General features: G+C 47.6%; 40 protein-coding genes, 1 tRNA gene and 4 pseudogenes. 38 read left to right on the top strand and 7 right to left on the bottom strand.

The window, feature by feature from the left end; all coding sequences use genetic code 11:
• The first annotated feature begins 240 nt into the window (after positions 1 to 240).
• Together GPK83_RS01005 and GPK83_RS01000 are read left to right on the top strand one after the other, a co-directional pair.
• Entirely contained in the window at positions 241 to 1,905 is a 1,665-nt protein-coding gene (locus tag GPK83_RS01005) for an SH3 domain-containing protein (RefSeq protein ID WP_215703783.1), read from the top strand.
• A 158-nt stretch (positions 1,906 to 2,063) separates the two neighbouring features.
• A complete protein-coding gene (locus GPK83_RS01000; RefSeq protein ID WP_215703781.1) occupies positions 2,064 to 3,218 on the top strand; it encodes an N-acetylmuramoyl-L-alanine amidase in 1,155 nt (384 codons plus the stop codon).
• A 151-nt stretch (positions 3,219 to 3,369) separates the two neighbouring features.
• On the opposite strand, the pseudogene GPK83_RS00995 reads toward GPK83_RS01000, so the two are convergent.
• From GPK83_RS00995 to GPK83_RS00985, 3 genes and pseudogenes are all read right to left on the bottom strand, one after another.
• A pseudogene (locus tag GPK83_RS00995) lies at positions 3,370 to 3,552 on the bottom strand (recombinase family protein); the annotation flags it as partial.
• A gap of 42 nt (positions 3,553 to 3,594) precedes the next feature.
• A pseudogene (locus GPK83_RS00990) lies at positions 3,595 to 3,816 on the bottom strand (type II toxin-antitoxin system RelB/DinJ family antitoxin); the annotation flags it as partial.
• Positions 3,803 to 4,726: a LysR family transcriptional regulator gene (locus GPK83_RS00985; protein ID WP_215703780.1), complete on the bottom strand. Its 924-nt coding sequence runs from the start codon at positions 4,724 to 4,726 to the stop codon at positions 3,803 to 3,805. The gene GPK83_RS00985 and the pseudogene GPK83_RS00990, both read right to left, overlap by 14 nt.
• Positions 4,727 to 5,088: 362 nt before the next feature.
• Between GPK83_RS00985 and GPK83_RS00980 the strand changes: the two genes are divergently transcribed.
• The 4 genes and pseudogenes from GPK83_RS00980 to GPK83_RS00965 all read left to right on the top strand — a co-directional run.
• Positions 5,089 to 7,350 (top strand): hydratase, encoded by a 2,262-nt coding sequence (locus GPK83_RS00980; RefSeq protein ID WP_215703779.1) that lies wholly within the window; start codon positions 5,089 to 5,091, stop codon positions 7,348 to 7,350.
• Positions 7,351 to 7,362: 12 nt separating this feature from the next.
• Positions 7,363 to 7,917, top strand: coding sequence for an SLC13 family permease (locus tag GPK83_RS00975; protein ID WP_215703778.1), 555 nt, complete (start codon positions 7,363 to 7,365; stop codon positions 7,915 to 7,917).
• 12 nt (positions 7,918 to 7,929) lie between these two features.
• The gene (locus tag GPK83_RS00970) at positions 7,930 to 9,090 is read left to right on the top strand and encodes a PrpF domain-containing protein (RefSeq protein ID WP_118600241.1); all 1,161 of its coding nucleotides are present in this window, start codon (positions 7,930 to 7,932) and stop codon (positions 9,088 to 9,090) included.
• An 18-nt stretch (positions 9,091 to 9,108) separates the two neighbouring features.
• Positions 9,109 to 9,468, top strand: a pseudogene (locus GPK83_RS00965) (plasmid recombination protein); the annotation flags it as partial.
• 328 nt (positions 9,469 to 9,796) lie between these two features.
• Here the strand turns inward: GPK83_RS00965 and GPK83_RS00960 are convergent.
• Positions 9,797 to 9,869: transfer RNA gene (locus tag GPK83_RS00960), tRNA-Ala, on the bottom strand.
• 224 nt (positions 9,870 to 10,093) lie between these two features.
• On the opposite strand from GPK83_RS00960, the gene GPK83_RS00955 reads away from it, so the two are divergent.
• Both GPK83_RS00955 and GPK83_RS00950 read left to right on the top strand, forming a co-directional pair.
• Positions 10,094 to 10,501 carry a ribonuclease Z gene (locus tag GPK83_RS00955; protein WP_117566279.1) on the top strand — a complete coding sequence of 136 codons (408 nt, stop codon included), beginning with the start codon at positions 10,094 to 10,096 and terminating at the stop codon, positions 10,499 to 10,501.
• A 167-nt stretch (positions 10,502 to 10,668) separates the two neighbouring features.
• Positions 10,669 to 11,790: a DNA/RNA non-specific endonuclease gene (locus GPK83_RS00950; RefSeq protein WP_215703777.1), complete on the top strand. Its 1,122-nt coding sequence runs from the start codon at positions 10,669 to 10,671 to the stop codon at positions 11,788 to 11,790.
• A 124-nt stretch (positions 11,791 to 11,914) separates the two neighbouring features.
• Here GPK83_RS00950 and GPK83_RS00945 read toward each other — a convergent pair whose 3' ends face one another.
• Positions 11,915 to 12,838, bottom strand: coding sequence for an Rpn family recombination-promoting nuclease/putative transposase (locus GPK83_RS00945; protein ID WP_117552058.1), 924 nt, complete (start codon positions 12,836 to 12,838; stop codon positions 11,915 to 11,917).
• 525 nt (positions 12,839 to 13,363) lie between these two features.
• On the opposite strand from GPK83_RS00945, the gene GPK83_RS00940 reads away from it, so the two are divergent.
• Positions 13,364 to 14,188, top strand: coding sequence for an EFR1 family ferrodoxin (locus GPK83_RS00940; protein WP_215703776.1), 825 nt, complete (start codon positions 13,364 to 13,366; stop codon positions 14,186 to 14,188).
• A gap of 375 nt (positions 14,189 to 14,563) precedes the next feature.
• Here the strand turns inward: GPK83_RS00940 and GPK83_RS00935 are convergent, their stop codons facing one another.
• Both GPK83_RS00935 and GPK83_RS00930 read right to left on the bottom strand, forming a co-directional pair.
• Entirely contained in the window at positions 14,564 to 15,112 is a 549-nt protein-coding gene (locus tag GPK83_RS00935) for a hypothetical protein (protein WP_215703775.1), read from the bottom strand.
• 74 nt (positions 15,113 to 15,186) lie between these two features.
• Positions 15,187 to 15,942, bottom strand: coding sequence for a 4Fe-4S binding protein (locus tag GPK83_RS00930; RefSeq protein ID WP_215703774.1), 756 nt, complete (start codon positions 15,940 to 15,942; stop codon positions 15,187 to 15,189).
• A 280-nt stretch (positions 15,943 to 16,222) separates the two neighbouring features.
• On the opposite strand from GPK83_RS00930, the gene GPK83_RS00925 reads away from it, so the two are divergent.
• From GPK83_RS00925 to GPK83_RS00785, 29 genes and pseudogenes are all read left to right on the top strand, one after another.
• The gene (locus GPK83_RS00925) at positions 16,223 to 16,897 is read left to right on the top strand and encodes a Crp/Fnr family transcriptional regulator (RefSeq protein WP_345941747.1); all 675 of its coding nucleotides are present in this window, start codon (positions 16,223 to 16,225) and stop codon (positions 16,895 to 16,897) included.
• A gap of 167 nt (positions 16,898 to 17,064) precedes the next feature.
• On the top strand, positions 17,065 to 17,778 hold the full coding sequence (locus GPK83_RS00920; protein ID WP_117503008.1) for a peptidoglycan recognition family protein: 714 nt from the start codon (positions 17,065 to 17,067) through the stop codon (positions 17,776 to 17,778).
• A gap of 205 nt (positions 17,779 to 17,983) precedes the next feature.
• The gene (locus tag GPK83_RS00915; protein WP_215703773.1) at positions 17,984 to 19,651 is read left to right on the top strand and encodes a Na/Pi cotransporter family protein; all 1,668 of its coding nucleotides are present in this window, start codon (positions 17,984 to 17,986) and stop codon (positions 19,649 to 19,651) included.
• A gap of 173 nt (positions 19,652 to 19,824) precedes the next feature.
• Positions 19,825 to 20,562 (top strand): FadR/GntR family transcriptional regulator, encoded by a 738-nt coding sequence (locus GPK83_RS00910; protein ID WP_117503007.1) that lies wholly within the window; start codon positions 19,825 to 19,827, stop codon positions 20,560 to 20,562.
• Between the two features lie 363 nt (positions 20,563 to 20,925).
• Complete coding sequence (locus GPK83_RS00905) at positions 20,926 to 22,281, top strand: gluconate:H+ symporter (protein ID WP_117552063.1); 1,356 nt, start codon at positions 20,926 to 20,928, stop codon at positions 22,279 to 22,281.
• Between the two features lie 148 nt (positions 22,282 to 22,429).
• On the top strand, positions 22,430 to 24,169 hold the full coding sequence (ilvD, locus tag GPK83_RS00900; RefSeq protein WP_345941748.1) for a dihydroxy-acid dehydratase: 1,740 nt from the start codon (positions 22,430 to 22,432) through the stop codon (positions 24,167 to 24,169).
• A 348-nt stretch (positions 24,170 to 24,517) separates the two neighbouring features.
• Positions 24,518 to 26,878 (top strand): UvrD-helicase domain-containing protein, encoded by a 2,361-nt coding sequence (locus GPK83_RS00895; protein WP_215703772.1) that lies wholly within the window; start codon positions 24,518 to 24,520, stop codon positions 26,876 to 26,878.
• 835 nt (positions 26,879 to 27,713) lie between these two features.
• Positions 27,714 to 28,031 carry a hypothetical protein gene (locus GPK83_RS00890; protein WP_015554931.1) on the top strand — a complete coding sequence of 106 codons (318 nt, stop codon included), beginning with the start codon at positions 27,714 to 27,716 and terminating at the stop codon, positions 28,029 to 28,031.
• Positions 28,032 to 28,197: 166 nt separating this feature from the next.
• Positions 28,198 to 29,904, top strand: a complete 1,707-nt coding sequence (gene rlmD / locus GPK83_RS00885) for a 23S rRNA (uracil(1939)-C(5))-methyltransferase RlmD (protein ID WP_215703771.1) — start codon at positions 28,198 to 28,200, stop codon at positions 29,902 to 29,904.
• 68 nt (positions 29,905 to 29,972) lie between these two features.
• Positions 29,973 to 31,547, top strand: a complete 1,575-nt coding sequence (locus GPK83_RS00880; protein ID WP_118034564.1) for a metallophosphoesterase — start codon at positions 29,973 to 29,975, stop codon at positions 31,545 to 31,547.
• A gap of 20 nt (positions 31,548 to 31,567) precedes the next feature.
• The gene (locus GPK83_RS00875; RefSeq protein ID WP_118034563.1) at positions 31,568 to 32,404 is read left to right on the top strand and encodes an HAD family hydrolase; all 837 of its coding nucleotides are present in this window, start codon (positions 31,568 to 31,570) and stop codon (positions 32,402 to 32,404) included.
• A 339-nt stretch (positions 32,405 to 32,743) separates the two neighbouring features.
• On the top strand, positions 32,744 to 32,923 hold the full coding sequence (locus GPK83_RS00870) for a hypothetical protein (RefSeq protein ID WP_118034562.1): 180 nt from the start codon (positions 32,744 to 32,746) through the stop codon (positions 32,921 to 32,923).
• Positions 32,924 to 33,048: 125 nt separating this feature from the next.
• Entirely contained in the window at positions 33,049 to 33,876 is an 828-nt protein-coding gene (locus GPK83_RS00865) for an AAA family ATPase (protein WP_215703770.1), read from the top strand.
• Between the two features lie 87 nt (positions 33,877 to 33,963).
• On the top strand, positions 33,964 to 34,269 hold the full coding sequence (locus GPK83_RS00860) for an L-2-amino-thiazoline-4-carboxylic acid hydrolase (protein ID WP_345941746.1): 306 nt from the start codon (positions 33,964 to 33,966) through the stop codon (positions 34,267 to 34,269).
• Between the two features lie 537 nt (positions 34,270 to 34,806).
• The gene (locus GPK83_RS00855) at positions 34,807 to 35,235 is read left to right on the top strand and encodes a sigma factor-like helix-turn-helix DNA-binding protein (protein WP_215703768.1); all 429 of its coding nucleotides are present in this window, start codon (positions 34,807 to 34,809) and stop codon (positions 35,233 to 35,235) included.
• A 585-nt stretch (positions 35,236 to 35,820) separates the two neighbouring features.
• A pseudogene (locus tag GPK83_RS00850) lies at positions 35,821 to 36,192 on the top strand (type II toxin-antitoxin system PemK/MazF family toxin).
• Between the two features lie 96 nt (positions 36,193 to 36,288).
• Positions 36,289 to 36,441, top strand: a complete 153-nt coding sequence (locus tag GPK83_RS00845) for a hypothetical protein (RefSeq protein WP_182428532.1) — start codon at positions 36,289 to 36,291, stop codon at positions 36,439 to 36,441.
• Positions 36,442 to 36,493: 52 nt separating this feature from the next.
• On the top strand, positions 36,494 to 37,513 hold the full coding sequence (locus tag GPK83_RS00840; RefSeq protein ID WP_345941745.1) for a recombinase family protein: 1,020 nt from the start codon (positions 36,494 to 36,496) through the stop codon (positions 37,511 to 37,513).
• Positions 37,514 to 37,523: 10 nt separating this feature from the next.
• Positions 37,524 to 38,525, top strand: coding sequence for a glycosyl hydrolase family 65 protein (locus GPK83_RS00835; RefSeq protein WP_215703767.1), 1,002 nt, complete (start codon positions 37,524 to 37,526; stop codon positions 38,523 to 38,525).
• A gap of 280 nt (positions 38,526 to 38,805) precedes the next feature.
• Positions 38,806 to 39,645: a tyrosine-type recombinase/integrase gene (locus GPK83_RS00830; RefSeq protein WP_215703766.1), complete on the top strand. Its 840-nt coding sequence runs from the start codon at positions 38,806 to 38,808 to the stop codon at positions 39,643 to 39,645.
• Between the two features lie 635 nt (positions 39,646 to 40,280).
• Positions 40,281 to 40,511: a PepSY domain-containing protein gene (locus GPK83_RS00825; protein WP_215703765.1), complete on the top strand. Its 231-nt coding sequence runs from the start codon at positions 40,281 to 40,283 to the stop codon at positions 40,509 to 40,511.
• 45 nt (positions 40,512 to 40,556) lie between these two features.
• Positions 40,557 to 41,273 carry a hypothetical protein gene (locus GPK83_RS00820; protein ID WP_215703764.1) on the top strand — a complete coding sequence of 239 codons (717 nt, stop codon included), beginning with the start codon at positions 40,557 to 40,559 and terminating at the stop codon, positions 41,271 to 41,273.
• Complete coding sequence (gene lepB, locus GPK83_RS00815; RefSeq protein ID WP_215703763.1) at positions 41,254 to 41,802, top strand: signal peptidase I; 549 nt, start codon at positions 41,254 to 41,256, stop codon at positions 41,800 to 41,802. Before GPK83_RS00820 ends, lepB begins: the two co-directional genes overlap by 20 nt.
• 69 nt (positions 41,803 to 41,871) lie before the next feature.
• Positions 41,872 to 42,660 (top strand): EAL domain-containing protein, encoded by a 789-nt coding sequence (locus GPK83_RS00810; protein WP_215703762.1) that lies wholly within the window; start codon positions 41,872 to 41,874, stop codon positions 42,658 to 42,660.
• Between the two features lie 32 nt (positions 42,661 to 42,692).
• The gene (locus GPK83_RS00805; RefSeq protein ID WP_215703761.1) at positions 42,693 to 42,959 is read left to right on the top strand and encodes a hypothetical protein; all 267 of its coding nucleotides are present in this window, start codon (positions 42,693 to 42,695) and stop codon (positions 42,957 to 42,959) included.
• A 183-nt stretch (positions 42,960 to 43,142) separates the two neighbouring features.
• A complete protein-coding gene (locus GPK83_RS00800; protein WP_215703760.1) occupies positions 43,143 to 44,372 on the top strand; it encodes a methyl-accepting chemotaxis protein in 1,230 nt (409 codons plus the stop codon).
• Positions 44,373 to 44,416: 44 nt separating this feature from the next.
• A complete protein-coding gene (locus GPK83_RS00795) occupies positions 44,417 to 53,245 on the top strand; it encodes a hypothetical protein (protein ID WP_215703759.1) in 8,829 nt (2,942 codons plus the stop codon).
• Between the two features lie 14 nt (positions 53,246 to 53,259).
• Positions 53,260 to 53,457, top strand: coding sequence for a hypothetical protein (locus tag GPK83_RS00790; protein WP_015554916.1), 198 nt, complete (start codon positions 53,260 to 53,262; stop codon positions 53,455 to 53,457).
• 436 nt (positions 53,458 to 53,893) lie between these two features.
• A complete protein-coding gene (locus tag GPK83_RS00785; protein ID WP_215703758.1) occupies positions 53,894 to 54,145 on the top strand; it encodes a hypothetical protein in 252 nt (83 codons plus the stop codon).
• Positions 54,146 to 54,201: the final 56 nt, after the last annotated feature.

Genomic DNA, 54,201 nt, shown 5'->3' with positions numbered 1-54,201 from the left:
GCCGCCAGCACAGAGCCGGAGGTCGAAGCCGCAGAAGCCGACATCACAGAACCGGAGGCAAAGACCGCAGAAGCCGACAGCGCTGAATCGGAGACGGAGGGACAGAGATCCCGTTCTGCGGGAAGACGTTCCGGAAACCGAAGGGAAAAACAGCAGCCCGTGCGCCCGAAAAAAGAGCATCAGGCAAGTCAGCGTGAAAATATCTTAAGACTGCGTGAGATCAAAAAGAAAAAGGCGGCGATGCCGTATATGAAGATCCTCGCGGCAGGAGGAGCGGCTGTTGCAGTGGTCGCGGTGGTTGCGGTTGCAGGAACTGTGATCGGAAATCACAGGGACACTTTTTCCAGAGGGATGAAGGTTGAGACCGCAGCGGCTTCCTTAGAGACAACAGAGGCTGCATCTGAGAGCACCGGGGAGAGAAATATTGTTCTGGAGACCACGCTTTCTGCCGAGGAGATTGCGTCTAAGGAATATGAAAAGACGGTCCAGAGTATTGTGGACAGCTATGCAAATCTTGGGATTGCGGAGGTCTCAGGCTATCTGAACGTCAGAAAGACCCCGGAGAGCTTCGGTGAGGTCATAGGAAAGCTGCCGAAGGGCGGTGCCTGCGAGATTCTGGATACCTCCACAGATGGCTGGTATAAGATCTCATCCGGCGGTGTGACCGGTTATGTAAGCTCCCAGTATGTCTATACCGGGGATGAGGCGAAAAAACTGGCTGCGGAAAATGTGGCTGAGCGTGCCGTGATCGATGCGGATAAGTTAAATGTCCGGTCAGAGCCGAAGGCGGATGCGAATGTTGTGGAGCAGGTATTTAAAAACGAAAGATATGACATCAAGGGGCAGCAGGACGGCTGGATCCAGATTTCTTCCGGATATATTTCTGCGGATTATGTCACCGTAAAATACGCTCTGGATGAGGCGATCAAGCAGGATATGAGACAGACGGTCTTAAGCCTTTATGATAATCTCGGTGTATCCAATGTGTCCAATTACCTGAATGTCCGCGACAATCCGGATGAGAAGAAGGGCAAGATCATCGCGAAGCTGCCGAGCAACGCAGGCTGTGATATCCTGGACACCTCCACGTCGGGCTGGTACAAGATCCGTTCCGGAAACATTACCGGTTATGTAAAATCTGAGTATATCCTGACAGGACAGCAGGCGAAGGACAAAGCGCTTCAGGTTGCAAAGCTGATGGCGATCTCCAACACGGACGGCGTCAATGTCCGCACAGAGCCGAACACGAATTCTTCGATCTACACACAGATCTCCAACAGCGAGCGATTCCTTGTAGCGGATCAGCAGGATGGCTGGGTAAAGATCGAGATCGATGATCAGGACGCATACCTGTCCAGCGATTATGTTGACGTTAAGTACGGTCTGGAAGAGGCGATCAAGTATACGCCGGTGGTTGAGGTTGCAGATACCTCTTCGAAGAATGATTCTAAGAACAGTTCAAAGAACAGTTCAAAGAATAATTCCGGTAAGAAGAACAGCGCAAACGACGGGGCTGCCGGATCGAAGTCCGGAAGTGTTTCCTCCAAACGTGCCCAGATCGCAAACTACGCAGTTCAGTTCGTCGGAAACAGATATGTCTACGGCGGAACGAGCCTGACAAACGGAACGGACTGCTCCGGATTTACGATGTCTGTCATGGCGAAATTCGGTGTATCCCTGCCGCACAACTCCGGCGCGCAGTCGGGAAGCGGAAAGTCGATCACCTCGAGCCAGATGCGTCCGGGTGACCTTGTATTCTACTCTGGAAGCGGCGGAATCAACCATGTTGCGCTCTATATCGGTAATGGTCAGGTGTGCCATGCGTCCAACGCGAGATCCGGTATCAAGATCTCCACATGGAACTATCGTACTCCGGCGAAGATCGTGAATGTACTTGGTGATTAATTGAAAATTGGAAGATTTCGGACAGCCCGGTAGAGATGCCGGGCTGTCTTGATAAGGAAAGTAAGTTTTGAAGAAATGAATTCCTCAGACTGGGAAGCCGGGACACATTAAAATTTTTCCGGGTGGATCAGGTCCGGAATGCATGGGAAGGAAAGAATATGGAGAAAAAGAAGAGAATTAAAAGACATGCGGCAGGTCTCTGCGCGGGACTCGGTATCCTGTTCGCCGCATCGGTACCGATGACGGCGTTTGCGGATACGGTTTATGTGAACGCGTCGAAGTTAAATTACAGGAATCAGCCCTCCACAGCATCAGGGGCGGTTCTCGGAACACTGCCCCGCGGGACAGTACTTTCCAGAGTGAAAAACAATGGGGAGTGGAGCGAGGTGCAGATCGGCGGGGCGAAGACGACCGTTTATGTTGCAAGCCGCTATCTGACGACCAGCAAGCCGCAGAGCAGCACTGCGAAAACGGGGGCGGCAACTACGGGCGGAACATCCACAGTCGCTGCCGATGGAACCGTGACAGTACCCGACTCCTTAAAGGCGTATGTGGATAAGGCTTATCAGGTTGGAATGGATTCCAACTGGAAATATGCGGGGATGTCCGCGATCAACAGCGGTCACGCGGTGTTCTACCACAATGGAACTGCGAACCGGAAAAATAAGGTGGTTGCTGTAAATGCTGGACATGGTACATCCGGCGGATCGAAGGTAAAGACCTTCTGCCATCCCGACAAAACGGCAAAGGTGACAGGCGGAACTACAGGAGCCGGAGCGACGAAGGCCGTTGCGGTATCCGGCGGAATGACGTTCGCGGATGGAACGGCGGAGAGTACCGTGACGCTCCGTATGGCGCAGATCTTCCGGGATAAGCTTCTGGCGGTGGGATATGATGTGCTGATGATCCGTGATGGAAGTGATGTGCAGCTCGACAATGTGGCGAGAACCGTCATGGCAAACAATAAGGCAGACTGCCATATCGCCCTGCACTGGGATTCCACGAAGACGGACAAGGGAGCGTTTTACATGAGTGTGCCGAATAATGCCGCCTATCGTGCCATGGAGCCGGTGGCGTCCCACTGGGAGTCCCACAATAAGCTTGGAAGCGCGCTGGTGGGAGGATTGAAGCAGAACGGTGTGAAGATCTTCTCGTCGGGATCCATGGAGATGGATCTGACCCAGACGTCGTATTCTACGGTTCCGAGTATTGATATTGAGCTTGGGGATGGGAAATCTGCTCATGATGATGCGACGTTAGGGAGACTGGCGGATGGGCTTGTTGTCGGTGTGAACAGTTTTTTTGGACAGTAAATTTTGGAGAGTTATATTAGGGGAATTAAAGAGAATACCGCTGCCGGGAAAATACCTGGCAGCGTTTTTTTAATCAATGAGAAGTTATACAGGAACTTCTTGATAATCAAAAAGTATTACATGGCGAAAATGCGCTTTTTGTGTGAGATATACCATCGTCGTATTTCTGGAACGCTTCGACCACAAATGGAGCTTTCAGCGGGTCGATTTGAAAGAACTTCTCCTCGTCCACCTTGAAGCCGATGGGAACGGTGCCGCCGTTGTACTTGCTGCCCTTCAGAACATTCTCCGTCATGCCGCGTACGACCTTTTCGGACAGCTCTGCAGAGTAGTAATGCCGGTCAGCAATGTAGCTGTAAATCTGCTCCATATCGCTGAGTGCTGCATGGAGCTGGTCATCGGTCATGGTGTCAGTGTTCAGAGCCGCAGGAGCTTTCGGCAGGGACAGCGAGAAAGGAATACCGCCCGTCCGCAGGTACATATCAATGGCGGTCGCCATCGGGATGCCAAGCTGCTTCAGCACGTCTTCGGCCTGCTGCTTGACGGTAGGGTTGACACGAAGGTTAAGTGTCGTATCGTTATTTTCAAATTTGCGCATCACTCAACCGCCGGACAAGCTCAATAAAATCCCTTGCATAAACGGGAAGATAGCTTCCTTTTCGGTAAGCTGCAACAAAATTGGAGGTAATACGAGGCTCACCAAAGCTATAACAATTGATTGGATGATTGCTGAGCCGATGACGCAGATGTGGCTCAAACATAAATGAGACACCGTAACCGACAGACACCAGTTCAATGATTGCCGGAAGGTTGCTGGTATACATAACATTTTTGAATTCAATGTCATTCTTCTTGAGGTAGTCGTCCATGATCTGCCGGGTACGCTGTCCGGAACGCATCATCAGGATACGCTCATTTTTCAGCACAGAAAGATTCAACTTCGGATATTTACTTGCTGGATTTGGTACGGCGAACCGTCCGATGGGGTGATCTTTACAGGTGCAGATAAGCAGTTCTTCTTTTTCCAGTGTGTCGTATTCGATAACGTCCGACGCCTTAGGTGGTTGAGAATAAAATGCGACCTCCACTTCGCCACTGAGTATTTTCTGGTCAAGCTGGTCTGAATGTGCCTCGATGATTTCCACCTTTACGTTTGGATAGAGCTTTTGGAAATCGGGCAGTGTCGCTGGCAGCATATAGGTACAGCGCATCGTGGGAAAGGCTACGCGCAAAACACCCACATCACGCTTCATGATGTCTGCCAATTCCAAATCAAGCTCGTTTTTCAGCTGTAAGATCTGTTCCGCTTTTTGCAGATAACATTCTCCTGCATGAGTCAACACATACCGATTGCCCAATCGCCGAAACAGCTTCAATCCAATATCTTCTTCCAGTGCTTTCAAAAATTTACTCAGGGTCGGTTGACTGATATAAAGCGACTCTGCGGCTTTCGTAATATTTTGATATTTTGCAATAGCTGTAATATAACTCAACTCCCGGAAATCCATCCGTTCCACCGCCTTTCTACATTCCTATTATAATAGAGATTCCTCGGAAATTCAACGAACTATGCACGCAAGCTATACTTTTGCGGAAGAAAAAGAATCGTTTGTTTTGTCTTGAATACAACAAAGAATCCGTTGATTTGAGCTGCTTTTCCTGAAAAGTTATGTCTGTTGTACAAAAAATCCGTTCCAGTTTGGAAAGCTCAAACAATCATCATAGCTAAAAACCATAGTTTCTATTTTAACCATGAATTTTACTTTTCGACTCGTTCGTATTACAATAGAACCAACAGAAGCGGATATCCGAAAACAGGGCGAGTGGTTCTGCGCAGGCCACCGCAAACAGGATAAAAGGAGTAACACGCATGGTGAAGTTGTATGATTCCGGTGTCTACCTGCTGAATGGAAAGACTCTGGTACGGGAAAAGGACGCAGAACTTTCTCTCAATAAGGAAGAAGCAAAAAAAGGCACGATTGCTTATGGCATTTTGCAAGCGCACAATACCAGCGGCGACCCGGAAAATCTGAAAATCAAATTTGATGCCATCACAAGCCACGACCTTACATATGTTGGCATCATCCAGACTGCACGAGCTTCTGGTCTGGACAAATTTCCGCTGCCCTATGTGTTGACCTGTTGCCACAATAGCCTGTGCGCTGTGGGCGGTACAATCAATGAGGACGACCATCTGTTTGGTCTGACCGCCTGTCAGAAATACGGCGGCATCTTCGTTCCTCCTCACATGGGTGTTATCCATCAGTATATGCGTGAAACGATGGCTGGCGGTGGTAAGATGATTCTTGGCTCGGACTCCCATACGCGTTACGGTGCGTTGGGTACGATGGCTGTTGGTGAAGGTGGCGGCGAACTGGTCAAACAGATTTTGGAGCAGACATGGGATGCCGCATATCCTGAGGTCGTAGCGGTCTATCTGGATGGCAAGCCCAATCCCGGCATCGGACCGCAGGATATTGCCATCGCCATCGTTTCGGCTGTCTTTGCCAACGGTTATGTCAAGAACAAAGTCATGGAGTTCGTCGGACCCGGCGTTTCCTCTATATCCACCGACTACCGCAACGGCATCGATGTGATGACGACGGAAACCACCTGCCTGTCCTCTATCTGGCGCACCGATGAGGATACGAAAGCCTTCCTGATGGAGCATGGCCGTGGAGGAGATTTCAAGCAGCTCGACCCCGCTGATGTTGCTTATTATGACGGCTGCGTTTACATCGACCTGTCCACCATCCACAGTATGATCGCGCTTCCGTTCCACCCCTCTAACGGTTTTGAGATTCGTGAATTGAACGCAAATATGGCAGATATTCTGCACAGTGTCGAGGAAGATGCCAAGAAACTTATCAAGAATCCGAACCTGAGTCTGAATCTGATGAGCAAAGTTCATGACGGCGCACTTTATGCTGATCAGGGAACCATTGCAGGCTGTGCAGGCGGTACTTATTCTAATATCATGGAAGCCGCCTATCTGTTGGATGGCAAGAGCACCGGAACAGGAGAATTTGCTTTAGGTGTCTACCCCAGTAGCCAGCCTGTCATGGTAGACCTTCTCCGCAAGGGTGCCATCGAAAAGCTCATCAATGCAGGCGCTACCATCCGTACCGCATTCTGCGGCCCCTGCTTCGGCGCAGGCGACACCCCGGCACATGGCGGTCTGGCTGTCCGTCATACCACGCGCAACTTCCCCAACCGCGAGGGTTCCAAGCCCGGCAATGGTCAAATCGCCAGTGTTGCACTGATGGATGCACGCAGCATTGCCGCCACCGCTGCCAACGGCGGACGCATCACTGCAGCGGATGAGTGGGGTTATGAATATGAATGTCCCAAGTTCGACTACGACGCAACGTCTTACGAGCACCGTATCTATCAGGGCTTTGGCAAGGGTGATCCGAATGCCGAACTGGTCTGCGGCCCGAACATCAAAGACTGGCCGGAGATGCCTGCTCTGAACGAACATATGCTGCTGAAAGTCTGCGCTTATATCACCGACCCTGTTACCACCACCGACGAGCTGATCCCTTCTGGCGAGACGGGTTCTTTCCGCTCCAATCCGATGGGGCTGGCAGAATTTACCCTCAGCCGCCGTGTTCCGGAATATATCGGCAAGGCAAAGGCAGTCATGAATCATGAGAAGAACCGGAAGAACGGCATTTGCCCGGCAGAAGTAGCCGATGCAATTGCAAAAATTCGCACGATTTCCGGTTTTGCCGAGATCAAGGAAGAAAAAATCGATCTGTCCAGCACCATTTACGCCGTTAAACCAGGCGATGGTTCTGCCCGCGAACAGGCTGCATCCTGCCAGCGCGTCCTGCTGGGTGGTGCAAACATTGCCAAGGAATATGCAACCAAACGCTATCGCTCAAACCTTATCAACTGGGGTATGGTTCCTTTCGTGACCGTCAGCGCACCGGACTTTGCAGACGATGATTACATCTTTGTGCCGAATATTCGGGAGGCATTAGAGGGCAGCATGGTGAACATCCCGGCTTATGTTCTGGGCGAGACCATCAAACCTCTGACCCTTGCGATTTCCCCTCTGACGAAGGAAGAAAAAGACATTATCCGCGCCGGTTCGCTGATCAACTACAACCGAATGCTGAAGAAGTAAGGAGAAATTGTCATGACATCGAATATTGCATTGTTTTCTGTATTATTCCTTGCCGTTATCGTTGCCGTTGCGTTCTGGCGCAAATGCAACATCGGCATTCTGGATAAGCTCTGCACCGACGCCGGCTATTCCGCTTCGGACTTTGCGATTCCTTCCATGGTGAACCTGATCCTCTGGTTCTGCCTGCTGATGGTGATTTTCTGCATCTATTATAAAGTCTGGAAAATCAAGCCTGCCTTGCAGACCTCTGCTTCCTCTACTGCCGTCGCTCAGAAGATGAGCAAAGAGCAGGTCATTACCGCCCTCGGTATTGTTGTTATGGTCATCATGGTCGTTGGTTTCTCGATCAGTGTCGGTCTGGCTTCCCTTGCTGTGGCTGCTGTCCAGATGGCACTCAAGACTTCCGATGAGAAAAAGGCTTTGGCGAAGGTGCCTTGGGGTACGCTGCTCCTGATCACCGGCATGGGCGGCTTGCATGACTGCTTCCAACTCCGAAAACAAAGAAGAAGAACAAAACAAGCTCCTCGGTGTTTACAAGCTGGGCTACGCCCTCTTCAGTTGATTTGAGAGGTATATTTTATGATAAACAAAGCACATCACATTCCTTGTATGATTATTCGCGGCGGCACTTCCAAAGGCTTATACTTTCTGGAACGTGACCTGCCGACTGATACCGCCCAGCGCGACGAACTGCTGCTGAACATTATGGGCAGTCCGGATGAGAAACAAATCAATGGTCTGGGCGGCGCAGCTTCGGTCACTTCCAAAGTTGCTATCGTAGGAGTTTCTTCCCGTGCGGATGCGGATGTTGATTATACGTTCTGTCAGGTCAGCGTGGATAAGCCGCTGGTCAGCACCAAAGGCAACTGCGGCAACATTTCTTCCGGCGTCGGTCCTTTTGCCATTGAAAAAGGTCTGGTGAAAGTCACCGAACCTGTCACGCAAGTTCGTGTGTTCAACACCAATACCAATAAGCTCATCGTGGAAGAAGTAGCTTGCGAAAATGGCTCTGTTAAATATGACGGCGACTTTGCTATCGCAGGTGTTCCCGGAACAGCCAGCCCCATTAAGCTCAAGTTTGTCCGCCCGGCTGGTACGCTCAAGACCCGCCCGACAGAAGGCACGGACTTACTGCCTACTGGAAATGCTGTTGATACGTTGGATGTTCCCGGCTTTGGCCCTGTGGAAGTGTCCATCGTGGATGCGGCAAACCCGCTGGTCTTTGTAAAGGCCTCTGACCTCGGTCTGACTGGAAAAGAACTGCCGTCTGAATTGGATAACGACCCTGAAAAACTGGAGCTTCTTGAAAAAGTACGCGGCATGGCCGCTGTCAAATTGGGACTGTGCGATGATTATACTCGCAGTGCATGGGAAACTCCCGGCATCCCCAAAATGACCTTTGTTGCCCCTGCCGCAGACTATACCACCGTCACGGGACATAAAATCTCTGCGGATAAGATCGATTTGCTTTCCCGGATGATGAGTATGCAGAAGACTCACCCCACCTATGCCATGACCGGCGCAATGTGTACTGCCGCTGCTGCCATCGTTCCCGGCAGTGTCGTGCAGCAGGTGCTCCGCCCGGATGTGGACACCCAGTTCATCCGTATCGCTCATCCCGGCGGAATTTTGGAAGCTGGCGTTGATTACACGGTAGGGGAAGATGGCTCTGTGGATGTGGAAGACACTTTCGGCTTCCGCACAGCCAATTTGCTGGCTGAAGGGACTGCATTCTGCTGATTCTTTGAAGTAGAAAAGCCAACCGCCAGCTATACCGACCTGTTCGCCCAGACGGAAGCCAATGGAACCATTTCCACTCGCGGCCTGAAGCCGGATGCCACCCACTACTGCGAGCTTATCTTTGATGTCAACTCGGCCTACTTTGACAACCACGGCGGCTACGAGTTCGCCAAGCAGTTCTACGCAGATGCCTACAAAGCCGCTGTCCAGATCGTAGGCGGTGAGCAATATATCCTCTCGGCAGTCATGCACGCAGATGAGATCAACCGTGCCATGACCGAAGCACTAGGCCGGGAGGTCTACCACTACCACCTCCATGTGGTCTATGTGCCTGTGGTGGAAAAGCAGATCCTCTGGTCGAAACGCTGCAAGGACAAGGAAAAACAGGCAGCACATGGTTATATGATGGACGTTGAGAACCGCCGCCCCCATCGCAGCATAAAAACAGCAGGACGCTCCCGGAAAAGGGAACGCCCTGCCTTACATAGATGTTTCTCGCCGAGATATGTCCGCTTGGGCACACCTCTTATTTTTTGCTCTTAATCTTCCAGTCCGTGGCTTCCCAAATCTTGTTATTGGCTTATGGTCTATGACAAGGTATCGGCGTTTTGCGTCGTCTACGGGAGCCTTCGTTGTCGTACCCGAAGAAAACGAAAAATCCGAACCCTTCTCCAATCGGAAACAGGTTCGGATTTCTCTTGTTTCGTGGACCTGATCGGATTCGAACCGACGACCCCCACAATGCGAATGTGGTGCGCTCCCAACTGCGCTACAAGCCCATAACGATATTTTTTGACTTCATTATTATCGCACCACGGGGGACAGATGTCAAGATTTTCCATGGGAAAAATGAAAAAAATACCGCAAAACCACAACGTATATCCAGATTAGCGCAGGGCTGAACGGAAAGATTTTCAGGAAAGAGATGCCGAACATATGTTTACATAAACGGAAACATAGTGTATAATACCCATATGGAAAAGAAACGGAAAGAGGGGATCAAATGATACTGATCGTATGCGTGGATGACCATAATGGAATGATGTTCAACCATCGCCGCCAGAGCCAGGATCGAGTCCTGCGGGCAGATATTCTGGAACTTACGGATGGAAAAAAACTTTGGATGAATGCCTACAGCAGAAAACAGTTTGCGGAGAGTGATGCGGAGAAAATCCTGGTGGATGAGACGTTTCTCGATGCTGCGGGGGACGGGGAGTTCTGCTTTGTGGAGAATGCGGACGTCTCTGGCTGTGCGGAGCGGATCGAGGAAATCTATCTCTACCACTGGAACAGGGATTATCCGGCGGATGTGTATTTTCCGGTGGACCTCAGCGTGTGGAAGTGCGTGGAGACGAAAGAATTTGCGGGATCTTCCCACGAGAAAATTACGAGAGAGCGGTATACCCGTTAAAATATGAATGTATGATAGGCAGAATGACGCTGGAGACAGTTCCAATTCCGATATTTCAGAAATATAGTGGGAGATTGGATATTGGGACAGGGGGGAGTATGTACGGAGCATTTGGCGGAAAGGCGGACTGCGATAGAAAATATGGCAACAGAGGGGAATGACAGAATATGAAGAATTTAAGAAAATGGCTGCTTTGCGTGATCGCGGCGGTCTCTTTGACGGTAACGGCCTGTGAGGGCGATGCGGCCGCTAATGCCAGTGTGGCGGCAGATGTTGCCCATGCGGCGGGAAATATCCTTGGAAGCCTTGCTGAGGCGGCAGAGAACTCTGGTGCCGGGAACAGCAGCGGACAGGGAAATAAAACGTCAATGGGGATGGCAGGAAACCCGTCGGCAACCGGGGAATTCCGTCTTTCCGATATTCCGGAGTATACGGACTCCCCTTATGTGGCGGTCAATGGAAATGTTCCGTATTTTACGGAGGATGACCTGACGGATGTCTCCTTTGAAAGCTACAGTGATCTGGACTCATTAGGCCGCTGCGGTGTGGCTTACGCCTCCGTCAGTACCGATACGATGCCGACGGAAAAGCGGGGTTCCATCGGAGAGGTAAAGCCAACAGGGTGGATCAATGCGAAATATGATTTTGTGGATGGAAAATATCTGTATAACCGATGCCATCTGATCGGATATCAGCTGACGGCGGAGAACGCGAACGAAAAGAATCTGATCACGGGTACGAGATACTTTAATGTTCAGGGAATGCTGCCGTTTGAGAACCTGACAGCCGACTATGTAAAAGAAACCGGAAACCATGTGATGTACCGCGTGACGCCGGTCTTTGAGGGAGATAACCTCGTGGCATCCGGAGTCCTGATGGAAGCGGAATCTGTGGAGGACGAAGGTGACGGAGTCCTGTTCTGTGTTTATGTTTACAATGTTCAGCCGGGAGTCACGATCGACTATGCGACGGGAAAGAGTGAACTGGCGAAGAGCGGAGGTGCAGGAGGCAGTCAAAGCGGAAGTGCGTCAGGTACCGGGAAAACGTCAGGTACATCGTCTACTGGAAACAATTCATCAGGGGCACCTGGAGGTACCGGAAAAAACGATGCAGGAACCTCTGGAAAAGAGAGCGGAACCTATATCCTCAACACGAAGACCATGAAATTCCACCGCACGGACTGCAATTCTGTGAAGAATATCAAGTCTGAGAACCGAAAAAAGTATACGGGGGAGCGGGAGAAGCTGATTGATGAGGGATATGAAGCTTGTAAAAGTTGTAAACCGTAGAGAATATTTCAAAAACATATAAAATTAAGACAATATCAAACGCCCGGCTTTATGCAATCAGTGTATGGAGCCGGGCGTTTATTCAGTCCATATTTGACATAAGATTAAACTGAAATATCAGGGATTAATCATGGTGTGAGAAATCATGAAACATTTTTTCTGCAGTGCCTGTATCTAAGCGAAAAGATTTACATAGCTGCTGAATGATTTCGGAATCGGTAAGATTGTGTTCTTTTAGAACATTTATGATCGCATGGATTCCCTCAAGGCGCCCTTCTTTGCGCCCTTCTTTGCGCCCTTCTTCAAGGCCCTCTTCATGGCCTACCTTACGTCCGATGTCAATACCAGTAGATAAAATACTCATATGTGCATCCTCCCATTCTTCACTCTGCTTTACTTCAGTAACAATTGCGTCCAGCCTGCGGATCCTGTCATCAAGGATAATAATCTCGGGATTGGAGAGCGTAGAGTTTTTCATATATTGAAGAAGACTCACGAGTTCATCCCGTTCGTTCTTACTGCTCATATTCAAAAATATCTTCATTGTCTCATCCCCCAGTTCCATCCCCGGAATCTGGTGACAGCGCTCTGTGAATGTGTACATTGCGCGATCCATTCCGAAGAGATCAGTTTGGGTGATGAATATCACGATCGTTGATGGCAAGTGGCGGTATTTTGTGTGTTTTCCTGCCTTTAGCGCCGGTGTATCAAGAAGTCCCTGATAATACCGGGAGCGCTTCCTGAGATCGTCCTCAGACGCATCATTCTGCATCTCTGTAGCAAATTGCCTGGAATCTTCCGCCAATGCCCAGGCGTCGAGCCGGATTCCGCGTCTTCCGTTTTTGTTGAGAATAACGTCCTCAACCCTTACCTGTGTAAGCCTGAGATCTGGTTCATCCAGGATAATACTGAGTACGCATTCCTGCGCCTCCTTGTGCTTCATTACCGCGAGAAACAGGGCGAAATCGCTGAGATTGACATTCATAAAATCGGGCGATTCCCTATACTCTTCAGTGGAGATGAGAGCATGGATCACTTGATTTTCCATTCAGTTACCTTCCTTTCCTGGAAAATTGGGCAGGAGAGGAATTGATACGAGACATCCCCGACTCCCTGCCAGTTGTTTGGGTGATTTCAGCAAAGAGTCTTCAGATGCCGTAATGGCCAGAATAGAAAATAGATCATAGAATTCGTTAGAAACCTTGCTTGGGATTATATTAGCATGTAGGAGTGGGGATGGCAATGTAGTTGGGTATTAAAAAATATTAAAAATTGATAAACTCATTGAGGTCACAGAAGCAGAAGATTCCACCGAAATCGACGAAGCTGAAGACACCGTAGAAATCAAGAAAGATGCCAGCGTAGAGTTCGTACTCGATGAGGCACCGGAACTGTAAATTTCACGAAACAGAAAATGGAAAAGTCCCCGGAAGTAAAATTTCAGGGGCTTCTGTTTTTGTGGGAAGGAGGTTTCTTTTTGCATTGCAATATGCTATACTGATGGGAAGAAATTCATAAAGCAGATTTTATCTGCTAATAAAGAATCATATATCAAGGGAAAAGGTGAGGTATTATGAAGATCACAAAAGTATGGGCGGTATATTTCAGCCCCACAGGAAACACGAAAAAAGTAATCACAACGATGGCGAAAAAGGCGGCGGAAGTTCTTTCTGTGCCGATGGAGACATTTGATTTTACACTTCCGGAGAATCGGGAAGGTGTTACGAGCTTTGAAAGTGAGGATCTTGTATTTTTCAGCACGCCGGTCTACGCGGGAAGAATTCCGAATAAGATGCTGCCGTATGTGCAGAGCGCTTTTGAGGGAAACGGCGCATTTGCAGTACCGGTATCGGTATTCGGAAACAGAAACTTTGACAACGGTCTGATCGAGCTTCGCAACGAGCTGGAGCTTCACGGCTTCCATACGATCGCAGCTGCTGGAATCCCGACAGAGCATGTGTTCAGCAATAAGCTTGCGACAGGACGTCCGGATGCGGATGATCTCGCGAAGATCGCGGAATTTGGTGAGAAGGTCGCGAAGAAAGTTGCTGATATGACGGAGATCCCGGCAAAGATCGAGGTCCGCGGCGATGATCCGGTGACTGCCTACTATACACCGCTTGGATCGGATGGAAAACCTGCAGTGTTCTTAAAGGCGAAACCGAAGACAGACCCGGAAAAATGCACGAAGTGCGGAATCTGTGCGACAGCCTGTCCGATGGGATCCATCCCGAAGGACGCGCCGGATACCTGCACCGGAATCTGCATCAAGTGCCATGCCTGCATCAAGGCATGTCCGGCAGGCGCAAAGTATTTTGATGACGAGGCATTTTTATCTCATGTGGAAATGCTAAAACAGAATTACCAGAGACGGGCTGAGGCAGAGTGGTTTATCTGATGATTCTATGATTGTATAAAAAATGCATAAAAAATCAATGAAAAAGATTGATACAGAGGGCGAACATAGGCTCCCTGTATCAATTTTTTTCTCATTCGAGAAGATTCCCACTTTTTTAGAGTGGCCAACTGCCGGGGACTGTTAAAATAGAACTCTTTTCTAATGCTGTCAGAAAAAATGTGACTGGAGTTAAGAAGAATTTCTAAAAATTAACTCTTGACAAAAGTCACTTCATAACAGGTGGTGAGTAATCACAAATCTGTCTCAATGGGAGTCAGGTCTCCGACTGAGATAGACAGGTTTGAAGCCTGCCTGCCGGAGCCTGTTCCCGGGATGATCCGTGGGAGACCTGGCACAGGACTTTGACTCCTGCATTCAGTCATTCAGTGCCGCCAATTTTTCAAAATACGGCGCAAACAGCTCCTTTTCATATGCATATCCCGCCATGAACACGCAGTCCATAAAGAGTCGCGTGATCTCCGGCTCTTCCTGCTCCGCGAGAATGCGCTTCCATTCCTCTTTCGCGTGCTGGCTGAGTTCTGTGAGCAGCCAGTTCCGATCCTCGAAGAGGCCGTCGTCGGTGCGATTTAAGTCTTCCGGGAGAAAATCCGAAGTCCGTCCGCAGGGGGACGGGCAGGCGGCGCAGTCCGGGGCAATGATGGCTTTCTGCTTATGGATCTGCTCCACAAGGTCTCTGGAAGCAGAAGCGGAGAGCGGACTTCCAGGTGTCACGGATGAGAGAGCGGCGAAGAGGACCGGAGCGGTCCCGTCTGGAATCTCCTTTGCCTCCGCGGCGCGGGAGAGTCCGATGAGGGCGCAGATGACAGCGTCCTGCTCCGGGGTGCGGCCGGAGGTATTTGTAGTAGTTGAGAGAGACATATCAGTTACCTTCTTAAATAAAAAATGTCTATTCAGTACCTTCATAGTTACATGCAAAAATCTATTCCGGATCGGCTATACCGATGGAATTTTCCGGAAGAACTGGCAGGGACGGGATTTTATTTTAAGATCCGTCCATCGGTGCTGATCGTGTATACCTGCCACGGAATAAACTTTCCGCTTGCCATCAGCGCGTTCTTCACAGCCGCCTCGATTCCTCCGCAGCACGGAACCTCCATGCGAACAACGGTCACGCTCTGGATATCATTATTGCGGATAATCTCTGTAAGCTTCTCGGAATAGTCTACGGAATCCAGCTTCGGACATCCGATCAGTGTCACATGTCCGTCAATGAAATCGTTGTGGAAGTTTCCGTATGCGTAAGCGGTGCAATCCGCGGCAACGAGAAGCTTCGCACCGTCAAAGTACGGGGCGCGGACCGGGACGAGCTTGATCTGAACCGGCCACTGGGATAGTCTGCTCTCCATGGAGACAGGTGCAGTGTGTCCCGGGATCGCTGCGCTGTTAGATGCAGGCGCAGAGGCATGTGTGATCGTGCGGCTCATGCTTCCCGGACATCCTGTAAATTCCGGCTTCGGGGACGGTGCCTCTGTCGGCATGAGGGAAGCAGCTTTTCTTGCCGCCATGTGTGCCAGAACCGCCTCATGGTCATAAGCGGCAGCCTCGCGCTCCTCAAAGCTGATGGCGTCCGCCGGACAGGCCGGAAGACAGTTCCCAAGACCGTCACAGTAATCGTCGCGGATCAGCTTCGCCTTTCCGTCGATCATCGCGATTGCGCCTTCCTGACAGGCCGCTGCGCATGCTCCGCAGCCGTTGCATTTTTCTTCATCAATTTTTACGATCGTTCTTTTCAATTTAAGTTCCCCTTTCAAAGCGTGTAAATATTGTCTAAGTGATTTTCATTGCGGTGTATTTGCTGCCATGCATCCGGAAAAAGCGGATCGTGGCAGATTTTGTAAGTGTCATGTATTGACTTTTGTATCGTCAATATACTACAATGATGACAAAAAGTATGTTGTATTTCCAACGAAAAATCCGCAATGTGGTACATTCAGATATGAAAACAGGAAAGTGCAAAAGACTGCCCGTTATGGATGAAGGAAACAGGAAAGTGTAAATGGCCGCCCGTGTCAGGTGAAAGAAAGGAAAACTATGATCCACAAAGAAGAAATTCCGGATTCCATGCTCTTTGCCGGAATCCACCCTGAAGAAAAGGAAAGTATCTTAAAATGTCTCTCTGCAGTAGAAAAGAAATACGAAAAAGGAGATATTATTTTCCTCGCCGGAACGGAGATCCGCTCTATGGGATTCATCCTCTCCGGAAGTGTCGAGATCTCCCGGGACGATTTCTGGGGAAACCGGCAGGTTCTGGGACATGCGGGAAACGGTGAGCTTTTCGGTGAAGCCTACGCCTGTATGCCGGGTGAAGTCTTGATGGTCAATGTAGTGGCGGCAGAAAAGAGCCGGATCTTATTTTTAGACCTCGGAAGGATCTTAAACGTCTGCACCCCGGCATGCTCCCACCACAACCGCCTGATCCACAACCTTCTTTATATTATGGCAAAGAAAAATCTCATGCTGACGCGGAAGATCGACCACATGGGACAGAGGTCCATCCGGGAAAAGGTGATGGCGTACCTATCCTTTGAGTCGGAAAAACAGAAGAAAAAGACCTTCGGGATCCCCTTTAACCGCCAGCAGCTCGCGGATTATCTCGCGGTGGACAGGAGCGCTCTGTCCGCAGAACTCTCCAGAATGAAAAAAGACGAGCTGATTGAATTTGAGAAGAACCTTTTTACACTTTTATAACGTAACGGTTCATTGCCCTCGCGGTTACGCGCAAAAATCCATTTCAAATCGGCTGTGCCGATGGGATTTTTGCCTTCCAGCATAGATTTTCTTACGGTCAGCCCAGTAAGTGCATAGACCTGCGGAATAGACATCACAATTCTATATATAGAAGAAAGGAAAGAACAATGCCATACAGAGATGAGATCGAAGAGCGAAGGATCCGGCGGGAAGAAAACCGGAGAAGACGAAGAAAGCAGGAGCGGACCCGCCGCATGATCGTAGGCGGACTGGCCGCCGTGATCGGGATCGCCGTGATCGTCACGGCTGTGCTCGTGACAAAGAAGCTTACGGGGAGGAAACAGGTAAATCCGGCGGATGTGGCGGTTCCGGAGTATGTGAATGTGAATTTACTGACCCCGAATGAGTACTCACGGCCGCAGATCCCACTTGAGAAAGTAAACGGCATCGTGGTACACTATGTCGCAAATCCCTGCAGCACCGCTCTGGAAAACCGGAATTATTTTGAGGGATTAAAGGACCAGACGGGTTCGAAGACCACCTCTGTCAGCAGCCATTTTGTGATCGGTCTGGAAGGTGAGGTCGTCCAGTGCGTTCCATTAAATGAAGTGGCCTACGCATCCAACAACCGCAACAGCGACACGATCTCCATCGAGTGCTGCCACCCGGATGAGACCGGAAAATTTTATGACAGTACATATCAGACGCTTGTAAACTTATGCGCGTACCTCTGTGTGGAATTTGATCTGAAGCCGGATGACGTGATCCGCCACTACGATGTGACGGGAAAGATCTGCCCGAAATATTTTGTGGATTATCCGGAGAAATGGGAGGACTTCCATAAGGATGTAAAGAAAGCGATAAAGATTCTGAAGAAGTAACGGGACATTCACTAAAAATTCGAAATTCATTTTGTATTCTTTACCTAAAATTTACAAATATTATATTTATAATTGAAAAAAGCGTGTGCTCTATGATATGATGGAACACGAAGGCAAATTTTGCAGAATCGGATCGAAACTGCGCTTTTGCCACGCCGCCGTGTTAAGACAACAGGCAGCGACAAAAGAGAATGGAGAAGGCATTATGAATATCGGATATCTGGAAAGTATCTTCAGCTTCCTCGGCGGTCTGGGCATGTTCCTTTACGGTATGAGCATCATGGGTGACGGCATGCAGAAGTCGGCGGGAAGTAAGCTGAACAAGTTCCTGAGAATGGTGACGGACAACAGACTTCTGGCAGTCGGTCTTGGCGCTCTGATCACCGCGATCCTGCACAGCAGCGGAGCCACAACCGTCATGGTGGTTGGTTTCGTAAACGCCGGAATTTTGAATCTGACCCAGGCAGTCGGGGTCATCATGGGCGCGAACATCGGTACAACGATCACCGCATGGATGGTTTCCTTAAACTCTCTGGGGGATGCGATGAAGGTTTTGCAGCCGTCGTTTTTCGCACCGCTCGTAGTTGCCATCGGTGCCGCGTTTTTGATGTTTTCCAAGAAGAAAAAGGAGAGTCTGGCAGGTGAGATCTGTATCGGTGTCGGCCTCCTGTTTGTGGGCCTGACTTTCATGTCAGGTTCGGTAGCACCGTACACGGATGCCCCGATCTTTGCGAAGGCGTTTGCGGTACTCGGAAGGAACCCGATCCTCGGTATTCTTGTAGGTGCCCTTGTAACTGCGATCATCCAGAGCTCCACCGCTTCTGTCGGTATCTTACAGACTCTGGCGATGAGTGGAGTGGTATCCGCAAATGCCGCGATTTATATTACACTTGGACAGAATATCGGATCCTGTCTGACTGCGCTTTTATCCAGTGCCGGTACAAGCCGCAACGCTAAGCGTGCGTCTGTGATCCACCTGACCTTCAACAGCTTCGGTGCGATCGTATTCGGAATCGGTATGTATATCATTTCCATGATGCGCCCGGATATTGCCCAGAGCAGCATCAATTCCTTCCAGATCTCGGTGTTCCATACATTCTTTAACGTGACGAACACCCTGCTCTTATTCCCGTTCGCGAAACAGCTCGTTGCGTTCTCCGGTCTGATCGTCCGTGAGACAGGCGAGGAAGAGGCGAAGAAGGAAACAAAGGAGGACGAGCTTCCGGTTCTCGACGAACGTATCTTCAAATCCCCGACCTTTGCCCTTGAAGTCGGTGTGATGGAAGTCGTTCATATGGGTAAGATGGCCCTTGCAAACTTAAAGCTTGCAACAAGCGTCCTTCTGGAAAACAAATATGAATGTCTGGATGAGGTTTTTAAGAACGAGACAGAGATCGATATTTTAAATAAGAAGCTTACCGAATATCTCATTAAGGTCAACAACCTGTCCTTAAATGAGAAGCAGAAAGTTCAGGTCAGCAACCTCTTCTATAGCATCAGCGATTTAGAACGTGTGGGCGACCATGCGGAAAACCTCGCGGAGGCGGCACAGTACCTGAAGGAACATGGACTCGCTTTCTCAGAGACCGGGATCGAGGACCTCAAAGAGATTTCGAGCGCGGCCATCGGAGCTGTGGACCATGCAGTCGCTGCCCGTCAGGATGGCGGAATGGAGGATATCCGTCAGGTCAGCAAGCTGGAAGACCGTGTGGATACTCTCGAGGAGGAGATGCGCGACAAGCACATCGAGCGTCTTTCCAAGAACGAGTGCAACCCGTCCGCCGGCGTTGTGTTCTTAGATATCTTAAGCAATCTGGAACGTATCTCCGACCATGCCTATAATGTGGCCGGATATGTGAAGGATGAGCTGTAAAGCGCATTTCATCTGATGATTTTGATCCCGCATACAGATTCCGGATAATATCCGGACTGTGGGCGGGATTTTTTTAGTATTTGCGGTCATTTGGAAAAATCAGCTTGCCAGCATATGCGATCTTCCGTATAATGAAGACATCAGACAACTTGTAACAGAACATGGGGGAAACTATGGAGACGAAGAAAAAAGATGACCGGAAACTTCTGGGCAGCCAGATCGAGGACCGGATCTTAGAGTATATAAAAGAGAAACCGTTGGAGGTGGGAGACCGGCTTCCGAACGAGTTTGAACTTGCGGAGATGTTTGAGGTGGGACGAAGCACGATCCGCGAGGCGGTAAAAGGTCTGGTGACGAAAGGAGTTCTGCAGGTGCGGAGAGGAGCGGGAACGTATGTCAGCAGTCTGACGCCTGCGGAGGATGATCCGTTAAGGCTTAACGCAAAGCTCCATGATAGGTTTAAGTTGGCGCTGGATCTCTTTGACGTCCGCCTGATCTTAGAGCCGGAGATCGCCGCTAAGGCGGCAGTTTATGCGACGGACGAGGATATCGCGACCTTAAAGAGGCTGTGTAAAGAGACAGAGGAACTGTATCTGGCGGACAAGGATCACATGCCGAAGGACATCGAGTTCCACACCTGGATCGCCCGGTGCAGTAAGAATCAGGTCATGGAGTCCCTGATCCCGATCATCAATTCGGGAATCAATACCTTTGTAAACTTGACGAGGCGCTCACTGCGGACAGAGACGATCACGACCCACCGGGCCATCACGGAAGCCATCGCAAATCATGATTCCACCGGGGCGCGGTGTGCAATGGTGATGCATCTGACGTATAACAGGCAGGAGCTTTTGAGACGCCGGACGGCTTATAAGGCGCAGGGCGAGACAAAAGAGGAGAAAGAGCAGTAGGAGAGTAAAATGTCAGAAGCCATTCAAATGGAATAAGAATGCAGCGAGCAGGGAAAAATAATGCACAATTTTCCCCTGCTTTTTTTGTGCGAAAAAGAGAAAAGGCAAAATACATCAGACAAGTATTGCAAATGCCACAGAAAAATGGTAGATTAAGCACATAGACATAAGACATCAGACAAATATATCAAAAAAACTTGCTAAACGGCTTGACATGTCTGATGAAAACGGAAAACAGGAAAGTCAAAACGTGAACTGTTTTTCCGGAATGAAACCATGAAGCGCAGAGCAGTCCGGTTCGGGGTATGATACGGATCTTTGCGCGGAACAACCAAAACAAATACACTGGGAGGTAAATCCACTATGTCTGAAGGAGTTGTACTCAACCCGACCCGCCTTGTTCTGGCAGCACTGATCGGTCTTGTGATCCTGCTCGTCCTGATCATCAAGTTTAATGTGCAGGCAATGATCGCGATCCTGATCGGAGCGATCAGCATCGGACTTCTTGCGGGAATGCCGACGAAAGATATTATCGCGGCAGTCAATGATGGAATTGGAAACACGTTAAAAGGAATTGCCTTACTTGTAGGCTTAGGATCCATGTTCGGCGCGATCCTGGAGGTCTCGGGCGGTGCACAGACGATCGCCGTCACGATGGTAAAGAAATTCGGTGACGAGAAGGCCGCGTGGGCGCTTGGAATCACAGGTCTCGTGATCGCGATGCCGGTATTCTTCGATGCAGGACTGATCATTCTGATCCCGTTAGCATTCTCCCTTGCAAAGAAGACAAAGCGTTCCTCTCTTCACTATGTGATCCCGCTCCTTGCAGGACTTGCGGTTGGACATGCGTTCATTCCGCCGACACCGGGACCGGTTCTCGTAGCAACGATGTTAAATGTAGATCTTGGCTGGGTCATCTTAGTCGGAATCTTCTGCGGAATCTTCGCGATGATCGTAGCCGGTCCGGTCTGGGGATCCATCTGTGGTAAGAAGTTTTATGTTCCGGTGCCGGAGAGCGTGGCAAATCAGGAAGAGATCGATGAGTCCAAGCTTCCGAGCTTCTGGCTGATCGTTGGGATCATCCTGATCCCGTTGGTGCTCATCATTCTGGACTCCATCTGCGGCGTCGTTCCGGCATTAGCCGGTGTTGCTCCGGTCTTTGAGTTCTTAGGTGAGCCGTTCGTAGCACTGTTACTCGCGACTCTGGCTGCTATGTTTGGTCTCGGCTTAAAACATGGCTACACGATGAAAGAGCTTGAGAAGGTTATGACAAAGTCCTTAGAGCCGACCGGTCTCATCCTTCTTGTTACCGCCTGCGGCGGCGTGCTCCGCTATGTGCTTCAATACTCCGGTCTCGGAAACGTGATCGGAAACGCGGTTGCATCCATGAATCTTCCGATCGTTATCCTTGCATTTATCATCGCAGTCCTTGTCCGTATCAGTGTCGGTTCCGCGACGGTTGCCATGACCATGGCGGCAGGTATTGTTGCGGCGCTTCCGGGAATCAGCGAGCTGTCCCCGTTATATCTGGCATGTACCGTAGCGGCAGTAGCGGGCGGATCCACTGTATGCTCCCACTTCAATGATTCCGGTTTCTGGCTGGTAAGATCCCTCGTGGGAATCGACGAGAAGACGACTCTGAAAACCTGGACCATCATGGAGACCTTAGTCGGCGTGACCGGATTCCTTGTAGCACTTGTAATTTCATTCTTTGCGTAGTAGAAAGATGCAGATACGCAGCTTAAAGCCGCGGTGCATTCGAAACGCAGAGAAAGAACAAAATTGAAAAAACAGTTCCAATAAAATATATCATTCGCTCAGTAACGAGCAACACCCCACAAAGAAAGAAGGAAATATCATGAAATGTCTGAAGAGTCAGGAAATGAGAAAACTTGCACCGGAGCTTGATCCGTTAAGAATCGGAACGGGCTGGAAGCCGGAAGAGCTTGCGATGCCGCAGGTCATCATCGAAAGCACGGCAGGTGATAGCCATCCGGGAAGCGGACATCTCCATATCCTTGTAGATGAAGTAAAAAAAGGAATCGCCGAGGCAGGCGGCCACGGCGCGAAATATTTCTGCACCGATATCTGCGACGGCGAGAGCCAGGGAACCGATGGAATCAACTACAGCCTTGCAAGCCGTGAGATGATCGCGAACATGATCGAGATCCACGCGAACGCGACTCCCTTCGATGCAGGCGTATATCTCGCAAGCTGTGATAAGGGAATGCCGGCAAACCTCATGGGCTTATTCCGCGTGAATATTCCGGCGGTTGTTGTTCCGGGCGGAACCATGAATGCAGGTCCGGAGATGTTAACTCTGGAACAGCTTGGTATGTACAGCGCCCAGTATGAGCGCGGTGAGATCGATGAGAAACGCTTAAACTGGGCAAAGCATAACGCATGTCCGAGCTGCGGCGCTTGTTCCTTTATCGGAACTGCATCCACCATGCAGATCATGGCCGAGGCTCTTGGCCTTGCCCTTCCGGGAAGTGCATTGATGCCTGCGACAAGCCCGGATCTCTTAAACTACGCGAGAGAGGCCGGAAAACAGGCGGTTAAGCTTGCGAAGATGGACAACATGCGTCCGAGTGATATCGTGACGATGGACAGCTTTGAAAACGCGATCCTTGTACATGCGGCCATCTCCGGAAGTACAAACTGCTTACTCCACCTTCCGGCGATCGCTCATGAGCTTGGAATCGAGATCACAGGTGACACCTTCGACAGACTCCACCGCGGCGCGAAGTATCTTCTTGATATCCGCCCGGCAGGAAAGTGGCCGGCAGAGTGCTTCTACTATGCAGGCGGCGTTCCGGCGATCATGGAGGAGATCAAAGACCACCTTCACCTGGATGTCATGACTGTGACCGGAAAGACTCTCGGTGAGAACTTAAAGGAATTAAAAGAGAACGGATTCTATGAGCGCTGCGAGAAATGGCTCCGGAAGTTCAACGAGCGCTACGGAATCTCCATCACAAGACAGGACATCATCCGTCCGGCTGACAAGGCCATCGGAACCGACGGCAGCATCGCAGTTCTGCGCGGAAACCTTGCTCCGGAAGGTGCGGTTATCAAGCACACCGCATGCCCGAAGGAGATGTTCAAGGCAGTTCTCAAGGCGAGACCGTTTGATAGCGAGGAAGAGTGTCTGGATGCTGTCCTGAAACATAAAGTTCAGAAAGGTGACGCAGTCTTCATCCGTTACGAGGGACCGAAGGGAAGCGGTATGCCGGAGATGTTCTATACCTCCGAGGCCATCAGCAGCGACAAGGAGCTTGGCCGTTCCATCGCCCTCATCACAGACGGAAGATTCTCCGGTGCATCCACAGGTCCGGTTATCGGACACTGCAGTCCGGAGGCGGCAGACGGCGGCCCGATCGCTCTCGTTGAGGAAGGCGATCTCATCGAGATCGATGTGATGGAAAGAAAGTTAAACATCATCGGTATCAAGGGCGAGAGAAAGACTCCGGAGGAGATCGACGCAGTCCTTGCTGAGAGAAAGAAAAACTGGAAGCCGAGAGAGCTCCGCTACAAGAGCGGTGTGCTCCGCATGTTCAGTGAGCATGCGGCAAGCCCGATGAAAGGTGCATATCTGGAATTCTAAAAAAATAAAATGAGACTGGCAGTAAATGCTGGCTGCCGGCCTGCAAAAGAAACGTCCCGGATCCTGAGATGACAGTTCTCTCTGATCCGGGGCGTTTTTATATCATTACCATTTCGCATTCCAAATCGGCAAAATCTACTGCTGCCACTGTACTGTTACGGAATTATCAGTTCAGAAAATTCCTATCTGCATACAGGAACAGCCACATACTTTTCATATAATAAAGATTGCACGAACGAGTGTTCCTGTGGTAGAATGGTAGTATCTGTTGCCGGAATACCGGTGGTTTCAGTATGTGGGAGATACGAGCAGAACTGTCGGTATCCGGAAACGTGAAAGGGGAACAGAATGAACAATTACGATACATTAAATCCGATGCAGCGGGAAGCTGTCTTAACTACGGAAGGTCCGCTCTTAGTGCTGGCGGGTGCAGGATCCGGAAAGACACGGGCGCTGACACACCGGGTTGCTTATTTAATAGAGGAAAAGGGTGTGAAGCCCTGGAATATTCTGGCGATCACCTTTACAAACAAGGCGGCGGGAGAGATGCGGGACCGCGTCAACAGCCTTGTGGAATACGGCGCGGATAGTGTCTGGGTCAGCACCTTCCACTCCCTCTGTGTGCGGATCTTAAGGAGATTTATTGAGAATATCGGCTACACGACGGATTTTTCCATCTATGATTCCGATGATACAAAAACCCTGATGAAACAGATCTTCAAGGATCTTGAGGTGAATACGAAGGTATTAAAAGAACGGGGCGTCCTCGGCGTGATCTCCTCCGCAAAGAACGAGATGATCAGTCCGGAAGAATTTATGCTCAGCGCGAAGGCTGAGGGTGATTCGAGACTGAAACGGATTGCGGAGCTCTATATGGAGTACCAGAAACGCTTAAAAAAGAACAATGCCCTGGATTTTGATGACCTTCTCGTAAAGACCGTGGAGTTGTTCCAGTCAAAGCAGGAGGTCTTAGAGTATTATCAGGACCGTTTCCGCTATATTATGGTGGATGAGTATCAGGATACAAATACGGTGCAGTTTAGGCTTGTGAGCCTCTTAGCGGCAAAATACCGGAATATCTGCGTGGTGGGCGACGATGACCAGTCGATCTACCGGTTCCGCGGTGCGAATATCAGAAATATCTTAAGCTTTGAGGAGACGTTCCCGGGGGCGAAGGTGATCAAGCTGGAGCAGAACTACCGTTCTACGAAGATGATCCTGGATTCGGCGAATGAAGTGATCAGGAACAATACCGGAAGAAAGGATAAGACGCTCTGGACCGAGAATGAGGTGGGCGAGCGGCCGGTGTTCCGGGAGTTCAGCTCTTCCTTTGAGGAAGCGGAGTGGATCGTGCGGGATATCGTAAAAAAGGGCGGTCCATGGAAGGATTACGCGATCCTTTACCGGACGAATGCCCAGTCCCGTATATTCGAGGAGAAATGTGTTGCGTACAATCTCCCGTATCGTCTCGTGGGCGGTGTAAACTTCTACCAGAGAAAAGAGATCAAGGATGTTCTCTGCTATTTAAAGACGATCGCCAATGGGCGGGATGACCTGGCTGTGCAGAGGATCATCAATGTTCCGAAGCGCGGAATCGGAGCTATGAGTGTCGCCCGGGTGAACATGTTCGCGATGGAAAACGATATGAGTTTCTATGAGGCGCTGGAGAGGGTGCAGGCTGTTCCGGGAATCGGAAAAGCGGCGTTAAAGATCGGAGTATTTACAGACCAGATCAGCGAGTTCCGGAAGATGTTAAAGGAAGAGACTCCGATCAAGGATGTGATTGAGGCGATCCTTGATAAGACAGGATATCGTGATGAGCTGAAGGAAGAGGGCGAGGTGGAAGCCGAGTCCAGAATGGAAAATATTGAGGAATTGATCAACAAGGCAGTCTCCTACTGGGAGAGCGCCGAGGAACCGAGTCTTTCCGCGTTCCTGGAGGAAGTTGCCCTGGTTGCGGATATCGACAGTATGGATGAGTCAGAGGATAGAATTATCCTTATGACACTGCATTCCGCGAAAGGTCTGGAGTTCCCGTATGTGTATCTTGCGGGAATGGAAGATGGACTTTTCCCGAGTATGATGTCTCTGATGGAGGGACCGGAGGCACTGGAGGAAGAGCGCCGTCTCTGCTATGTGGGAATCACGAGGGCGGAGAAGCGGCTGACGCTGACCGCCGCAAAGAGCCGTATGGTGAAGGGCGAGATGCAGTACGCGAGAACGAGCCGGTTTATTGACGAGATCCCGGATGTGTGCCTGGAACGTCCGGATCGGGATGATTCAAAGACCGGATGGAAGAAAATGGCGGACGCATACAGGAATCTTCCGGAGGAAGCAGGACTTCCGTGGGCGAAGGCTTCCGGCGCGGACGGAAAAGCGGCTGACGGTCACACCGGAAGATTCCAGAACCGCCCGGCGGGGGTGAGTCTTTTTGGACAGAAATCCGATGCCTATAAGAATCCATATGCCTCCGGGACTTCTGCGGCGCCGAAGAACACGCCGACCTTCGGAAAGGCGTTTACCGTAGAAAAACCGAAGTCTTTGGATTTCTCCGAAGGCGACCGCGTCCATCACATGCGTTTTGGTGACGGAACCGTGAAATCCATCGCGGACGGCGGAAAAGATTTCGAGGTCACAGTCGATTTTGATCATGCGGCGATCGGGACAAGGAAGATGTTTGCTTCCTTTGCGAAGCTGAAGAAGCTGTAAATAAATCAGCCAAAAGAAATTTAGTATTGATTTTTTTTAGGCAATCGCATATAATTAAAAACAGCTAAGGAAAGTGCTTATATGTCTATGAGTACGCGAAAACCCCCGGAGGTGCCACTCCGGGGGTTTTCTTGCTCTTTGCGGTGAGCTAAACCATTTAGGCTGTTACTGTCGGTTGTCCCTATCCAGCCATTTGCAAACATAGTAGCCAACTATGCTTGCCGCGACAGAGACAAGGAAAGTGTTTATGTAATCTATAAATACCGCCTCCTTTCTGCTGGAGGTTCGACAGCGACTTAATTTTATCATGTTTGCTTGTGAAACTCCATATATCGAAGTATAAAAAAGAGAAAGGAAAGTCAAAACGTGATTGAAAAAGTTTGGTATTGATTTTTCCTAAATAATCGCATATAATGAAATGTAGCTAAGAAATGTACTTATTGTCCACAGACACACGAAAACCCCTGAAGTTGCCGCTTCAGGGGTTTTCTTGCTCGTTACGGTGAGCTGATCCATTTAGGTTGTTACTGTCTGTTATCCCTGTCCAACCATTTGCACACATAGTAGCCAACTATGCTTGCCATAACAGAGAGAAGAAATGTACTTAGGAATTCCACAAACAACACCTCCCTTCTACTGGAGGTTCGACAGCGACCTAATTTTATCATGTTTGCTTGTGAAACTCCATATATCGAAGTATAAAAAAGAGATGCATAAAACTGTGAAAATTTAGGGATAGTAAAAACCATAAAATCATGATATACTATTACAAAGTATCTGTCCGTGCGGATCATTCTTGTCCGGGGCGGCTGTGAAACAGAAAGGATGTGTGAGGATGAACAAATTCGATACGATGAGTAAAGACGCACTCAGCAAAATGGAAGAGCTTATAAACGCGTCCAAGCTGAATGAACTGCTTCATAAAAAAGAAGAAGAGGATAAGAAAAAGAATTGTATCCTCTGGGTGCTTGCTATCATCGGCGCTGTTGCTGCTGTAGCCGGAATCGCATACGCAGTATATCGCTTCTTTACACCGGATTATCTGGAAGATTTTGAAGACGATTTCGACGATGATTTCGACGATGACTTTTTCGAGGAAGAGGAGGAAACTCCGAAAAAAGCTGTCGAGAAGGATGACGAGAAAGAAGCTTAAGCCGAAATGCTTACAAACACAATGAGAACGAGGCTGTGGCAGGGATCGCTTGCACAGCCTTTTTCTGTGCATAAAAACATATCAGGGAACGAGGCATCGTTTACGCGCTGTGCGATCAGAAACGGAAAAATCCGATTCCCGGCAGAAAAAGGAGTACAAAAATTATATGAAAAAAGGTGAGATCTACACCGGTACAGTGGAAAAGATGGATTTTCCAAATAAAGGAATCCTCCATATCGGAGAGGAAAAGGTAGTTGTAAAGAACGCGCTCCCGGGGCAGACCGTCGAGATCGCGATCTCCAGGCAGCGCAAAGGAAGATGCGAGGGAAGACTCCTTAAGGTCGTGACTCCTGCAGCATACGAAAATACAGAGGGCGCATGTCCTCATCGTGCGGACTGCGGTGGATGTACGTACCAGACGGTTCCTTATGAGGAACAGTTAAAGATCAAGGAGCAGCAGGTCCGGGCTCTTTTAGATCCGGTTCTGCCGGCCGGCTACAATTTTGAGGGGATCAAAGGTAGTCCGTTGACAAAGGCATACCGCAACAAAATGGAATTTTCCTTCGGAGATGAGTTTAAGGACGGTCCCATGACTCTGGGAATGCATAAACGCGGCAGCTTTTATGATATCGTGACCGTGGACCAGTGTGTGCTGGTGCATCCGGATTGCTGTAAGATCTTAAGAGCGACGTTGGATTATTTTACGGAGCACGGAGCAGTCTTCTATAAAAAAATGGCGCATGTCGGTTATCTGAGACATCTTCTCGTCCGCCGCGGTGTGAAGACCGGGGAGATCCTTGTGGATCTTGTGACCTCCACCCAGACGGAGGGAACCTGGAAGAGTGATAAGAATGAGGAAGCGCTGCTTGAGGGCTGGAAAGAAAAACTTCTGGGACTGGATCTGGAAGGCTCTTTTGCCGGAATCCTCCACACAGAAAACGACAGCCTTGCGGATGTGGTTCAGAATGACCGTACGGTGATCCTTTACGGACAGGACTTCTTTATGGAAGAGCTTCTGGGATTAAAATTTAAGATCACTCCATTCTCCTTTTTCCAGACCAACTCTCTCGGTGCGGAGGTGCTCTATGAAACAGCCCGCGAATACATCGGTGAGACAGACGGAAGAAAGGTCTTCGATCTCTACAGCGGAACCGGTACCATTGCCCAGATCCTGGCTCCGGCGGCAGAACATGTGACCGGCGTGGAGATCATTGAGGAAGCTGTTGAGGCGGCGAAGGTGAACGCGGCGCAGAATGGACTGACAAACTGCGACTTCATCGCAGGGGATGTTTTAAAAGTATTAGATACCTTAGAGGAACGCCCGGATCTCATCGTTTTGGACCCGCCGAGAGACGGAATCCATCCGAAGGCGCTTCCAAAGATCATCGACCATTATGGATGTGAAAAAATGATCTATATTTCCTGCAAACCAACGAGCCTTGCGAGAGATCTCGTTGTGCTGCAGGCAAAAGGTTATGAGGTCACAAGAGTATGCTGTGTCGACATGTTCCCGGGGACGACGCAGGTGGAGACTGTTGTACTGCTTTCCCACAAAAAACCAGATGGACATATCAACGTAAAAGTTGAGTTTGGCGAGGGTGAGGGCAAAGTTCCGCTTGATAATATTGCTAAAAGAGCAGAAAACTACAAGCCCAAAGAGCGAGTGACCTACAAAATGATAAAGGAGTACGTAGAAGCTAAATATGGCTTCAAAGTACATACCGCATATATTGCAGAGGTAAAGAGAGATTTAGGATTACCGATGTACGATGCTCCTAATGCGGTGGAAGAATTGAAACAACCGAGGAAGCATCCGACGGCGGAGAAAGTGGAAGCGATAAAGGATGCGTTGAAGCATTTTGAGGTTATATAATGAAATTGTTTGTTATATAAAGGAATTTATGAGTGTTAATACTTAAGATAGTATGAAGGTGAGTTTGAATGGAATTTGAAACAGTAATTTTACGATTTAGAGATTTGGTAACTGAAAATAATGTTACCATAGCTAGACATAAAGATATGATTGATAAAAAGGGATATGTCTGGTGGGGGTGGTGGAATAAGGGGAATGAGAAGCTCCCATTTGAAGAATTCTGTGTGCTAAAAGGTGAAATTGAGAGCAAACCAAAATATTTTTATCTTATGGATTCGGGACAGGAAAAGTTGTATAAGGCTGAATGCCTTGATATAAAATGTTCTGGAAGCGATAAGATATTATCGCCAGAATTGGAATGTACCCCCAATTATTATAATGAACAAAAGTATTATGCATGGTTTAAATTTGATAAAATTGAAGAATGTGAGGCTGATGAAGTTAAGAATTATACATATGTGAAAGTAGATTCACTATTCGTAGAAAATCATTCTAATTATGAAAAATTTTATGGAAAAAGAGTTTATAATATTAAGGAAATGATTCAGCAAAACAGGACAATATGGTTTGTGCGGAACTATAATGAGAATGATGATTCTGATTATGAAATACAATTATTAAATTCTAGTGTTGTAGAGCCACATGACTTTAGTGACAAATATTTTGAAACTGGCAGTGACACTTTGTTATGGTTATCAGATTTGCATTTTGGAACAGATGATGTTTTTAAGGTTAAAATGGCAAAGGAAACAGATGTAACTTTAACTGCACATATTAGAAACGCATATAATGACCTTAACAAAGTGGGAGGCTTGATAATAACAGGAGATATCACATCACTTGGAAAGCCAGAGGGTTTCACCAAGGCAGAAGAATTTATTGTTGATTTGAATAGGAATCTTACAAGAAAACTTATATCTGAAAATATAATTTTTTGCCCTGGTAATCATGATTTTGTGCGTAAAAATGAGATGCTTGGCAATGGAGTTCCTGAGAAGGTTTCAGAAAACCCAGATAGTATCAGTGCATATAAGGAGTTCTATAGTTCGATTCATAATTTGAATCCTAATGAATATATGGCATGTGGGCGTAGATTATTAATGTCTACAGGACGAACTGTAGAAATAGTAGCTTTAAATAGTCTTATTTTACAGCAATATAAGGATTTTGAGGGACATGGATTTTTGTCAGATAAACAGTTAGAGTATGTTGCAAATAAAATGGGATGGGAAGAAAATGTTCAAACAAATTCTGTTCGTATTGTGATAATGCACCATCATTATATGCCAACTTGTTTGGTTGAGCAGGTAGATGTAAAAAAGCCAAGTAGCGTTGTATATGATGCTGAGCGTCTTGTACAGTGGTTAGCAAAATATGACATTAAGTTACTTTTACATGGGCATAAGCATCAATCCTTTGTTTCTAAAATAGGGCATTTTGATAACAGCATTTATGAAATTGATGAAGATAGAATGAAAAATATATACGTTATTGGAATGGGAGGGACAGGAGCTTTTAATTGTGAAAATAAGTTTTCTACATTGACATTTTGCAATGATCATATTGAGTTGAAATTTTTTAGAATATATGCTGATAACACTGAAACAGATAAATGTGTTCAAACATTGCGTATACCAATATAAAATTAGATGGAGGATAATAGATGATAAAGCTAGTAATTACAGATTTGGACGATACATTATACTCATGGATTGGCTTTTTTATACCAGCTTTTTATGATATGGTACAGGAGTTATCTCTATTAATTAACGTGCCTCAAGAGAAACTGTTGGAGGAATATAAAGCAATTCATCAAGAAGTAGGAAGTGTTGAGTATCCATTTGCAACTTTGAACCTCCCATCTGTTAAAAAGAAATATTGTGGAATTTCTGATGAACAAGTCAAAATTGAACTTAACCCTGCTTTTCATAAATTTAATTCTACTCGTAAAAAGTTATTAAAATTGTATCCGGGAGTAGAAGAGACTTTAAAATTTTTTTATGACAATAATATAATGGTTGTTGCATATACTGAGTCAGCAGAAGAAAATGGTTTTTATCGATTAAAGAAATTAGGGATTGATAATTATTTTAAGGAGGTATACGTATCTGATAGTTTGTATAAGCGCCCCGATACTATTCCATCATCTCCCAAAACACATATAGTACATGGCAAGAAACCTAATGCAGAGGTATTAAAAGAAATTTGTTGTGGGGAGAAAGTTTCTGTATGTGAAGCAGTGTATATTGGAGATAGTTTATCTAAAGACATGATGATGGCAAAACAAGCTGGTATTACATCAATATGGTGTGATTTTCCGAGAGACGATATTCGGGACCTATATAGTAAATTGGTAGCTATATCACATTGGAAAGAAGAAGATTTCCAGCGAGAGCAACAATATAAAAATGAGTGGAAAAAAAATGGATATATTCCAGATTATACTATTCATACTTTTGGAGAGTGCAGGGAAATTCTTTCTCAGATTAATAAGCGATGATTATATTGAAAAAGTTTATATATAAAGTTCATTGCTAAGGACTTCATATATTAATAGAAATACAGGCATTCATCGCAAATAGGTAGGAGTTCTCTTTCCTATGAATTGCCGCTTAGTTTCGAGCAGGCAGCAGCCTATCGAAAGGCTAACGGACAGTATGTAAGGAAAAATCAGTGGAGAGATACCACTGTAAGGGTATTCATAGACCTTGATTAACAGTTAAATACGATAAGCGTATCATTAGAAATAGTGGTACGCTTATTTTTTTGTCCCTTTTTGCAGATTTGTCCTTTCCCCTGCTTTCAAATATAATGAAGCTAAAGAAGTGGAGGTGTGCTTATGAGAGATAAATTTAATCATCTGTATTTGGATAGCCACGAAAGAAAACTTTTGATACATAGCCTTGTAGAGTTAAAAAATCAGCTCATTCAGCAAGGCAGATATACGGATTGTGTTGACGAGCTTGTTTTTAAGGTCATAAATGCACCGACCAAGAGAATGAAAATTGAATATGTCTAAGGCAAATTTCAAAGCCGCTTATTCTTATTGATTTTAAGAGTAGGCGGCTTTTTTGCGTTCTCTGGTACTGTTTACATAGCCACCTTGACAAAGTGGCTAAATCTATGTGAAAGGAGGACGCATCTATGTCAAATTGCAAAGTGATTGCTCTGACTAACCAGAAAGGCGGTGTCGGAAAAACAACCACAGCGGTCAATCTGGGCGTAAGTCTGGTGCAACAGGGTAAAAAAGTCCTGCTGATTGATGCCGATGCACAGGCAAATCTCACGATGGCTCTGGGTTATAACAGACCAGACGATATTCCCATAACGCTCTCTACTGTGATGCAGAACATCATAGACGATAAAACGCTTGATGTTTCACAGGGTATTATCCACCACAGAGAGGGCGTTGACCTGCTTCCGTCAAACATTGAGCTGTCTGGCTTTGAGGTAAGGCTAATCAATGCAATGAGCCGTGAGCGTGTGCTGAAAACCTATGTCAATGAGGTTAAAAAGAATTACGATTATGTGCTTATTGATTGTATGCCGAGCTTAGGTATGATAACCATCAATGCTCTGGCGGCGGCTGACAGCGTGATTATCCCTACACAGCCCCACTATCTCTCGGCTAAAGGTCTGGAGCTTTTACTTCGCTCCGTATCAATGGTCAAGCGGCAAATCAACCCAAAGCTGCGGATAGACGGTATCTTAATGACTATGGTAATGCCCCGTACCAACATTTCTAAGGAAATTACGGCAACGGTCAAAAGTGCATACGGTAAGAAAATCAAGGTATTTGATACCGAGATACCTCATTCTATCCGTGCGGTGGAAGCTACCGCAGAAGGCAAAAGTATTTTTGCTTACGACAAAAGCGGCAAGGTTGCCGCAGCCTATGAGCAGTTAGGAAAGGAGGTGGCAGAGATTGGCGAGAAGCAGAGAAACCAAAATCGAGCTGACCGCATACGATGACCTTTTTCAGACGGACGAAAGCTGTGAGGAAGCAAAGCTAAGCAAGATACGGGATATTCCCATATCGGAGATGCCAAGCTTAAAAAAATGCCCTTTACATACGGCTTATTTAAGATGTTTGCAAAATCACATATGAAGAAAAAGTATCCAATAGAAGGATTTACTGTAGAATGGAAAAGAAATGATAGTAATGAAATCCATTTTGATATAGCTCGTTGCCTTTACAGAGATATGTGTGAAAAATATTGTTGTCCCGAACTATGTACAGTTTGTTGTCAGAGTGATATAACTGCCTTTTCTGGATATGAACCTAAAATTAGATTTGAACGAGCAGGGACACTCGGAGAAGGTGCTGACTGCTGTGATTTTCATTTTATCCACGGAAGTCACTAAACACATAATCAATTACAATCATCAAAGAGCCAGACGCTAAGACGCAGAGCCGATGAACTTGTGAGGAAACTCACCATAGATCATCGGCTCTTTTATTTTCAATAAATTTGGCAGCACAGCCCACCAAATAAAAAAAACGGTGCTTTGGTGGGCAGGATAAACACGCCCAGACGAAAATTCAACTTCCCTCCGAACCCGTTTTCGAGTTTGGAGGAATTTTTTTATGCGATGGTCGAATATGACCGCAATGCTGCTCATCAGAAGCAGCTACTATTTACGGAGTGTCACAGTGGAGTGAAGATTATCTTTTAGAAAAAATCATCACTCACTCGTGGCACTCTTACATTTTACAAGTAGAGATTACATCTCTTGATTATAGATATGCTTACGCTTATTGCCGTAGAGGTCTTAGTACCTTTGCGGCTTTTTGTTTGTCGAAAAATGTCTTAACACAGAACAAGGCTACTTCTTGCGTTGGTTGTCGTTCTCCGCCTGCCAATCTGGATTTTCAAAAAAATTCAGATTGGAGGAAACAATATGGCATATAACAAAGCCAAAGAAGAAAAGAAATGGCGGCTCTGGAAAGAAGCCGAGGAAAAACAATTACGGAACTTAGGTGTTGATGAAGACGATATAGAAAAGCTCCGTATTCACGATTGGGCGATTTTTAATTCCGACAGACGGTATTATCAGCGAGTGCAGGAAACAGGTACATATCTTGATGAGCTTGCTGTAGATACTACACAGCCCGAAGTCAAAACGGTTGAGGATTTTCTTGACAGTATCGAAAATCAGCACCTCTATCAAGTTTTGATTAAGGTGGACAGGCTTACATTGCAAGCTATTTTGTTGCAATTACAGGGATATTCCGTTGCTGAAATTGCTGCGAGGCTTGATATGAAAGAAGATGCTATCTATAAACGATTGAAACGGTTAAAAGAAAAAATTAAAAAACTTTTGGGATAGTGTCCAAAAAAGCACTTTCCCACGGGCTACAGGGTGAGAGGACAAAAACCTCTTGCCCTGTTTTCCTTTGTGTGGCGAAAACAGGGGCGTTCCTTGACAAGTGAATACCCATTCGCCAAATACTTTCTCTTTGTAATTGTGATGAGCATAAGCGTGTGCAGCGGTACGCCAAGACCTGCCGACAGGCAGCGAGCGATTGAAAGGTGGTGAGCCAATCTTATCGACTCAAAATATCGGGCAGCTCCCGATTTCGCCATAACCCACAAAGAGGATAATGATACTCCCGTCCAGTCACAGTCCGAGCGTGATAAAACCGTCGCAGGCAATGAGGGCGGCTCTGTCAGACCGACAGTTGGGGTGGAACTCCCGTGGTGTCAGTTCGCTGCTGACCGTTTGGCGACTTCCCATAGCATTTCGGGGTGTCGAGGACAAATTGAAATGCTCCTATCATATTCAGCCAGACGAAAGGCGGTCACAAGAACAGAGATTTTGTTAATCTTCTCCAGACCATAAATACTTCCTTTTGTTTGGCTGCCTACATAGGCAGAACATACCTGCCTAAATAAAATTGGGAGGTCAAACATAATGGAAAGAAAAATCAAGCGTGGGGATATTTACTACGCAAACTTAAATCCCGTTATTGGCTCGGAGCAAGGTGGCAGGTGACCTGTACTTATTATTTCAAACGATGTCGGTAATAAGCACAGTCCTACGGTCATTGTCGCACCTATCACAAGCAGAATAAACACCAAAGCAAAACTGCCGACACACACTCTAATCAATAACTTTGAGGGATTGGATAAGAACTCAATTATTTTGCTTGAACAGGTACGAACGATTGATAAACAGCGATTAGAACAGTACTTAGGAATGATACCAGATGATATGGTGGCAAGGGTTGATAAGGCTCTTGCCATTAGTGTTGCATTGGAGAAAATAAAGGCAACAGATGTGTAAAAAGGGCGAGAAGAATAAATTTGCACATTGGTAAAAATGCGGCTGTATTTCTATAATTAGAGTACAGCTGCTTGTTTTATAGCGGAGGTACTCATTATGGGAAATGAAAAATATATCCAAAATTCCGAATTGCAAAGTAAACAGATGCAAGATGAAAACGAAGTATTCAATTCATTTATCAATATTATGGTACAGATAGTTGAAAAGTACGGAAAGACAGTTTTGCAGGAATTGGATTGTGCTGCGTAAGCTACGCAGCCTTACATATCACATTTTCCTATAAAATTATGGAGGTGGTACGATGAACAGAGAAGGAAAGAAATGTGTCCTGTATCCAAGAGTAAGTACCGAGATGCAGGTGGACGGATATAGCCTTGAAGGACAGAAGAACAGCTTAAAACGCTTTGCTGACCGAGAAGAAATGGAAATTGTCGGTATCTATGAGGATGCAGGTAAATCAGGAAAATCTATTGAAGGACGACCCGCATTTAAGAAAATGCTTTCCGATATAAAAAACGGATTGGAGATAGACTATATTCTGGTTTATAAACTTTCCCGTTTCGGAAGAAATGCAGCGGATATTCTAAATTCATTAGAGTTTGTACAATCTTATGGAATAAATCTTATTTGTATTGAAGAAGGAATTGACTCGTCACAGACAAGTGGAAAACTTTTAATCTCTGTTTTGTCTGCGGTTGCAGAAATAGAAAGAGAAAATATCATTGAACAGACAATGAATGGACGGAGAGAAAAAGCACGACAAGGTGGGTGGAATGGTGGATTTGCACCATACGGATATTATCTGAAAGACAATCAGCTCTTGATAGAAGAAACGGAAGCTGAAGCAATCAGAATTATATTTGATAAATTTGCTAATTCTGATATAGGACTTGGCGGAGTAGCAAAATATCTTAATCTTCAAGGTATAAAGAAGATACCTCGTCAGAACGGCACATTGGAAACTTGGAGCAGTCATTTTATACGGTTGATATTAGACAATCCTGTTTATTGTGGAAAGATTGCTTATGGCAGAAGAACACGAGAAAAGGTAAAAGGTACAAAAAATGAATATAAGCAGGTTCATGCAGAGGATTACATTCTGGAAGATGGACAACATGAAGGAATTATCAGCGAGGAATTGTGGCAAAAGGTTCACGCAAAGCGTATGGCAACAGGAATTAAACAGCCATCCAAAATCGGTAAGGATAGGTCACACCTTTTGACGGGGATATTAAAGTGTCCCCTTTGTGGAAGTTCAATGTATACGAACAAACACGCTTGGACAAATAAAGACGGCACATACAAAGAGGTTTACCGGTGATGAAGAGTTCATGAAGCAGTGGGGCGATGAGATCATTCTGGCTACTGCAGTATTCTGGGCAGACCGTGTGGAATGGGACGAGGATGGCAGGGTATGCCATATCCGTGATGTGATCGGACCGGATGAGTACAAACAGCGGTTGACGGACAATACCTATACCAACTACATGGCACGGAATAACCTCCGCCTGGCGGTGCAGATCGCAGAAAGACTGGAAAAAGAGGATCCGGAATATCTGGAAGAGCTGAATAACCGCTGGGAGATCCGTGAGATGCTGCCAAAGATCCGCAGGGCGGCGGAAGGAATATATCTGCCGCCTGTGGGAAAGGATGGCATCCTTCCCCAGTTTGCCGGTTACGGGAAGCTGCAGGAGATGGATCTTAGCTACTACAAGAGCTTTGGAAAAAACGCAGCCGCCGAAATACGGAAGGAACATACCGTTTTGGAGCTTGAGAGATTACGGGTGCATAAACAGGCAGACCTCGTCCTGCTGCTGCAGCTGTTCCCGGAACTTCCGGAAGAAGCCGGTGGGACACAGCGCAGGCAGGTACGGGAGAAAAACTACGAGTTTTATGAAAAACACACGCTCCATGAAGCATCCTACAGCTTTGCCACCCATTCCCTGATGGCAGCTTCCCTGGGAAGAACACAGGAAGCCTATGCGCTGTTCCGTCAGTGCTGCGATGTGGATTTAAGCTCCGATGGAGAGAATGCACCGGCAGGAATCTATGCAGCCTGCATGGGCGGCATCTGGCAGTGTGTGGTAGAGGGATTCTGCGGGATACGGATACAGGAAGATGCCCTGCGGATCGATCCCTGCCTTCCCGAAACGTGGGAAAGCGTGAAATTCCGCATCTGTTACCGGAAAGGCACCCTGGATATCAAGGTAACGAAGAATGCGCTGACCGTCAATAACAGGAGCAGCCACCCGGTACCGCTTAGCTTCCGTGGGGAAGCGGTATGCCTGGATGGCACAGTGAGCAGGATATTCTCTCTTCATTCCCCGGAATAAAACAGCATGACAGAACGCAGACAGGAACAACCTGTGCACTCAAAGGAGTGTACAGGTTTTTTTGCTTCAGGAAATTCCGCTGGAATTTTCTGAAGCAAAAAGCTCCGCAGGGATGCGCAGCTCGCAGAGAAGAATTAGTTGTTTTGCAACACTGCTCATGCGCAAAGAGTCCGCAGGCGAACTCGTTATTGCTGGAAAAAGGATAGGAATCCGCCATCCGGTATACCATAATGTGGACAGGAAGACCCGGGCAGAACCGGACGGAAGGAGACTGGCAAAAATGACAGAAATCGGAGAAGAGACACTGAGGCAGTACAGGGGATATCTGGCGGATCGGGAAAAAAGCATCGCCACCATTGACAAATATCTGCGGGATATCCGTACCTTCCTGCAGTGGATGGGAGAAAACCGGAGCATTACCAAGGAAAAAGTGATCGCCTACAAGGCTTGGCTGCAGGAGCATTATAAAACGAGCAGTGCAAACAGCATGCTGGTAGCCCTGAATGGATTTCTGGACTTTATGGGAGAAACGCAGAGCCGGGTGAAGACGGTAAAGGTACAGAAGCAGATGTTCCGTTCCACAGAAAAGGAAATGAGCAGGGCAGAATACAAAAAGCTGATCGAAAAGGCTTACCGGATGGGACGGGAGCAGACCGCACTCATCATGGAGACCATCGGAGCGACCGGGATCCGGATCAGTGAATTGAAATATATCACCGTAGCCGCTGTGAAAAGCGGAAAAACAGAGGTTTCCTGCAAGGGAAAGAAAAGACAGGTGTATCTGGTGAAAGAGCTGAGGGAGAAGCTGCTCAAATACTGCAGAAAAAAAGGGATCCGTAAAGGAAGTGTGTTCGTCAGCCGCTTCGGGAATCCACTAGACCGCAGTAATATCTGGTCGCAGATGAAAGCCATCGGTGCCGCAGCCGGAATCTGTCCGGATAAGGTATTCCCCCATAACCTCCGCCACCTTTTTGCCAGGGTGTTCTGGGAAAAATGGAAGGATCTCTTTTACCTGGCGGATATATTGGGACACAGTAATGTCAACACGACCAGAATCTATACCATGACCACCGTTAAGAACCATGGAAGACGGATGCAGGTGCTGGGATTAGTAACGTAAGCTTACCGATTGGGGCTGAATCAGAGAGGAATCCGATCGGAATCAGAGCAGGTGTGAGAAAAATCGGAGCAGAAATACAAAAATACCACATAATCTGCATTATGTGGTAGGAATCGTATCCAAAAGCTGTGTCTATACATAATGGTATGTTTCCTTACCTGGAAACATTGTCCAAAAGTACCATAATTTCTCTCCGCAATCCATATATACCAAAAATAAATTTGTATGTCAATGATACAATTCGACTTTTTTCGCAAAAAATTGTGCGGAATCTGATACAGAATCCGCAAAGGGTATATTTTCACAATACAATCAGTGTATAAAACATATTTTTAATACGTTTTGCATAAGGCAATCCCTGTCTGCTTCTACCACATAATGCAGATTATGTGGTATTGACTGGAAATATTGCCCGCATACAATTTTGTCCCCAATATACGGCAGCTTGTCTTTGCATGGAGCAGGTCGTTCGCTCAGTGGCAGTCCACAGTACCGGCCCTCCGTCATGAATGATGTGTGTAAAAGAATTGTGTAATAGAATTCTCCCTTAAAATGTTCCCCTTCCCGATTTTTTCGGGGGGGGGCAAACATTTTGTAACGAAATTCAGCACAAAACGAAAGACGTGATGATGCGTATGGAAGGAAAGGAATATCTGAACAGGATCAGCAGAGAAACGGCAATGCAGATTGCCGGCAGAGAGTTGCCCCAGGTAGAAAAGATCCATTTATGGGTTTTTCCTGCTTTTTCCTATGAAGAAGGAATTCCGGTGTACCTTCTGAAAGCGTATGCCGACCTGACTTCTTACGATATCATCCTGGATGCAAGGAATGGAAACATTATCAAAAGGACAGAACGCTGTCTGTAATGAATGAAAATAGATACTTAAGGATAAACCGGAAAGGAAACCAGAATGAGAGAGGAAACCAGAAAAACTGCCAGAGTACAGGCAGGGGAAGAAGCATTGGAGACCGTGAATGAAAAGACCCTGATGGATCAGCTGGATTCGATGAAAACAGCATTCCGTGGTTATGACAAGGAAGCTACCTGTGAGCTGCTGCAGACGCTCATCCGGTCGATGGAGACAGAGAAGAAGGAAGAACACCGTGTCCTGCTCCAGAAGAACCAGAGACTGCTCAACGAAAAGGAAGCACTGACCACGCAGATGGCAGAGCTTCTGATGAAGGTGGACTCCCTGGAATCGGAAAACCAGCGGATGATGGAACAGCAGAATACCATGCAGAAGAAATATGAGGAGCTGGCAGAAAAGCTGAGCAGGATTTCGGAAAATGCCATTGAACGGGAAACCGAGCTTTCCGCCTACCATCTGCGGGAACAGCAGGTGAAGGAACGGGAAGCTGCCCTGTTAAAAATGGAGTCGCAGAAAGAAGCGGAACTGGAGCAGATAAAGAAAGAGTTCCAGGACGGGCTGGAGGCAGAGAGGGCAGAAATCCTTGCGCAGGCAGAAGAGGAAGCGGAAGGGATAAACAATCGGGCAGAGCAGCTTCGGAGGGAGTTACAGGGCTTCCGGCAGATCATCAATGTGATACTGGACTTTGACCCGGAAAACGGGGTGCAGACAGACCCCCTGGAAAGTGCAGGAGTACCGCATGACCGAGCTGGAATTTGAACTGGAGTTTAAGAAACGGAAACTGCAGAAACGGAAACAGCGCAGGATGGAGCTTCTGATCATCGGTGCACACCTGGGCGTGGTGCTTGTACTGCTCTACTTAATGTTTGGCATCGGCATGGTACATGGAAGATCCATGCGCCCCGCTTACCGGGATGGAGACCTGTTTCTGTACCAGAGGCGGCTCTTTCAGGAGCCGGAGTATGGAGATGTGGTGGTCATCCACAGGCAGGACCTGGAACGGGACATTGTAAAGCGCATTGCAGGAAAGCCGGGAGATGTGATCGATCTGGATGAGCTGGGGCACCTGACCAGAAATGGGGAACGGGCAGCGGAAACGGAAATCCTGTTCGGGGAACAGGACAGGGATGACTGGATCACCTTTCCCTATACCGTACCGGAAGGAAGCTATTTCTGTCTGGGGGATAACCGCCCGAGGTCAGAGGACAGCAGAGAGCTTGGAGCATTCCGCAGGCAGGAGATTACCGGAAAGGTTCTCGCACAGTTCCGGCTGTCATCGGTAAAGTGACCATCCGGGAATCTGCCCGGAGCTTTCGTACAAAAGAAAAATACCAACATGAGAAATAAGGAGAACGGCATGGAACTGTTGAAGGAGGATGGCTGTATCGGCGAAAAGGCATTCCATGGGGAAAAGGAATGTTTTTTCCAGCCATTTTACAACGTGGAGAAAAAGAGAATCTGGGGAGCGGAAGCCCTGTTCCGTCTGAAGGATGAAAACGGCAATTACTATAACATGGATAAGCTTGCAGCAAAAGCGGAGGAAGAAGGATGGATCGCCGAGATCGACAGATGGGTGTTCCGGGAAGCCTGCAGAAAGATCCCGGAGCTGAGAGCCTACGGACTTAAGAGGATCAACATCAACTTATCCCCGGAGGTCTGTGAGGTTCCGGAGACCGTAACCAACATCATGCAGATACTCAGAAAGTATGAAGTGTCAAGAAGTGAGGTCTGTATGGAGATCACCGAGATGTGCAAGGTCAGGAATGCAGAGAATTTCAGCTACATGGTGGAACAGCTGAGCAGCCAGGGGATCCGGCTGGCGTTAGATGACTTTGGCAAAGGGGAGAGTAACCTGCTTCGGTTGTCACAGATCCCGATCCAGACACTGAAGCTCGACAAGGAACTGGTCTGGGGAACGGTGGGAAGCAGGATGGCAGAGGATCTGGTTGAAGAGATGATCCGTATTGCACACCGTCATAACATCCAGGTCACGGCAGAAGGAATTGAGACACTGGATCAGGCGAGAACCCTGGCATCCTGGGGATGTGATTACCTGCAGGGGTATCTCATCGCACCGCCTCTCAGCTATGAGAAGCTTCTCACATTCCTTGAGGAAAACGGAAAAAGGAACTTCCTGGAAGAATAAATCAGGATAATAAGGATAAGAAGGAGAAACCGATGAAAAAGGAAAACAACGGACCAAGACCCCTCAGGGAGGAATTGAAAAGCCTCTTTGGACGGATCATAGCAGCCATGGCAGTGCTGTTAGTCCTGATTGTCGGCATTATCATCCAGCTGTGGAACACCGACCAGGACATCATTAACGAAGTAAAATACGGTGCAGACCTCTACAAAGCAGAGGTGGCACATTACCAGTGGGTGACAGACCTTGGCATGGCACTGAATTACGGACAGGATTTTGAAGGAACCTTAGATCCGACGTAGTGTGCACTGGGACAGTTCATCTATGATGAAAAGAATCAGAAGGATGCGAAAAAGCAGGCATTCATTGAAGAGATACAGAGCCTCCACGAACAGGTTCATGCTTCCGCAGAGGAGATCCTGTCCCTGCCGGATGGGGAGAGTGCCGGGAAACAGGAGATCTTCTTAAATACCACGGCTCCTGCTGTGGAGCAGCTGGTAGCAGACCTTACGGAAGAGATTGATGCCGGCATGGAACGTGTGACGGACAGCCAGATCCACTTCATCCTGTTACTGGTGATCGGCGGGATCGTCTGCTTTGTCTGCATGGCATTTGTCGTCCATGGCATCGGGGATATCTACCGCTTTTTTGACCGGCAGGTAACCGGGGTGTTAGAGAGTATTTCCGGCAAGGCTGCGAAGCTGGCGGAAGGACATCTGGATCTGACCTTTGACTGTAAGAGCAGTGTGGCAGAGCTGGTAACGCTACGGGATTCCATGCAGTTTGCCGTACAGGAGCTTGGCAGGTATGTGAATGCCATCCGTGAGGAAATGCAGGAATTCGCCGATGGAAACCTGACCGCACAGAGCAATATCACATTCCTTGGAGACTTCGCACCGATTGAATCTTCCATTGACGGATTTGCCAATAACATCAGTGAGGTACTTGACAAGGTAGAGGAATCCGCAGAGGCGGTGGCAGAAAGCTCGGATCAGATCGCAGCAGCGGTACAGGAACTGGCAGAGGGAACCAGCAGTCAGGCAGAGAGTGTCCAGGTGCTCGTTGATATGAGCGAACACGTAGCCGGATCCGTGCAGACCACGGCAGGAAAGCTTAAGGAAGCCAGTGCACTCATTCGTGAAGCAGAAAGCATCGTGGGTGAACAGAAGCAGCAGATGAACCGGGTATCCGAAGCAATGGATATCATCTCCCATTGTTCCAAAGAGATCAAGGAAATCAGTGATACGGTGAAGGGAATCGCTTCCCAGACCAATCTACTGGCACTGAATGCCTCCATAGAGGCAGCAAGGGCAGGAAGTGCAGGCAAAGGGTTCGCTGTTGTAGCACAGAGCATTAAGGAGCTGGCAATGGAATCCGCAGATTCCACGGAACGGATCCAGAACATGATCGCCAGTACCATCCGGGCAGTACAGGATGGCGAGGGCAAGGTGAAGGGAACGGTTGCAACCTTTGATGATATCGTCAGGGTGACCCAGGGAATCTCCGGCAAGATTACGGAAGTATCCGGCAACGCACAGGAAGAAGCGGAAGCCGTGATCAAGATCAAGGATGAAACCCAGAATATTTCAGAAATGGTACTGAACAGTTCTGCCGTATCCGAGCAGAATGCAGCCGCATCCTCGGAACTGGCAAACCAGGCACAGATCTTAAAAGAACTGACGGAACATTTTCAGGTACGCAAAGGTACCTGTTGATTTTACATAGATTTTAATGAATACGATGCAAAAGGAGAGAACGTATGAAAAAGCGTAAAGGAAAGACGAAACGATGGCTTGCCGGAATCCTGTCGGCAGTGCTGGTAATCGGATCCATCAATCTTGTGGATGCTTTAGAAGGAAGTAATGGGGAAAGTGCACTGTATGATGCACCGGAGCTTACCATCACGCAGGGAGCCGAAACTTATGATTTGAAAGAGGGAATTACCTATGACAGCAGCCTGTATGAACTGGCTGTAGTGAATGAGGGCGGATTTGATGTCAATACCGAGGGAGACTATGAGGTAACCTATTCCCTGACTTCCAAGGATGATGGAACGTTGGATCCGGAAAATCCCGGGGATGCTTCCAATTCGGATAATGAAAACAAAGACCAGAACAGTGGAGACAATCAGGGAGGGGATAACACCCAGACCGGCGATAACTCTGATAATGCGGGTTCTGATAACGGATCCGACAGTTCTGACAGCAGCAATACAGGAGACAATGCAGATGCCGGACAGGGAGATACGAGTTCTGACAGCAGCAATGCAGGAGACAGTGCGGATGCCGGACAGGGAGATACAGGTGCGGACAGCAGCAATGCAGAAGATACTGCAGATGCGGTCAGCGGAGAGGATGCAGCACAGAGTGAGGAGAATACCGGCGACACCGGTGTACTGGGTGTATCCAGGCCGAGAACGGCTGTAGATATGAGCTATCAGTCAGAGCCCGTGGGTGCGGAAGCCGTTGATGTAACAGAGGGGGATGCCACTAATACCGGTGATACACAGGAAAAGCAGGTCATCACCTTTACAAGAATGGTTCATGTAGTAGCGGCTTCTGAGGACGAAGTACCCGTGTATGTAACACGGGAACTGGTGCTGACACAGGGAGAAGAAGACTACGACCTGACAGATGACATTCTTTATGATGATGTAAAATATACGTTAACGGTAGGGGATCTTGGAGGCTTCGATATTAACAAGATCGGCTCCTACGAAGTGACCTATTCCCTTACGCCTGTGACAACAGAAGGGACACAGGAAAATGGACAGGATGACACACAGGATAACCAGGTCATCACATTTCAGAGAACGGTTACCGTGAAGGCAGCCGTGGAAGAAAACGCTTTGTATGAAGCACCGGATCTCTACCTGGAGTTGGGACAGGAAGAGTATGATCTGACCGAAGGCATTATTTATGATAAAGACCTTTATGAAGTAAAGGTTTCTGATCCTGGAGATTTTGATATTAATATGGTAGGAGAATATGAAGTAACCTATCTCCTTGATAGTATTGGAAAGTCTGCAAAAGGAGAAGATACCACAAATAGTACGGCAGAAAAATCTTCTGAAGTAAAAACTGCATCGCAGGAAGCAATCTATTTCACCAGAAATGTATTTGTAGAGGAATCTACAGTGACAAAGGCAGCACCCAATGGATATTCCTTGAATTTAGGAACGGCAATTTGGGATGCTGATAGCCATACAACATTTAAGTATCCACATGCAAAGATTGAAAATGTAGCTGATAAGTTGACACTTTTAACGGTTACTGTTGAAAATGGTTCATTTACTAAACCAAATGATTTTGGAGAACCAAATTTATCAGATATTAAGGGTACATCTGCAACATGGATATTCAGTGGTGGTAAATCCGCAGATGAATTACAAACATTCATTGGAAATATTACATTTACACCACAAACAGGAAGCAATATGAATGTCAATATTACTGTTGATGGAAATGAAACGAAAGGGTTTGATAATATACCAAGTGGTTCAAAATTGACACAATGGACAAATGGACATTATTATATGATTGTTCCTCAAAATGTTAGCTGGACTGATGCATATAACAATTCTAAAAAATATGTCTTGGCAGGTAGAAAAGGATATTTAGTAACTATTGGGTCATATCCTGAAGCGCAGCAACTTGCTAATGTTTTTAACGCTACAGACATTTGGACTGCAGGAGTTAGGGTTACTAAAGATAGTTCGGGTAAAAAAATCAATGATGAAGATTCAATAAGTAGTTATTTTAAGTATAATAACTTTTTAACTGAAAAGCATGGATATTATTGGACGTGTGGACCAGAAGCTACTCAATTTGTAGGAACAGATGTTTGGTATTCTGGAGAACCAAATAACGCAGGAGGCATAGAATTCTTTGGTAAAATGCAAAAGTCTATGGGGTTCAAAATGAATGATGAACATGATCAATCAATTGCACTTGCTATAGAATTTGGAGGATATGAAGATGCAGGGAAAACAGATCCAGGTGGAAGAGATTCCACTAAGGCTTTTGAATCACTAAATAAAGGTGTAACCCCAGTTGATCCTGAAGCTACTATTAATGGAATAAAATATCCAACTGTTACTGATGCTTTAAATGCAGCACAAAGTGGTGATACAATTGAAATTGTCAAAGATACTGTAACAGCAGTAACGAATGGAACATTAAAAACTGGCGTTAAGTTAGTAAGCTATGATAAAAATACAACTTACACAGGAAAGCAGGATTCCAAGATTGATGTTGCAGAAGATGGAACTGTGACCTTGAAGGACGGAAAACTTGAGCTTTCTGCAAAAGCATCCCTTAAGGTATTCAATCCGACCGATGGGCAGACCTATCAGGTAACGGCTCCAAACTGCGCTTCATGGGTAACAGTAGATAAGAATGGAGACTCCCCTTATTTTATGGGAGATGCGGATGGAACTGTAAAAATAGATGCAGTGACCTATTCGTATCAGAATCCGAGTCATAGTAACTTGGCAATGGTTTACATTCCACAGGGAATGAAGAATAATGAGCATGTAACAAAAGCTGAAGTCGCAGCAGATCAGTCGGTAACCATTGAGGTGGACAACACGAATTCAGTAGTATTGAATAGAGGTGGGAACGCAGGCGATAACGTAACTGTTAAGCGGCGTCAAGATGATTCGAAGGTAGATGTAAAACTGCCTTCTGGTGTACAAGGTACAATTTTGGGACATACCGTAGGGGCAGCTCCGTCAGGCGGCGTAACAGTCAGCCAGAGCAGTGCAGAGAATACGGGATATCCTAACAGAGATTATATCATGGTTGCAGCTACAGGGAATGAAGTAGTAGTAGATGGCATCACATACAAGGCAACACGTTCCAATCAGAAGTTCTATCTGGGAACGTTCCAGGTAAATACGACATTTGGAGCTCATGCAGGAGTGAAGGGTACGAAGCCTGCGGATCCACATTATCTGGAAGAGTATACGATAACCATTTGTCCTGATACAGGTTATGATTTGGATAAAGATAACCTTGTATTAACGATGAAGGAGAATGATACACCAGATGCAAATGCAAAGAATTTAACATTTGTCGAAGAGGCAGACGGAAGCATTAAGGTGACGATCCCTCAGGTAACCGGTGATATCACCATCCATGCAGAAGCCAAAAAGCAGACATCAAAGCTTACCATCAATGGATTAGATGGCAGAGGAATCGTTAAAGTACTGGATGGGGAAGGACAGGTACATGAATTAAAGCAGGGTAAGGATTCTATTACCGTAAACCGGAATGAGGAACTGACACTGACCTTTATCCCGGATGATTTTACCAATTCTTATTATGGTGATCTGACAGGAGAGAAGGGAAGCAGCTTCTCCATACTGACAGGGTTAAAAGACAATACTCTGGGTGCAGCTGTGACCGATCTGTTCACACAGGATGTCAAGAACAGCTTCAACTGGACGGAAAAGAGTTATCAGGTGAAGTACACCCCCAATAAAGCAGAGAATACACTGGAAGCAACATTTACACATTCCAGTATCATGCATGTCCATGTGACCGGAGGTACCGCAGAGGTCAACACGACTGTATTGGAACAGAACCCGACAGACACCGAACAGTTCCGGCATGTGATCGTACCGGATAATACACAGGTGCAGGTTACCTTAAAAGATACGACCGGTCATAATCCGGTTTACAAGACTGCTTATTGGAAGCAGACTTCTGCCGCTGGCGGAACTGATACAGGAACAGAGGTATCTTCCCAGCTGAATGATGCAGGAAGCAAGACCTACACCTACACGACACAGGCAGTGAGTGCGTCCCATATGCTGAATGTAAGCTTTGAGCAGGGACAGAACGTGGATGTCACGTTTACAGGCGGAAATGCCTCACTGGTTGATACAGGAGCAGTCATCTGGACAAACCAGGGCAATCATACGTACCGGACACTGGTAAAAAATGGCGATACACTGACCATGAAAGTGCAGGTAAATGAAGGCTATGGATTAAAGAGCATTACCGTTAACGGATTCAGCATCAATGCGACAGAAGCACTTAAGAACCCGGAATATAACGTGACTTATGACGAAGCGACCAGAACCTATACCCATACCACGAAACCGATCGACCAGGTATGGAACGTGGTCATGGACTTTGAAGAGCAATATACCGTAACGTTTGTTGACCAGAAGGATAGAGTACTGGGTTCAATCCCGGCTGTGAACGGAACCACGATCCCGGAAGAAAAGTTCACGGAAATGCAGGCAAAAACAGATGCCCTAAAAGAAGCCGATGAAATCTTCCTGACCTGGGTGGACAAGGCGGATGGAAATACTGCTTATAATAAGAACACCATAATCACCAAAAACAACCTGGTATTGAAGCCGGTATACCGCAAGAATGCAGGAAACGGCGGACATATCGAAAACGGAAGTGATGGAAGCATCCTCGCAGCGGATGATTTTGCGATCCATCTTCGTGATCTGCAGAATCTGACAGCAGATAACGTTAAGGATGAGAAGTATGCCAATGTAACAGCATTTGATAAGGATGGCGCAAAGGTGACCGCTCAGGTAACCGTAGATGCAGATGAATTAGCTGCATTAAAGAAAAAGAGTGCAGGAACCTATCGTAATGCATTGACATTTACCTATAATAAACTATCCGTTAAGGTAACCGTAGAGATCTCCGATGCAGAAGTCACCATCACCGGACGTACTGCACATACCCTGACCTTTACAGGAAAGGGCGGTGTAACCTATCAGGTACAGAAGTCGGATGAAAATGGCGGATCCCTCACCGGAAATGTAAAGAGTGCAGCTACAGCTGCAGGGACAGGAAAGGGAACGGCTGACGGTCTGGATAAGGCGGAATACTATCTGATCAGCCATAAGGCATATGGTCAGGCAGTAGGACGAACCTCACTGGTAGATGCACAGGATATCGCAAAGCAGTTTGCGGATGACGGTGACCAGACAACGACAAATGGAAAGACAGATAAAAGTGAGACGGCATCCAACCAGAATGTAGATGTTACGGTGGATGACAATGGTAACTACAAGGTAACCCTGAAAAAGGATATCGACCATACTGTTGAGATCCCTGATACCTGGGAGAATGTGAAGATCGATCTGGGTGGACATACCATCACAGGAGACAATGCAGATGCTTCTAAGGAAGCAAAGCCCGGACTGGTATTTAACAAGGATGATACAGCGACAGAACATCCCGGAACCAATCTGGAGATTGTAAACGGTACGATCCAGGGTGGCAGCGGATCAGCTGCACATCCGGATGGAGCAGCCGGTGTAGGGGAAGCTGCGGGCAGCAAGCCGTCACAGGCTGGTATCACCGTAGGCGCAGATGCAGTCATCAAGGGCGGCAATGGTGCAGATGGTGAGAACGGAAGTAACGGAGGAAACGGCGGTTCAGGTATTGAAGGAACCATCGGCACGACCGTAAACGGAGGTTCTGTCTCAGGTGGAAACGGCGGTAAGGGTTCTGATTCCGCAACAGGTACTCCGGGTAACGGTGGAAATGGCGGTTCCGGTATCAAGACTGATAAAGATGTAGTCATTAACGGAGGAACCATCACCGGTGGAAATGCCGGAAACGGTGGAAATGCAACTGGTGAGAACAATACCAATCCCGGTGGTGCAGGTGGAAATGGAGGTTCCGGTGTTGACAGCGGCAGCGGAAAGATCGATAACAATGGCGGCACCATTACCGGTGGAGATGCAGGAAATGGCGGCAGCTCCGAAAAGGGCAATGGAGGAACCGGAGGAAATGGTGGTTCCGGCTCCATTGGAGAGACGAACAATACGAATGGCGGAACAACGACCGGTGGAAACGGTGGTGACGGTGGTAACTCCAACAATGGAGGAAACAACGGAAACGGCGGCTCCGGTGGTAAAGGTACGGAGGGAACGGTCAATGGAGGAAACCAGGATGGTAATAACGGCCAGGATGGTGAAACCTTCTTCGTGATCCTCTTCAAAGACCAGAAGCAGAATCTGCTGAATGCAGCAGATCCCTGCAAAGTAGCGGCAAAAGGTAAAATAACCAAAGACTACTTTGACAAGATGCAGGAAAAGACCGATGCGCAGGCAAAGGCAGATGAAAAGTTCTTTGCATGGACTGAGGAAAACCATGCAGATAAGGTATATACCGCAGAGACGGAGATCACAGCCAGTGTGACACTGGTTCCTGTATACCGTGCAGACAGCAATGTGGTTCCCGGACAGGATGGAAATACCATCGCAGCAGATAATTTCTCCATCCGTATCGAGAAAGTAAGCAGCCTGACAGAAACGGAAGCAAAGAAGCTTGCCAATGTCAAGGCATACGATAAGAAGGGCGCAGACATCACCAATACGGTAACGGTAGATCAGGACAAGCTTTCTGCTTTACAGCAGAGCACGGCTGGAATCTATCCGGATGCACTGACCTTCGAAATCCCCGGCAGTGTCAAAGTCAGTGTAACGGTAGAGATCACGGATGATAATCCTGTGATCACCGGAAAGACAGCACATACGCTGACCTTCAAGGGAAGAGCAAATGAGACTTATGAGTATCAGGAGCTAGATGCCCAGGGAACCCCGACAGGTAATGTATTAACCATACTGACGAATGGAGATGGAAAAGCAACCATCACGGGTCTGAAGAAAGCAACACCATATCAGATCAGTCATAAGAAATATGGTTCTGTAAACGGCAGAACAGCCCTCGTGGATGCAAAGGATATCGCAAAGCAGTTCGAGGACAGAGGTGCCGGTGATACAACAGGCAATAATGCTACGGACAGAACGGAAAAAGCAGAAAACTCCAATGTACAGGTTGTAGTGGATGATGACGGCAACTACAAGGTAATTGTGAAGAAAGACATTGACCACACAGTTGAAATCCCTGATACCTGGGGGGAGGTCAAGATTGACCTTGGCGGACATACCATCACAGGTGACAAGGCAGATGATAATAATGCAGCGAAGCCCGGACTTGATTTTGTGAAGGATGGAAGTATAAATGAACATCCCGGAACAAAGCTGGAGATTGTCAACGGTACGATCAAGGGTGGAGACGGTTCTGCTAAACATCCGGATGGAGCACCCGGTATTGGAGCCAGTGGTGATACAGCAGATGCCGGACTTATCATCGGAAGCAATGCAAATGTGACCGGTGGTAACGGTGCAGATGGCACAGAAGGCAAAGATGGAGGAAACGGCGGAGCCGGTATCGACGGTAACGGCAAGATCACTCCGACGGTCAATGGAACGGTAACCGGTGGCAACGGTGGTAAAGGCGGAGATTCCGCAACCGGTATCCCTGGTAATGGCGGAAACGGTGGAACCGGAATCAGCGCAGGCGATAAGACCATCACCATCCATCCCGGCGGAACTGTCAAAGGCGGTGATGCAGGAAGCGGCGGAAGCGCAACAGGAGGTAACACGAATCCTGGTGGCAACGGCGGTAACGGCGGTACAGGAACCGAGACCACACAGCCGGGAAAGACCGATAATAATGGTGGAACAACATCCGGTGGAAATGGCGGTGACGGCGGTAAATCCGACAACGGCACCGGAGGAAACGGAGGAAACGGCGGCAGCGGCTCCACGGGAGAAAATAATAACAACGGCGGCACGAGCAGTGGCGGCAACGGTGGAAATGGCGGCGACTCTGACAAGGGTAACGGCGGATCCGGCGGTAATGGAGGAAGCTCAGGCGAAACCGGAGGCAACGGCGGTAACAACAGCGGAGGCAACGGTGGAAATGGCGGAGATTCCAACAGCGGCAATGGAGGATCCGGCGGAAATGGTGGAGACTCCAACAGCGGCACCGGAGGCAACGGTGGAAATGGCGGAGACTCCAATAACGGCACCGGAGGAAACGGCGGAAATGGCGGCGGCTCCAACAACGGCACCGGAGGAAACGGCGGAAATGGCGGTAACTCCAACAACGGCAATGGAGGAACCGGAGGCAACGGCGGAGACTCCAACAGCGGAAACAATGGAAACGGCGGCAGCTCTGGCAGTAACGGTAACAGACCCGGTGGAAATGGCGGCGGCTCCAACAATGGCAATGGAGGAAACGGCGGTAACAACGGCGGAGACAACTCTGGAAATAACTCCGGAAATAACTCCGGAGACAACGGCGGCAATAACGGCGGTGATAACTCCAATACCAATGGGAATAACAATTCCGGAAGTACAGGTAACACAGGTAATACACCAGATGCAGGTAATACAGCCGGCAATGATTCCGGAAATAATGCCCATAAAGGAAATAAAGGAAACAGTACCGGCAACAGTAATGCCGGGCAGAAGGATCCGGCAGAGGATGACAGCCTGAACGATGCTGCGGATGAAAGCAGCCTGACAGGTGATGCAGATGGCAGCGATGCAGACGGAAGTGATGCAGATGGCATACAGGAAGAGGAGAGCATCCATGCAGACAGCGACAGCGTTGAGAATGGTACGGACAGTGACAGCCATATACCGTTTGGTGAATGTGGTTTCCACTGGATCCCCATTGTATGGCTCCTTGTAATCCTGGGTTATACCGTAGTACGTGTGAAGAAGCTCCGTGATGAGTCGGAAGAAGCCTAAGGAGGAAAACAGACATGGAAAACACGAAACCGAATAAGAAATTATACATTGTAGTGGAAGTCATACTGTTTGCAGTATATATCCTGATAGGTGTCCTGCTGTTCGTCACGGAAAAGCACTGTGCTGCAGACGCATTCATCTTCTGGATCGGACTTGTGATCGCAGCAGTATGTGCAGTAGTGCTGGGAATCCATGAGAACAGAAGGATGTAAGAAGTAAAAAAGAAGAAGTAATTTTAAGAAAACCAAATGGCTGTGATGGCTGTTTGGTTTTCTTGCGCTAAAAAGACCGGAAAGGATCATCGGATATCCCGGGAACCGGTTCGTCTTGAGACAGATCCTTTGTAAGCGCTGAATAACCCACCGTCTTTCCATTCCAGCTAATTCATGCGACAATCATTCTAATCCAAGTGAGTTAAGACATTGGACAAGTTTGGTTCAAAGTGAAGTGTTGCTTGTCCAGTATACTCATAGTACACAACAAAGGAGTTGGACAAGAATGGTTCAAAGGCATCCCAAACGTTCTGACCAGGAATGGATGGAACTGATTCAAGGATGCCGCACAAGTGGTCTTACTGATAAGGCCTGGTGTGAGCGGAATCACATTCAGCGCAGCAGTCTTTATTATCATATCCGGAGATTTCGAAACATGGCTTGCGAAATCCCAGAGAATCCCGTATCTTCCTGTCAGGAACAGCATGAAGTTGTAGCAGTTGATTTTTCGGTTCCTGCGGAAAGCGAAATAACAGAACAGCCCCGCAATGAGACAGCTGCATACGCACCGGCAATCCGCGTAATCTATTCTGGATTTTCCGTGGAGATTCAAAATACGGCAGCAAGTGAAACCATTCGAAATACCATCACTGCGCTGCGGCAGTGTTGTGGTCAAGCTTTTTTGTAACACTTGTGGCTAAAAAAATAGTGCTTATCAATTTATGCTGCCGTCCTTGCTTCATA

Source organism: Clostridium sp. MCC328 (assembly GCF_018785465.1).
Taxonomy (GTDB): Bacteria; Bacillota; Clostridia; order Lachnospirales; family Lachnospiraceae; genus Pilosibacter; species Pilosibacter fragilis.
This window is presented reverse-complemented; position numbering and strand designations above follow the sequence as displayed.

Excerpts from the sequence above, each read along its gene's own strand:
- GPK83_RS01005 (WP_215703783.1), top strand. The coding sequence starts at position 241 with ATGCCGTATATGAAGATCCTCGCGGCAGGAGGAGCGGCTGTTGCAGTG.
- GPK83_RS01000 (WP_215703781.1), top strand. The coding sequence starts at position 2,064 with ATGGAGAAAAAGAAGAGAATTAAAAGACATGCGGCAGGTCTCTGCGCG.
- GPK83_RS00985 (WP_215703780.1), bottom strand. The coding sequence starts at position 4,726 with ATGGATTTCCGGGAGTTGAGTTATATTACAGCTATTGCAAAATATCAA.
- GPK83_RS00980 (WP_215703779.1), top strand. The coding sequence starts at position 5,089 with ATGGTGAAGTTGTATGATTCCGGTGTCTACCTGCTGAATGGAAAGACT.
- GPK83_RS00975 (WP_215703778.1), top strand. The coding sequence starts at position 7,363 with ATGACATCGAATATTGCATTGTTTTCTGTATTATTCCTTGCCGTTATC.
- GPK83_RS00970 (WP_118600241.1), top strand. The coding sequence starts at position 7,930 with ATGATAAACAAAGCACATCACATTCCTTGTATGATTATTCGCGGCGGC.
- GPK83_RS00955 (WP_117566279.1), top strand. The coding sequence starts at position 10,094 with ATGATACTGATCGTATGCGTGGATGACCATAATGGAATGATGTTCAAC.
- GPK83_RS00950 (WP_215703777.1), top strand. The coding sequence starts at position 10,669 with ATGAAGAATTTAAGAAAATGGCTGCTTTGCGTGATCGCGGCGGTCTCT.
- GPK83_RS00945 (WP_117552058.1), bottom strand. The coding sequence starts at position 12,838 with ATGGAAAATCAAGTGATCCATGCTCTCATCTCCACTGAAGAGTATAGG.
- GPK83_RS00940 (WP_215703776.1), top strand. The coding sequence starts at position 13,364 with ATGAAGATCACAAAAGTATGGGCGGTATATTTCAGCCCCACAGGAAAC.
- GPK83_RS00935 (WP_215703775.1), bottom strand. The coding sequence starts at position 15,112 with ATGAAGGTACTGAATAGACATTTTTTATTTAAGAAGGTAACTGATATG.
- GPK83_RS00920 (WP_117503008.1), top strand. The coding sequence starts at position 17,065 with ATGCCATACAGAGATGAGATCGAAGAGCGAAGGATCCGGCGGGAAGAA.
- GPK83_RS00915 (WP_215703773.1), top strand. The coding sequence starts at position 17,984 with ATGAATATCGGATATCTGGAAAGTATCTTCAGCTTCCTCGGCGGTCTG.
- GPK83_RS00910 (WP_117503007.1), top strand. The coding sequence starts at position 19,825 with ATGGAGACGAAGAAAAAAGATGACCGGAAACTTCTGGGCAGCCAGATC.
- GPK83_RS00905 (WP_117552063.1), top strand. The coding sequence starts at position 20,926 with ATGTCTGAAGGAGTTGTACTCAACCCGACCCGCCTTGTTCTGGCAGCA.
- GPK83_RS00895 (WP_215703772.1), top strand. The coding sequence starts at position 24,518 with ATGAACAATTACGATACATTAAATCCGATGCAGCGGGAAGCTGTCTTA.
- GPK83_RS00890 (WP_015554931.1), top strand. The coding sequence starts at position 27,714 with ATGAACAAATTCGATACGATGAGTAAAGACGCACTCAGCAAAATGGAA.
- rlmD (WP_215703771.1), top strand. The coding sequence starts at position 28,198 with ATGAAAAAAGGTGAGATCTACACCGGTACAGTGGAAAAGATGGATTTT.
- GPK83_RS00880 (WP_118034564.1), top strand. The coding sequence starts at position 29,973 with ATGGAATTTGAAACAGTAATTTTACGATTTAGAGATTTGGTAACTGAA.
- GPK83_RS00875 (WP_118034563.1), top strand. The coding sequence starts at position 31,568 with ATGATAAAGCTAGTAATTACAGATTTGGACGATACATTATACTCATGG.
- GPK83_RS00870 (WP_118034562.1), top strand. The coding sequence starts at position 32,744 with ATGAGAGATAAATTTAATCATCTGTATTTGGATAGCCACGAAAGAAAA.
- GPK83_RS00865 (WP_215703770.1), top strand. The coding sequence starts at position 33,049 with ATGTCAAATTGCAAAGTGATTGCTCTGACTAACCAGAAAGGCGGTGTC.
- GPK83_RS00860 (WP_345941746.1), top strand. The coding sequence starts at position 33,964 with ATGCCCTTTACATACGGCTTATTTAAGATGTTTGCAAAATCACATATG.
- GPK83_RS00855 (WP_215703768.1), top strand. The coding sequence starts at position 34,807 with ATGGCATATAACAAAGCCAAAGAAGAAAAGAAATGGCGGCTCTGGAAA.
- GPK83_RS00845 (WP_182428532.1), top strand. The coding sequence starts at position 36,289 with ATGGGAAATGAAAAATATATCCAAAATTCCGAATTGCAAAGTAAACAG.
- GPK83_RS00840 (WP_345941745.1), top strand. The coding sequence starts at position 36,494 with ATGAACAGAGAAGGAAAGAAATGTGTCCTGTATCCAAGAGTAAGTACC.
- GPK83_RS00835 (WP_215703767.1), top strand. The coding sequence starts at position 37,524 with ATGAAGCAGTGGGGCGATGAGATCATTCTGGCTACTGCAGTATTCTGG.
- GPK83_RS00830 (WP_215703766.1), top strand. The coding sequence starts at position 38,806 with ATGACAGAAATCGGAGAAGAGACACTGAGGCAGTACAGGGGATATCTG.
- GPK83_RS00825 (WP_215703765.1), top strand. The coding sequence starts at position 40,281 with ATGGAAGGAAAGGAATATCTGAACAGGATCAGCAGAGAAACGGCAATG.
- GPK83_RS00820 (WP_215703764.1), top strand. The coding sequence starts at position 40,557 with ATGAGAGAGGAAACCAGAAAAACTGCCAGAGTACAGGCAGGGGAAGAA.
- lepB (WP_215703763.1), top strand. The coding sequence starts at position 41,254 with ATGACCGAGCTGGAATTTGAACTGGAGTTTAAGAAACGGAAACTGCAG.
- GPK83_RS00810 (WP_215703762.1), top strand. The coding sequence starts at position 41,872 with ATGGAACTGTTGAAGGAGGATGGCTGTATCGGCGAAAAGGCATTCCAT.
- GPK83_RS00805 (WP_215703761.1), top strand. The coding sequence starts at position 42,693 with ATGAAAAAGGAAAACAACGGACCAAGACCCCTCAGGGAGGAATTGAAA.
- GPK83_RS00795 (WP_215703759.1), top strand. The coding sequence starts at position 44,417 with ATGAAAAAGCGTAAAGGAAAGACGAAACGATGGCTTGCCGGAATCCTG.
- GPK83_RS00790 (WP_015554916.1), top strand. The coding sequence starts at position 53,260 with ATGGAAAACACGAAACCGAATAAGAAATTATACATTGTAGTGGAAGTC.
- GPK83_RS00785 (WP_215703758.1), top strand. The coding sequence starts at position 53,894 with ATGGCTTGCGAAATCCCAGAGAATCCCGTATCTTCCTGTCAGGAACAG.